Annotated in this window: 48 protein-coding genes and 1 pseudogene (1 of these 49 running past the window's edge); 35 read left to right on the top strand and 14 right to left on the bottom strand. The window is 72.1% G+C overall.

What is annotated here, in order from left to right:
- Window positions 1–569: the 3' portion of a UbiX family flavin prenyltransferase gene (locus tag IE241_RS32010; RefSeq protein WP_190025369.1), read on the top strand. Its footprint begins 127 nt before the window's first position; the window shows 569 of its 696 coding nt (coding positions 128–696); the start codon falls outside the window, past its left edge; the stop codon is at window positions 567–569.
- On the opposite strand, the gene IE241_RS32005 is transcribed toward IE241_RS32010, so the two are convergent.
- The gene (locus IE241_RS32005; RefSeq protein WP_190025415.1) at window positions 566–712 is read right to left on the bottom strand and encodes a hypothetical protein; all 147 of its coding nucleotides are present in this window, start codon (window positions 710–712) and stop codon (window positions 566–568) included. The genes IE241_RS32010 and IE241_RS32005 overlap by 4 nt on opposite strands.
- A 132-nt stretch (window positions 713–844) precedes the next feature.
- On the opposite strand from IE241_RS32005, the gene IE241_RS32000 reads away from it, so the two are divergent.
- From IE241_RS32000 to IE241_RS31975, 6 genes are all read left to right on the top strand, one after another.
- On the top strand, window positions 845–1,300 hold the full coding sequence (locus IE241_RS32000; RefSeq protein ID WP_168093790.1) for an Lrp/AsnC family transcriptional regulator: 456 nt from the start codon (window positions 845–847) through the stop codon (window positions 1,298–1,300).
- A gap of 51 nt (window positions 1,301–1,351) precedes the next feature.
- Window positions 1,352–2,515 (top strand): aminofutalosine synthase MqnE, encoded by a 1,164-nt coding sequence (gene mqnE / locus IE241_RS31995; protein WP_190025368.1) that lies wholly within the window; start codon window positions 1,352–1,354, stop codon window positions 2,513–2,515.
- A 94-nt stretch (window positions 2,516–2,609) separates the two neighbouring features.
- Window positions 2,610–2,897 carry a DUF4229 domain-containing protein gene (locus tag IE241_RS31990; protein ID WP_190025408.1) on the top strand — a complete coding sequence of 96 codons (288 nt, stop codon included), beginning with the start codon at window positions 2,610–2,612 and terminating at the stop codon, window positions 2,895–2,897.
- A 359-nt stretch (window positions 2,898–3,256) separates the two neighbouring features.
- Window positions 3,257–4,588 carry a dicarboxylate/amino acid:cation symporter gene (locus IE241_RS31985; protein ID WP_190025367.1) on the top strand — a complete coding sequence of 444 codons (1,332 nt, stop codon included), beginning with the start codon at window positions 3,257–3,259 and terminating at the stop codon, window positions 4,586–4,588.
- 151 nt (window positions 4,589–4,739) lie between these two features.
- A complete protein-coding gene (locus IE241_RS31980; protein WP_373300815.1) occupies window positions 4,740–5,438 on the top strand; it encodes a TetR/AcrR family transcriptional regulator in 699 nt (232 codons plus the stop codon).
- Between the two features lie 192 nt (window positions 5,439–5,630).
- Window positions 5,631–7,529, top strand: coding sequence for an AMP-dependent synthetase/ligase (locus IE241_RS31975; RefSeq protein ID WP_190025366.1), 1,899 nt, complete (start codon window positions 5,631–5,633; stop codon window positions 7,527–7,529).
- A 74-nt stretch (window positions 7,530–7,603) separates the two neighbouring features.
- Here the strand turns inward: IE241_RS31975 and IE241_RS31970 are convergent, their stop codons facing one another.
- Both IE241_RS31970 and IE241_RS31965 read right to left on the bottom strand, forming a co-directional pair.
- On the bottom strand, window positions 7,604–8,770 hold the full coding sequence (locus tag IE241_RS31970) for a lipase family protein (RefSeq protein ID WP_190025365.1): 1,167 nt from the start codon (window positions 8,768–8,770) through the stop codon (window positions 7,604–7,606).
- Window positions 8,771–8,906: 136 nt separating this feature from the next.
- On the bottom strand, window positions 8,907–9,953 hold the full coding sequence (locus IE241_RS31965; RefSeq protein ID WP_190025364.1) for an AraC family transcriptional regulator: 1,047 nt from the start codon (window positions 9,951–9,953) through the stop codon (window positions 8,907–8,909).
- 392 nt (window positions 9,954–10,345) lie between these two features.
- Here IE241_RS31965 and IE241_RS31960 point away from each other — a divergent pair, with 392 nt between their 5' ends.
- On the top strand, window positions 10,346–12,091 hold the full coding sequence (locus IE241_RS31960) for an AMP-dependent synthetase/ligase (RefSeq protein ID WP_190025363.1): 1,746 nt from the start codon (window positions 10,346–10,348) through the stop codon (window positions 12,089–12,091).
- 180 nt (window positions 12,092–12,271) lie between these two features.
- Here the strand turns inward: IE241_RS31960 and IE241_RS31955 are convergent, their stop codons facing one another.
- Window positions 12,272–12,475 carry a cold-shock protein gene (locus IE241_RS31955; protein ID WP_003984261.1) on the bottom strand — a complete coding sequence of 68 codons (204 nt, stop codon included), beginning with the start codon at window positions 12,473–12,475 and terminating at the stop codon, window positions 12,272–12,274.
- 292 nt (window positions 12,476–12,767) lie between these two features.
- Here IE241_RS31955 and IE241_RS31950 point away from each other — a divergent pair, with 292 nt between their 5' ends.
- Entirely contained in the window at window positions 12,768–13,661 is an 894-nt protein-coding gene (locus tag IE241_RS31950) for a menaquinone biosynthetic enzyme MqnA/MqnD family protein (protein ID WP_190025406.1), read from the top strand.
- Between the two features lie 48 nt (window positions 13,662–13,709).
- On the opposite strand, the gene IE241_RS31945 is transcribed toward IE241_RS31950, so the two are convergent.
- Window positions 13,710–14,747, bottom strand: coding sequence for an alpha/beta hydrolase (locus tag IE241_RS31945; RefSeq protein ID WP_373300814.1), 1,038 nt, complete (start codon window positions 14,745–14,747; stop codon window positions 13,710–13,712).
- Window positions 14,748–14,987: 240 nt separating this feature from the next.
- On the opposite strand from IE241_RS31945, the gene IE241_RS31940 reads away from it, so the two are divergent.
- From IE241_RS31940 to IE241_RS31915, 6 genes are all read left to right on the top strand, one after another.
- Window positions 14,988–16,556, top strand: coding sequence for a serine/threonine-protein kinase (locus IE241_RS31940; RefSeq protein WP_190025361.1), 1,569 nt, complete (start codon window positions 14,988–14,990; stop codon window positions 16,554–16,556).
- Window positions 16,557–16,608: 52 nt separating this feature from the next.
- The gene (mqnC, locus tag IE241_RS31935; protein WP_190025405.1) at window positions 16,609–17,820 is read left to right on the top strand and encodes a cyclic dehypoxanthinyl futalosine synthase; all 1,212 of its coding nucleotides are present in this window, start codon (window positions 16,609–16,611) and stop codon (window positions 17,818–17,820) included.
- A 7-nt stretch (window positions 17,821–17,827) separates the two neighbouring features.
- Window positions 17,828–18,484, top strand: a complete 657-nt coding sequence (locus IE241_RS31930) for an amidohydrolase family protein (RefSeq protein WP_190025360.1) — start codon at window positions 17,828–17,830, stop codon at window positions 18,482–18,484.
- 382 nt (window positions 18,485–18,866) lie between these two features.
- Complete coding sequence (locus IE241_RS31925) at window positions 18,867–19,565, top strand: demethylmenaquinone methyltransferase (protein WP_190025359.1); 699 nt, start codon at window positions 18,867–18,869, stop codon at window positions 19,563–19,565.
- 502 nt (window positions 19,566–20,067) lie between these two features.
- A complete protein-coding gene (locus IE241_RS31920) occupies window positions 20,068–21,057 on the top strand; it encodes a serine/threonine kinase C-terminal domain-containing protein (protein WP_190025358.1) in 990 nt (329 codons plus the stop codon).
- Window positions 21,058–21,150: 93 nt separating this feature from the next.
- On the top strand, window positions 21,151–22,428 hold the full coding sequence (locus IE241_RS31915; RefSeq protein WP_190025357.1) for a geranylgeranyl reductase family protein: 1,278 nt from the start codon (window positions 21,151–21,153) through the stop codon (window positions 22,426–22,428).
- 66 nt (window positions 22,429–22,494) lie between these two features.
- Here the strand turns inward: IE241_RS31915 and IE241_RS31910 are convergent, their stop codons facing one another.
- Window positions 22,495–23,517 carry a winged helix-turn-helix domain-containing protein gene (locus IE241_RS31910; protein WP_190025356.1) on the bottom strand — a complete coding sequence of 341 codons (1,023 nt, stop codon included), beginning with the start codon at window positions 23,515–23,517 and terminating at the stop codon, window positions 22,495–22,497.
- A 358-nt stretch (window positions 23,518–23,875) separates the two neighbouring features.
- A complete protein-coding gene (locus IE241_RS31905) occupies window positions 23,876–24,718 on the bottom strand; it encodes a C40 family peptidase (RefSeq protein ID WP_190025355.1) in 843 nt (280 codons plus the stop codon).
- A gap of 730 nt (window positions 24,719–25,448) precedes the next feature.
- On the opposite strand from IE241_RS31905, the gene IE241_RS31900 reads away from it, so the two are divergent.
- From IE241_RS31900 to nuoN, 14 genes are all read left to right on the top strand, one after another.
- Window positions 25,449–25,808 carry an NADH-quinone oxidoreductase subunit A gene (locus IE241_RS31900; protein WP_058047631.1) on the top strand — a complete coding sequence of 120 codons (360 nt, stop codon included), beginning with the start codon at window positions 25,449–25,451 and terminating at the stop codon, window positions 25,806–25,808.
- 10 nt (window positions 25,809–25,818) lie between these two features.
- Window positions 25,819–26,373 (top strand): NuoB/complex I 20 kDa subunit family protein, encoded by a 555-nt coding sequence (locus tag IE241_RS31895; protein WP_058047632.1) that lies wholly within the window; start codon window positions 25,819–25,821, stop codon window positions 26,371–26,373.
- On the top strand, window positions 26,370–27,086 hold the full coding sequence (locus IE241_RS31890) for an NADH-quinone oxidoreductase subunit C (RefSeq protein ID WP_190025354.1): 717 nt from the start codon (window positions 26,370–26,372) through the stop codon (window positions 27,084–27,086). Before IE241_RS31895 ends, IE241_RS31890 begins: the two co-directional genes overlap by 4 nt.
- The gene (locus tag IE241_RS31885) at window positions 27,086–28,408 is read left to right on the top strand and encodes an NADH-quinone oxidoreductase subunit D (RefSeq protein ID WP_190025353.1); all 1,323 of its coding nucleotides are present in this window, start codon (window positions 27,086–27,088) and stop codon (window positions 28,406–28,408) included. Before IE241_RS31890 ends, IE241_RS31885 begins: the two co-directional genes overlap by 1 nt.
- Before the next feature lie 20 nt (window positions 28,409–28,428).
- Window positions 28,429–29,169 carry an NADH-quinone oxidoreductase subunit NuoE gene (gene nuoE, locus IE241_RS31880; RefSeq protein ID WP_190025404.1) on the top strand — a complete coding sequence of 247 codons (741 nt, stop codon included), beginning with the start codon at window positions 28,429–28,431 and terminating at the stop codon, window positions 29,167–29,169.
- Entirely contained in the window at window positions 29,166–30,527 is a 1,362-nt protein-coding gene (gene nuoF / locus IE241_RS31875) for an NADH-quinone oxidoreductase subunit NuoF (protein WP_190025352.1), read from the top strand. Before nuoE ends, nuoF begins: the two co-directional genes overlap by 4 nt.
- On the top strand, window positions 30,524–33,034 hold the full coding sequence (locus tag IE241_RS31870) for an NADH-quinone oxidoreductase subunit G (protein ID WP_190025351.1): 2,511 nt from the start codon (window positions 30,524–30,526) through the stop codon (window positions 33,032–33,034). The genes nuoF and IE241_RS31870 overlap by 4 nt, the downstream gene beginning before the upstream one ends.
- Before the next feature lie 23 nt (window positions 33,035–33,057).
- Window positions 33,058–34,416 carry an NADH-quinone oxidoreductase subunit NuoH gene (nuoH, locus tag IE241_RS31865; RefSeq protein ID WP_229900138.1) on the top strand — a complete coding sequence of 453 codons (1,359 nt, stop codon included), beginning with the start codon at window positions 33,058–33,060 and terminating at the stop codon, window positions 34,414–34,416.
- A gap of 86 nt (window positions 34,417–34,502) precedes the next feature.
- Window positions 34,503–35,030, top strand: coding sequence for an NADH-quinone oxidoreductase subunit NuoI (gene nuoI / locus IE241_RS31860; protein WP_229900142.1), 528 nt, complete (start codon window positions 34,503–34,505; stop codon window positions 35,028–35,030).
- Window positions 35,027–35,887, top strand: coding sequence for an NADH-quinone oxidoreductase subunit J (locus IE241_RS31855; protein WP_190025349.1), 861 nt, complete (start codon window positions 35,027–35,029; stop codon window positions 35,885–35,887). Before nuoI ends, IE241_RS31855 begins: the two co-directional genes overlap by 4 nt.
- On the top strand, window positions 35,884–36,183 hold the full coding sequence (gene nuoK / locus IE241_RS31850) for an NADH-quinone oxidoreductase subunit NuoK (RefSeq protein WP_058047640.1): 300 nt from the start codon (window positions 35,884–35,886) through the stop codon (window positions 36,181–36,183). The genes IE241_RS31855 and nuoK overlap by 4 nt, the downstream gene beginning before the upstream one ends.
- Before the next feature lie 12 nt (window positions 36,184–36,195).
- Window positions 36,196–38,091, top strand: coding sequence for an NADH-quinone oxidoreductase subunit L (gene nuoL, locus IE241_RS31845; RefSeq protein WP_190025348.1), 1,896 nt, complete (start codon window positions 36,196–36,198; stop codon window positions 38,089–38,091).
- 2 nt (window positions 38,092–38,093) lie between these two features.
- Window positions 38,094–39,695, top strand: coding sequence for an NADH-quinone oxidoreductase subunit M (locus tag IE241_RS31840; protein WP_190025347.1), 1,602 nt, complete (start codon window positions 38,094–38,096; stop codon window positions 39,693–39,695).
- Entirely contained in the window at window positions 39,692–41,344 is a 1,653-nt protein-coding gene (gene nuoN, locus IE241_RS31835; protein WP_190025346.1) for an NADH-quinone oxidoreductase subunit NuoN, read from the top strand. The genes IE241_RS31840 and nuoN overlap by 4 nt, the downstream gene beginning before the upstream one ends.
- Before the next feature lie 73 nt (window positions 41,345–41,417).
- Here the strand turns inward: nuoN and IE241_RS31830 are convergent, their stop codons facing one another.
- The 3 genes from IE241_RS31830 to fahA all read right to left on the bottom strand — a co-directional run bounded on the left by IE241_RS31830 (window position 41,418) and on the right by fahA (window position 43,950).
- Complete coding sequence (locus tag IE241_RS31830; protein WP_190025345.1) at window positions 41,418–41,936, bottom strand: hypothetical protein; 519 nt, start codon at window positions 41,934–41,936, stop codon at window positions 41,418–41,420.
- A gap of 122 nt (window positions 41,937–42,058) precedes the next feature.
- A complete protein-coding gene (locus IE241_RS31825) occupies window positions 42,059–42,757 on the bottom strand; it encodes a GOLPH3/VPS74 family protein (protein ID WP_190025344.1) in 699 nt (232 codons plus the stop codon).
- On the bottom strand, window positions 42,754–43,950 hold the full coding sequence (gene fahA, locus IE241_RS31820; protein WP_190025343.1) for a fumarylacetoacetase: 1,197 nt from the start codon (window positions 43,948–43,950) through the stop codon (window positions 42,754–42,756). The genes IE241_RS31825 and fahA overlap by 4 nt, the downstream gene beginning before the upstream one ends.
- A gap of 377 nt (window positions 43,951–44,327) precedes the next feature.
- Between fahA and IE241_RS31815 the strand changes: the two genes are divergently transcribed.
- From IE241_RS31815 to IE241_RS31790, 6 genes are all read left to right on the top strand, one after another.
- Window positions 44,328–45,635, top strand: a complete 1,308-nt coding sequence (locus IE241_RS31815) for a carboxylate--amine ligase (RefSeq protein ID WP_190025342.1) — start codon at window positions 44,328–44,330, stop codon at window positions 45,633–45,635.
- A 170-nt stretch (window positions 45,636–45,805) separates the two neighbouring features.
- Entirely contained in the window at window positions 45,806–47,008 is a 1,203-nt protein-coding gene (locus IE241_RS31810; protein WP_190025341.1) for an FAD-dependent oxidoreductase, read from the top strand.
- Between the two features lie 896 nt (window positions 47,009–47,904).
- Complete coding sequence (locus IE241_RS31805; RefSeq protein ID WP_190025340.1) at window positions 47,905–48,915, top strand: polyprenyl synthetase family protein; 1,011 nt, start codon at window positions 47,905–47,907, stop codon at window positions 48,913–48,915.
- Between the two features lie 342 nt (window positions 48,916–49,257).
- Entirely contained in the window at window positions 49,258–50,538 is a 1,281-nt protein-coding gene (locus IE241_RS31800) for a LolA family protein (RefSeq protein WP_190025339.1), read from the top strand.
- 69 nt (window positions 50,539–50,607) lie between these two features.
- Window positions 50,608–51,567 carry an ABC transporter ATP-binding protein gene (locus IE241_RS31795; RefSeq protein WP_190025338.1) on the top strand — a complete coding sequence of 320 codons (960 nt, stop codon included), beginning with the start codon at window positions 50,608–50,610 and terminating at the stop codon, window positions 51,565–51,567.
- Entirely contained in the window at window positions 51,554–52,474 is a 921-nt protein-coding gene (locus tag IE241_RS31790) for an ABC transporter permease (protein ID WP_190025337.1), read from the top strand. The genes IE241_RS31795 and IE241_RS31790 overlap by 14 nt, the downstream gene beginning before the upstream one ends.
- 123 nt (window positions 52,475–52,597) lie before the next feature.
- Here IE241_RS31790 and IE241_RS31785 read toward each other — a convergent pair whose 3' ends face one another.
- From IE241_RS31785 to IE241_RS31770, 4 genes and pseudogenes are all read right to left on the bottom strand, one after another.
- The gene (locus tag IE241_RS31785) at window positions 52,598–53,962 is read right to left on the bottom strand and encodes a M28 family metallopeptidase (RefSeq protein WP_190025336.1); all 1,365 of its coding nucleotides are present in this window, start codon (window positions 53,960–53,962) and stop codon (window positions 52,598–52,600) included.
- A gap of 110 nt (window positions 53,963–54,072) precedes the next feature.
- Window positions 54,073–55,146 (bottom strand): EamA family transporter RarD, encoded by a 1,074-nt coding sequence (rarD, locus tag IE241_RS31780; protein ID WP_190025335.1) that lies wholly within the window; start codon window positions 55,144–55,146, stop codon window positions 54,073–54,075.
- Between the two features lie 196 nt (window positions 55,147–55,342).
- Window positions 55,343–57,322, bottom strand: a complete 1,980-nt coding sequence (locus IE241_RS31775; protein ID WP_190025334.1) for an APC family permease — start codon at window positions 57,320–57,322, stop codon at window positions 55,343–55,345.
- 100 nt (window positions 57,323–57,422) lie between these two features.
- Window positions 57,423–57,671: pseudogene (locus IE241_RS31770) on the bottom strand (2-oxoacid:ferredoxin oxidoreductase subunit beta); the annotation flags it as partial.

Below are 57,671 nucleotides of genomic sequence, written 5' to 3'. Positions count from 1 at the left end.
TGGACCTGGTGGTGAGCCGCGCATCGCGGCTGACGCTGCTGGACGAGACCGGCATCAAGTTCCGCGACGCGCACTGGCAGGACGACCTGCGCGAGTGGCTGGTGCTGGGCGCCGACGGGAAGCCGCACTTCGGGGAGGCCGTGCTCGACGACGTGCGGTACTGGCCCGCCGGGGATCTCGCCGCGGGGCCGTCGTCCGGCTCGTATCCGGCGAAGGGGATGCTGATCGTCCCGGCGAGCACGGCCTGTGTGGCCGGTGTGGCGCTGGGGTTGTCGAAGGACCTGCTGCAGCGGGTCGCGAGCGTGACGCTCAAGGAGCGGAGGCCGCTGGTCGTCGCCGTGCGGGAGACGCCGCTGAGCGGTCAGACGCTGCGGCAGCTGGTGGCGCTGGACGAGGCGGGCGCAGTGGTGCTGCCCGCCTCTCCGGCGTTTTACGCGGGTGCGACGCACATCCAGGATCTGGTGGACTTCGTCGCGGGGCGGGTGCTCGATGCGGCGGGTGTGCCGCACCGGCTGTACCGCCGGTGGAAGGGAGAGCTGGGTGGCGCGCGCTCCCCGGAGGGGGACTAGCGCTTCTTGGCGCGCGCGGCCCGGCTGATGCCGCGTGCGGCCTTGGCCTCGGCGCGGTGCTCGGCGGTCTGGTGGGCACGCGAGCGGTTGGCCAGGTCCTGCATCTCACGCATGCGGGCGTAGGCCATCTCGAGCGTGTACACGGTTACGTCACTCCTGAAGGATCGTCGTTGATCTAGCGAGTTGAGCGAAGATTTGCGGGCTACGAAGCCCTGCATGCCTTAGATTCTACATGAAACGCGGCGAGTTCGCCGATTATTGAAAGGTGCCAGGTTATGGACGCGGTGGACAGGCAGCTCATCCAGGCCCTCCGGGAGAACGGCCGGGCCTCGTACGCGGAACTGGGCCGGCTGGTGGGCCTCTCCGGGCCGAGCGTCACCGACCGGATCAACCGCCTGGAGGCGGCCGGCGTCATCACGGGCTACCGCGCGACCGTCAACGCCGCGTCGCTCGGCCTCGGCGTCACCGCCCTGATCGGCCTGCAGCTCTCGGACAGCGCCGACCACGAGGACGTGGCGCGCCGGCTGCGCGACCTGGCCGAGATCGAGGACTGCTGGTTCATCGCGGGCGACGACTCGTACATGCTCAAGGTCCGCGTCAGCGACGTGGACGGCCTGGAGCGCACCATCCGCCGGCTCTCCGGCACCAAGGGCGTGGCCCGCACGCGTACCACGATCGTGCTGTCCACGAAGTGGGAGAACCGGGTCGGCGAACTGCCCGACGAGGCGTAGGGATACGCTCGGGAGAGTTCGTAAAGCGGAAGTATCGGAGAGGCGGACGTCATGGACGCGGGGCTCAAGCGCGAGCTGGAGGAGAAGGTCCTCGCCGGGGAGCGGCTGACCCGTGAGGACGGCATCGCCCTCTACGAGTCCGACGACCTGGCCTGGCTGGGCGGGCTCGCCCACCACGTCCGCACGCAGAAGAACGGCGACGTCGTCCACTTCAACGTCAACCGTCATCTGAACATGACGAACGTGTGCACGGCGTCGTGCGCGTACTGCTCGTTCCAGCGCAAGCCGGGCGAGAAGGACGCGTACACGATGCGCATCGAGGAGGCCGTGCGCCTCGCGAAGGCGATGGAGAGCGAGAACCTCACCGAGCTGCACATCGTCAACGGTCTGCACCCGACGCTGCCCTGGCGCTACTACCCGCGCTCGCTGAAGGCCCTCAAGGAGGCGCTGCCGAACGTCTCGCTGAAGGCCTTCACCGCCACCGAGATCCAGCACTTCGAGAAGATCTCCGGCCTGCCGGCCGACGAGATCCTCGACGAGCTGATCGACGCCGGTCTGGAGTCGCTGACCGGCGGCGGCGCGGAGATCTTCGACTGGGAGGTCCGCCAGCACATCGTCGACCACGACACCCACTGGGAGGACTGGTCGCGCATCCACCGCCTGGCGCACTCCAAGGGCCTCAAGGGCCCGGCGACCATGCTCTACGGGCACATCGAGGAGCCGCGCCACCGCGTCGACCACGTCCTGCGGCTGCGTGAGCTGCAGGACGAGACCGGCGGCTTCCACGTCTTCATCCCGCTGCGCTACCAGCACGACTTCGTGGACATGAAGGACGGCAAGGTCCGTAACCGCCTGCAGGCCCGGACGACGATGGCGACGGGCGCCGAGGCGCTGAAGACCTTCGCGGTCTCGCGGCTGCTGTTCGACAACGTGCCGCACGTCAAGGTGTTCTGGGTGATGCACGGCGTGCAGACCGCGCAGCTCGCGCTGCAGCACGGTGCGGACGACATGGACGGCTCGGTCGTCGAGTACAAGATCACGCACGATGCGGACAACTACGGCACGCCCAACAAGCTCACCCGTGACGATCTGCTGGAGCTGATCCGCGAGGCGGGCTTCCGCCCGGTCGAGCGCAACACCCGGTACGAGATCATCCGCGAGTACCCCGGCCCGGACGCCTCGCTGCGCGAATCGCCGCAGGCGATGCGCCTCTGAGATCCACTTCGGGGCGTGCTGTACTGGTTTGACTGAACCGGTTTGACTGAAGAACGTGCCCCCTTCGGTCGTCGTCGAGGAGAAGGTCCCGCCCGTGAGTAGCCAGAAGTACGCGTCGCTCCGCTACACCGCCCTGCGATTCGGCCTGCTCATCGGCTGCTTCGCGGTCGTCTACGTGCTCTGCTACGCCCATGTCATCCCGCTGGGCGCGAACAACTCGAACTTCCTGTGGATGGTCCTGCTCGCGCTGGTCCTGTCGGCGCCGCTGAGCTGGGTGCTGCTGCGCAAGCAGCGCGATGCGATGTCCGTGCAGATCGTCGAGCGCGTGGACCGGGCGAAGGCGGCGATCAACGCCAACGCCGGTCAGGAAGACCGGGTGTAAGCCTCGTCACGTTTGCCCGATTTCCGCCGGTGCCCCGGCGTGGAGCTTCCCGCTCTGCGCCGGGGCACCGGCGTTTCCGGCCACCCGTGAGGGGCCCGCGAGAGGTCCGCGAACCCAAAGAAGAGCTTTGAGCTCCTCAAAGTCCGAGTGTTAACGTATTGGACATGAAGACAGCAGTAGCGCACTCGTTCCCCACGGGCCCCGTGCTCGTGGCGCGCCTGCACGTCGATCTTTGCCGCTGTGTCAACGCGGCCTGTTGTCGCCGCTGACGTCATGTCCACCGCGGCCGGAGATCCTGCGCAAACGGATTTCCCCGGCACCTCACGCCCTTTTTCTTCCGTCTGTAACCGGAGCTTCCGTTGTCATCGACACCCTCGTCCTCCGCGGCGTCCTCGCGCCGGCGCATACCCAACGTCCCGTTCTGGGCCCAGATCCTGCTCGGTCTCGTCCTCGGCGCCCTGCTCGGCTGGGCCGCCAAGAGCGGTGACATCTCCTGGCTCTCCACCACGCTGGGCAAGATCGGCGACATCTTCGTCCAGCTGCTGATGCTGGTCATCGCGCCGCTGGTGTTCTTCGCGATCCTGGTGTCGATCACCAACCTGCGGAACGTCTCCAACGCCGCCCGGCTGGCCACCCGCACCCTGATGTGGTTCATGATCACGTCGCTGATCGCGGTCGTCATCGGCCTGGGCATCGGCCTGCTCACCGACCCGGGCGCGGGCACCGGCCTGACCGCCGCCGACGGCGCCGAGCCCAAGAAGCACGGCTCCTGGATCGACTTCCTCACCGGGATCGTCCCGACCGACATCGTCACGCCCTTCACCGAGCTCAAGGTCCTGCAGATCGTCTTCATGGCCGTGGTCGTGGGCGTCGCGATCCTGAAGACCGGCGAGAAGGCGAAGCCGGTCCTCACCCTCAGCCACTCCGTGCTGGAGCTGCTGCAGAAGGCCCTGTGGTGGGTCATCAAGCTCGCCCCGCTGGGCACGCTCGGCCTGGTCGGCACGGCCATCTCCACGTACGGCTGGAACCTGCTCAGCAAGTACGCGACGTTCACCGCGGACATCTACGTGGGCTGCGCCATCGTGCTGTTCGGCGTCTACCCGCTGCTGCTGGCCGGCGTCGCCAAGGTCAACCCGCTGCAGTTCTTCAAGGGCGCCTGGCCGGCCATCCAGCTGGCCTTCGTCTCCCGCTCCTCGGTCGGCACGATGCCGCTGACGCAGAAGGTCACCGAGCGCCTGGGTGTGCCCAAGGAGTACGCGTCCTTCGCGGTGCCGTTCGGCTCGACGACCAAGATGGACGGCTGCGCCTCGATCTACCCGGCCATCGCCGCGATCTTCGTCGCCCAGGTCTTCGACGTGCCGCTGGAGGTCAAGGACTACATCCTGATCGCCTTCGTCTCGGTGATCGGCTCGGCCGCGACCGCCGGTCTGACCGGTGCGACGGTGATGCTGACCCTGACGCTGTCGACGCTGGGCCTGCCGATGGCGGGTGTGGGTCTGCTGCTGGCGATCGACCCGATCGTGGACATGATGCGCACCGCCACCAATGTCGCCGGCCAGTCGGTCGTCCCGATCCTGGTGGCCTCCCGGGAGGGGATCCTGGACCGCGCGGCGTACGCGTCGGCCGACGGTTCCCACCTGGAGGACGGCGAGTCCCGTGTGGACGTTCAGCCCCAGCCCGTGGCGGCGTGACGGGCCGGGTTCCGGCCGTCCGACGGGGCCGGTCCGCGGCCGCCTGACGGGATCTTGACTGACTCGTCCGTAGGGAGTGGACCGAACGGCCCTACCCCGCATCCCTCCACCCCGTAACATTACCTGCCGGTAACGTGACGGGGGCGGAGGGATGTTTGTCGTGAATGCTGCACAGACCGACGTACTTCAGGCCCAGGGGAAGCCGAGGGGCAGGACGAAGCGCATGCCGCGGGAGGTGCGCGAGCGCCAGATGCTCGACGCCGCCGTGGCCGTCTTCGCGCGGCGCGGGTACCGGGCCGCGTCGATGGACGAGATAGCCGAGCTGGCCGGGGCGTCCAAGCCCCTGGTCTACCTCTACCTGCACTCGAAGGAAGACCTCTTCAGCGCCTGCATCCGGCGCGAGGCCGAGGCGCTCATCGCGGCCGTCCAGGCGTCCGTGGACCCGGGCGCCCCGGCCGACCGGCGGCTGTGGAACGGGCTGCGCGGGTTCTTCGCGCACACCGCCGCGCACCCCGACGGCTGGGCGGTCCTGCACTGCCAGGCGCGCACCCACGGGGAGCCGTTCGCGCTGGAGGTGGCCGCCCTGCGGCAGCGGCTCGTGGACGTCGTCACCCGGCTGATCACGGAGACGGCCGAGGCCGGCGGCTGCCCCGAGCCGCTGCCCGAGGTCGAGGTCGCCGGGCTCGCCCACGCCCTGGTGGGCGCGGCCGAGTCGCTCGCCGGGTGGTCCAACGGGCGCGACGGCGCCGCCTCCTGCGAACGGCAGACGGCGGAGACGCTGATGAACTTCGCCTGGACGGGGCTGGAGAACCTGCGGAACGGGCGGCGCTGGGCGCCCGCCCGCGCCTGACGCCGGTGTCGGCGTCGGCGTCGGCGGAGTCCGGGAACCGCGAGGCGGCCCGCCCGGCGCTGTGCGCCCTTGCGGCGCGGCGGCGGGCCGCCTCGCGGTTCCCGCCGCGGCCGGAAGGGGGTGCGGCGGTCTGGAGCGAGTGGCTCCCGAGGCGTAGATTGCCGCCACTTACCGCCCAGTAGGGAGCCGCACGTGTCCGTACCGCACAGCGCAGCCCCACCCCGCGTCACCTTCGTCGGGGGAGTCGTCCGCGAGGCGTCCCTCCCGCCGCTCGCCCCGCCCGTGTCCCGGGGGTCCCTCGGCGACCTGCCCTTCGACAACGCCGCCGAGGCCCCCGCCGACCCCGTCCTCAGCCGGAAGCAGCCCGACGGCACCTGGCGCGACGTCAGCGCCGCCACCTTCGCCGCCGAGGTGCTCGCCACCGCCAAGGGCCTGATCGCCCATGGGCTGCGGCCCGGCGACCGGCTCGCGATCATGGCCCGCACCCGCTACGAGTGGACGCTCCTGGACTTCGCCGCCTGGGCCGCGGGTCTCGTCACCGTCCCCGTCTACCCCACCTCCTCCGCCGCGCAGGTCCGCTGGATCCTGCACGACTCCGGGGCCGCCGCCTGCGTCGTGGAGGGCCCGGAGCAGACGCGGCTGGTGGAGGCCGGGCGCGCATCCCTCCCGGGCCTGGCCCACCTGTGGGAGTTCGACGCGGGGGAGGCCGCGGAGGCTGCCGTCCCCCGCCTGATGGCCGCGGGCCGCGCCCTGCCCGCCACGGCCGTCACCGAGGCCCGGGCCACCCGCAGCCCCGACGACATCGCCACCCTCATCTACACCTCGGGCACCACCGGCCGTCCCAAGGGCTGTGTCCTCACCCACGCCAACTTCTTCACCGAAGTCGACAATTCCACCGAGCTGCTGCACCCCGTCTTCAAGGCCGTCAGCAAGAAGCCCGCCGCCACGCTCCTCTTCCTGCCCCTCTCGCACGTCTTCGGCCGGACCGTCGCCGTCGGCTGCATGCGCGCCCGCGTCCGCGTGGGCCACGCCCCCTCCCTGCGCACCGAGGACCTGCTCGCGGACCTCGCCGGCTTCCGCCCCACCTTCCTGCTCGTGATCCCCTACGTGCTGGAGAAGGTCTACAACACCGGCCGCGCGACCGCCGAGAAGCTGGGCCGCGCCGCCTCCTTCGACCGGGCCGCCTCCGTCGCCCGGCGCTGGGGCGAGGCGGAGGAGGCCCGCCGGCACGGCACCGGCCCGGGGCCCGGCCCGGGGCTGCGCGCGGCCCGCGCCCTGTACGACCCGCTGGTCTACCGGCGGATCCGGGCCGCCCTCGGCGGCGAGGTCCGCTACGTGCTCAGCGGCGGCTCCCCGCTCGGCGAGCGCCTCGCGGCCTTCTGCACGGGTGCGGGCATCGAGGTCTTCGAGGGCTACGGCCTCACCGAGACCACGGCCGCCGCCACCGTCACCCCGCCGCACCGCCCCCGCATCGGCACGGTCGGCTGGCCGCTGCCGGGCGGCGCCGTGCGGATCGCGGAGGACGGTGAGGTGCTGCTGCGCGGCGGGCACGTCTTCGCCGGGTACTGGGACGGCGAGCTGGGCAAGGCGGTGCCCGCGGCGCCGGGGGAGTGGTTCCCCACCGGGGACCTGGGCGCGCTCGACGCGGACGGCTACCTGACCATCACCGGTCGCAAGAAGGAGCTGATCGTCACCTCCGGCGGCAAGAACGTCGCCCCCGCGCCGCTGGAGGACCGGCTGCGCGCGCACCCCCTCGTCGGCCAGTGCATGGTCACCGGCGACAACCGCCCCTACGTCACCGCCCTCGTGACCCTGGAGGCCGACGGCGTCGCCCACTGGTGCCGCATGCACGGGAAGGAGGGCCTGCCGCCGGAGGAGCTGGCGCGGGACGGCGAACTGCTCGCCGAGCTGCAGACGGCGGTGGACGACGCGAACGCCCTGGTCTCGCGGGCGGAGTCGATTCGGCGCTTCGCCGTCCTGCCCGTGGACTTCACGGAGGAGGCCGGCCACCTCACGCCGTCCATGAAGCTCAAGCGGGAGGTCATCGCCCGGGACTTCGCACAGGAGGTGGAGCGGCTGTACGAGCGCTGAACCGGAAAGCCCGGTCCAGCGCTCGGCGTGCATCAGCGGTCGCCCGTCAGCAGTTGCCCGTCAGCAGTTGCCCGTCAGCAGTTGCCTGCCGCGGGCCTGCCGGCGAACCGGTCGGCGAGCCAGCCCGCCGCCGGGGCGGATTCCGCGATCACCCCGGTGACGTGCCCGGCCAGCGGCAGCGCCTTCCACTGCACGGTGGCGTTCTTCGTGCACCAGTCGGCGCGCAGCTGCCGCGCGCCCGCGTACGGGATGAGCTCGTCGGCGGTGCCGTGGTAGAGGTAGACGGGCCGGTCGGGGGCGCGGGTGCCGAGGTCGGAGGCGTGCAGCACGCGCTGCCAGTCCGCCTCGTTCAGCGGGTTCCTGACCGTCACGTCGGAGATCCGCTTGAACAGGCTCGCGGCGGCGTCGACGGCCACGCAGTGCTTCTTGAGGAAGTCGACCTGCTGCCGGCCCTTGCCGTTGAGGTAGGAGCCGAGGTCCAGCTCGGGGAAGGCCGCGTTCTGCCCGATCGCGCCCATGAGGACCAGGCCCGCGCCGATGCCGCCGTCGTTGAACTCCGCGACCTTCAGGAGGTCGGCGGGGACGCCGCCCGCGGCCGTGCCCTTGAGGTTCAGCTCGGGGGCGTACGACGCGTGCAGCTCGGCGGCCCAGCCCGCGGCCTGCCCGCCCTGCGAGTAGCCCATGATGCCGACCGGGGAGCCCTCGGCCAGCCCGGCCTCCGGCAGCCGCAGGGCGGCGCGGGCCGCGTCGAGGACGGCATGGCCCTCCGCGCGGCCGACGGTGTACGTGTGGTCGCCGGGCGTCCCGAGGCCCTCGTAGTCGGTGACGGCCACCGCCCAGCCGCGCAGCGTCAGCTGCTGGATCAGATTGGCCTCCGCCGTCGTCCCGTACGGGAAGCCGGCCGAGGGGGCGCACTGGTCGGCGATCCCGACCGTCCCCACGGCGTACGTCACGAGCGGGCGCGGCCCCTTTCTGCCGTCCTGGGGGACGATCACCGTCCCGGAGACGACGTTGGGGGCGCCCTTGGCTGTGGTGGAGCGGTAGGTGACGTGCCAGGCCCTGGTGCCGGTGGGCTGGCCGGGCAGCGGGTGGAAGGAGGTGGGTGAGGAGGTGACGATGTCACCCGGTCCGGCGGCGGACGCGGGCCCGGCGGCGCCGGCCGCGCCCGCGAAGCCCAGTGAGACGGCCAGTGCGGCGACGGCGGCCCAGGCCTTCGTACGCAGGTGCCTACGCAAGTGCATGCGGCTCTCCCGGCAGTGAGGTGGTGACGGGTCACTCATGTCTCGTCGCGGATCACGCCCGCGAAACTCCCCGGGGACGGCGGGAGTCGGGGAGACCGTAGTGACTGACGGGTAGGAAAGAAGCTGACCGGAAAGCTCAGCTTTGCTGACCCCGCTCGTGCACGTCCAGGAGGCGGTACGCGCCCGGCGTGGTGCCCGTCCAGCGGCGGAACGCGCGGTGGAAGGCGGTGTCCTCGGAGAAGCCCAGCCGCGCCGCCAGCTCCGCGATCGGCTCCCGCCCCTCCGCCAGGCCCGCCACCGCCGCCTCCCGCAGCACCTGATCGCGCAGCCGCCGGTAGGACGTGCCCTCCTCGTTCAGCCGCCGCCGCAGCGTCGCCGGGCTGACCGCGAGCCGCGCCGCGAGCTGCGCCACCTCCGGCAGCCGGGCCGCCCGGCGCTGCGGGCCCTCCCGCAGCGCCCGCGCCAGGGCGTGCCGCACCTGCTCGGCGACCGTCGTGCCGTACTCGCGGCGGTCGAGCAGCCCGGCGGGCGCGCGCCGCAGCAGCTCCGCCAGGGCGCCCTCGTCCCGGACGACGGGCGCCGCCAGCCAGCGCGGGTCGAACCCGGCGCGGGTGCGCGGCGCGCCGCAGCGGACCGGGCAGCCGAACAGCAGGCCGTACTCGCCCGCGTACGGCGGCGCCGGGTGCGCGAACTCCGCCCAGCGCAGGGGGATCCGGCGGCCGATGAGCCAGCTCGTCAGGCGGTGCCAGATCAGGACCAGGCACTCCGCGGCGAAGGGCGCCTCGGCGAGCGCCCGCAGATCGGTGCGCACGGCGAACGCGGCGTCGGGGCCGGTGCGTTCGACGGCGAGGTCGGGACCGCCGGGGAAGAGGCCGTAGAAGCGGGTGGCGCGGCGCAGGGCCGCGCCGAGGTCGGGGCAGCCGATGCTCGCGTGGCACATCATCGCGAACGTGCCGGGCCGGCTGGGCTCGGGCCCCAGGCCCAGGAACTCGTCGCGGGTGGCGTGCCGGATGGCGGTGACCAGGCGGGCGAACTGCTCGGGCGCCACGCGCGCGTGGGCGTCGCCGAGGAGCAGCGGGGGGATGCGGGCGCTCTGCAGGAGGGGCACGGTGTCGATGCCGAGTCGCCGGGGGCCGGTGAGGGTGGCGCGTACGTGGTGCACGGTGATCGTGCGACTCGTCATACGGATGACGGTAACTCCGTTGAGCGCCGGGGTCAGTGGGGCCGACGGTTCCGGTCATGCCGATCGGGGGCGAACGTTCTTAACGTTCGGGAAGGCCCCGGTGCCGGGCGCGGGTGCGCTCACGCGCGGGTGCGCTCGTGCCCGGGTCCGGGCGGGCTCGGCACCGCCGGGCAGCCTTGTGCAGGTTCGGCACCGCCGGACCGCGCCGTCGTGGCTTTTCGCCGTTGCGGCGGAAGGAAGCGACGGCAACCATCTCGAAGGCTCGGGCACCGCCCCTCCGCCGGAGCGGGAGACGATCTCGCCGCAGGCGGGAAACCTCCGCCGCAACGGCGGGAAACCGAGACGGCGCAGTCCGGCGGTGCCGGGCCGGCCTCAGCCACCAGGAGGAACCGATGCCGTGCAAGCGCCCCCCTACGCTCGCCGTTCTCGCCCAGTGGGCCGCAGGCCAGTACGGTCCGCAGCCCGCCCAGCGGTTCCGGCGAGATGGCGGGTGGGCCGAGCTCACCTACGCCGCCCTGTGGGCCTCCGTGCAGGAAACCGGCCGTGGCCTGATCGCCCTCGGGGTGCGCCCCGGGGACCGCGTCGCGATCCTCTCCGAGACCCGCCCCGCATGGACCCGCACCCACTTCGGCGCGCTGGCCGCCGGCGCCGTCGTGGTGCCGGTCTACCCGACGGCGGGCGACGAGGAACTGGCCTGGGTGCTGGCCGACTCGGGGGCCTGCGTGGCCGTGTGCGAGAACGCGGAGCAGGCGGCCCGCGTGACGGCCGTCCGCGGCAAGCTGCCGGAGCTGCGGCACGTGGTGCCGATGGACGATCCGCTGCCGCACGACGAGGTGCCGGTGGAGGAACTCCTCGCCCGGAGCGCGGCCGTCACCCCCGCCGACCTGTGTGCCGTCGTCTACACCTCCGGCACCACGGGCCTGCCCAAGGGCTGTTCCCTCACGCACGGCAACTTCACGGCCGCCGACGCTTCGGCCGATCTGGTCGGCGGCGGGCCCGGTGACGTCACGTATCTCTATCTGCCCCTCGCGCACCTCCTCGCCCAGCTCGTCCAGCTGTCGGTGGTCGTCCGCGGCGGCACCCTGTGCTACTTCGGCGGGCGGATCGAGGACGTCGTCGCCGAGCTGGCCGAGGCGCGGCCCACGCATCTGCCGTCCGTGCCCCGCCTGTTCGAGAAGGTGCATGCGTCGGTGGTGTCGCTGGCCGAGGCCTCGGGGCCGGACGGCCGGGCCCGGCTGGAGGCGGCGGTGCGGACGGGGCTGGAGGCCGCCGGTCTGCGCGCGCGGGGCGAGGAGCCCGGGGGTGAACTGCTCGCGGCCTGGCGGGCGGCGGACGAGAGCCTGTTCGCGCAGGTCCGGGCGGCCTTCGGGGGCCGGCTGAAGCTGGCGATCACCGGCGCCGCCCCGATCGCCCCGCAGACCCTGGACTTCCTGCGCGCCTGCGGCATCGCCCTCTACGAGGGTTACGGGATGACGGAGTCCACCGGCGTGATCACCCTCAACCACCCGGGCGCGGCCCGCCCCGGGACGGTCGGCAGACCGGCGCCCGGCTGCGAGGTGCGCATCGCGCAGGACGGCGAGGTGCTGGCCCGCGGGCCGGGGGTCTTCGCGGGCTACCGCAACGCCCCGGCCGCGACCGCCGGGACGCTGGACGCGGACGGCTGGCTGCACAGCGGGGACTTGGGCGCCCTCGACGCGGACGGCTATCTCACGATCACCGGCCGGAAGAAGGACCTGATCATCACCTCGGGCGGCAAGAACCTCGCGCCGTCGCCGGTCGAGTTCGCCGTGCAGCAGTCCCGTTGGGTCTCGCGCGCGGTGCTGATCGGCGACCGGCGCCCGTATCCGGTGGCGCTGATCACGCTGGACGCGGAGGAGGTCGGGGCCTGGGCGGTGCGCGAAGGAGTGGACCTCGGCGGGCGGCCGGCCCGGCACCCGGCGGTGCGGGCGCTGTGCGCGGAGGCGGTCGAGGCGGCGAACGCGGCGGTGTCCAGGCCGTCCCGGATTCGGGACTTCCGGATTCTGGACGGGGATTTCACGGTGGCGGACGGGACGCTGACGCCGACCCTCAAACTCCGGCGGGCCGTGATCGCCGAACGCTATGCGATCGAAATCAATGCGTTGTACGACAGAAAGTGAAAGAAATCTGTCAACAAGAAGTCGCTAAGGGAGGGTTAACGATCAGCGACGGGTAGGGGAAGCGAGGGGCGAGGGAAAGGCAGGAGCCCTGCCCCTCCGCCGAAGCGGGGGAGCAGGGCTCCTTGGGTACAGCGCGTCGACCGCGATCGGTCGGGCCGTCACACCGGAAGGATCCGAGGATCAGACCGGGGTGACGTTCTCCGCCTGCGGGCCCTTCGGGCCCTGCGTGACGTCAAAGTTGACCTGCTGGTTCTCCTCGAGGGAGCGGAAGCCAGAGGCGTTGATCGCGGAGTAGTGGACGAAGACGTCGGGGCCCCCGCCGTCCTGGGCGATGAAGCCAAAGCCCTTTTCAGCGTTGAACCACTTCACGGTTCCGGTAGCCATAAAGCCCTCCTTGGGCCCAAAGGGTTGCCCTGCTCCAGAACCTGCGAGAAGTCTGAAAACTACAAAAGCCTGCGGGTCACATGCTCCGCAGGCTCTGTACTGCAAGGGAAACCAAACTGCAACTTGCGGCGAGCCTAGCACGCGAGGGTTCTCGCGCGGAAGGAGTTGAAGATCACGCTGTCGGATGGTTTTCCCGGTGTTCCTGACGGAAAAGATCCCCAGTCGGGCACCGCCCGGGAGCACCCCCGCCCCCGCCGTCCCGGCCGTCCGGGGCTAGCCTCCGGATGTGGACATTTCTGCCTCGGCCGTAGAGGCCGTAGAGACCGACCCCGATGCCGGCCCCCTTCAGCGCAGCCGTCCGCGCGTGGGTCACATCCAGTTCCTGAACTGCCTGCCCCTGTACTGGGGCCTCGCGCGCACCGGCACCCTGCTGGACCTGGACCTGACCAAGGACACCCCGGAGAAGCTCAGCCGGCAGCTGATCGAGGGCGAGCTGGACATCGCCCCGGTCACCCTCGTCGAGTTCCTGCGCAACGCCGACGACCTGGTCGCCCTGCGTGACATCGCCGTGGGCTGCGACGGGCCGGTCATGTCCTGCGTGATCGTCTCGCAGGTCCCCCTGGACCGGCTGGACGGCGCCCGCGTCGCGCTGGGGTCCACTTCCCGTACGTCCGTGCGCCTGGCGCAGCTGCTGCTGGCCGAGCAGTACGGCGTACGCCCGGACTACTACACGTGTCCGCCGGACCTGGGCCTGATGATGCGCGAGGCGGATGCCGCCGTGCTGATCGGGGACGCCGCGCTGCGGGCCTCCCTGCACGACGCCCCGCGGCTCGGCCTGGAAGTCCACGACCTCGGGCAGATGTGGAAGGACTGGACGGGCCTGCCGTTCGTCTTCGCGGTGTGGGCCGTGCGCAAGGACTACCTGGCGCGTGAGCCGGAGATCGTCGCCAAGGTCCACGAGGCCTTCCTCGCCTCCCGGGACGTCTCCCTGGAGGAGGTGGCGAAGGTGGCCGAGCAGGCGGCGCGCTGGGAGGCCTTCGACGCCGGGCTGCTGGAGCGCTACTTCACGACGCTGGACTTCCGCTTCGGGCCGGAGCAGCTCGCGGGCGTGACCGAGTTCGCCCGCCGCACGGGCCCGACGACCGGCTTCCCCGCCGACGTGCGGGTGGAACTGCTGGAGCCCTGACCCCCCGGAGGGGATCAGGGCTCCCGGAACAAGCAGTCGGCCTGGAGGCTACGGGGCGACGGGGCCCACCATGTGCTCGCTGATCCACTGCATGCTGCCCATGTCCATGCCCTGGATGTAGGTCACGGCGTTGTGCTTGCCGCCCTCGATCTTCTGCAGGCGCGTGTGGACCGGGCCCTTGTTGCCGTAGGTGGCGATGAACTTGTCCACGTGCGGGATGACGCTGGACTCCTTCGTCCCGTACTGGAACGCGAGGTAGACGTCGGTGCCGGGCTTGTTCTCGGCGATCAGCCGCTTGGCCAGCACCTCGGGGTTGTTCTCGGCCTTCTCCTTCTCGTGGCCGTTCCACAGCCGCGAGTCCGGGACGATGTCCGGGCCGGACGCGATCACGGCCTTGAACTTGTCCGGGTGCTTCAGGACGGCCTTCAGGCCCGAGAAGGCGCCGGAGGAGGAGCCCATGAACGCCCAGCCGTCGCGCGACTTCACCGTGCGGAAGTTGGCCTTGATCAGGTCCGGGACGTCCTCGGTCAGCCAGGTGCCCATCTTCGGCTGGCCCGGGATGTCACTGCCGTCCCAGTAGAGGCCGCCGGTGTCCGGCTGCGGGTTGAGGACCGGCATCGCCAGGATGAACGGCTTGCCCTTGCCCTCGTTGTACCACTTGGTGACGGACGACTCGAGGTGCAGGCCCCCGTCGTCCATCCAGTAGTTGTTCGGGAAGCCGGGGCCGCCCGGGAGCGCGATCAGGACCGGGAAACCGTGGTCCTTGAACTTCGGGTCCTTGTACGCCTTGGGCGCCCAGACCCACACCTTGCCCTTGAAGCCCGACTTCTTGCCGTCCAGGGTGGTCACGGCCACCTGGGTGCCGTCGGAGAGGGTGCTGGTGTTCTTGAACTCGGCCGCCGGGCCCGTCGGCATCAGCACCGGGGAGTCCGGCTTGGCGGCGTTCCCGCCGCCGGCCTGGCCGCCGCCGTTGCCCTGCTGCTCCTGGCCGAAGCTGACCGGCTTGCCCTTGTCCGAGAACGGGCCGATCTTGAAGTAGTTCAGGGCGCCGGCGGCTATGAGGCCCACCACGGCTATGGACGCCACGATGATCGTCCATTTTTTGCCACGGGATCCGCGGCGGTGGCCGCAGGTGGGGCAGGCCCCTGGTTGCTGGTACGTCATCGCGTCGCTCCGGACGTTGCTGCTGCCCCGAAGGACATGACGGTTTGTTCCTTCCAGGTGGATGGGGAAACCGCCCTGGGGGGTTCCTGGGACACCCCGTGAATTGAGTCATAGGCCGAAGACCGGGGCCCCAGGCCCCCGCCGGGGGAGGCGAAAGGCCCGATGGAACCGTTGCTGCCGGAAGATCCGCAGGTCATCGGTGCGTACCGGCTGCTGGGCCGGCTGGGGGCGGGCGGCATGGGCCGGGTCTACCTCGGCCGCAGTGCCGGTGGCCGGACCGTCGCGGTCAAGGCCGTGCATCCCCATTTTGCCCTGGATGAGCAGTTTCGCGCGCGCTTTCGACGCGAGGTCGAGGCGGCGCGCAGTGTGGGCGGGGCGTGGACGGCCCCCGTGCTGGACGCGGACCCCGGGGCCGCGGTGCCCTGGGTCGCCACCGGCTACGTGGCCGGCCCGTCCCTCACCGAGGCCGTCCTGGCCGGCGGCCCCCAGCCGCAGCGGACCGTGCGGGCCCTCGGCGCGGGGCTCGCGGAGGCCCTGGCGGCCGTCCACGCGCTCGGCCTCGTCCACCGCGACGTCAAGCCGTCGAACGTGCTCCTCACCCTCGACGGGCCCCGGCTGATCGACTTCGGCATCGCCCGGGCCACGGACGGGACGGCGTCACTCACCGCGACGGGCGTCTCGGTCGGCTCGCCCGGCTACATGGCCCCGGAGCAGATCCTTGGCCACGGGGTGACGGGGGCGGCGGACGTCTTCTCCCTGGGGGCGGTGCTCGCCTACGCGGCGACGGGCGAGCCGCCCTTCGCGGGCGACGGCGCGGCGGTGCTGCTGTACAAGGTCGTCCACGAGGCGCCGGTCCTCGGCCCGGGCCTGGCCGGGGACCTGCGCTCCCTGGTGGAGGCCTGCCTGGCCAAGGACCCGGCGGGCCGCCCGTCCCCGCAGGAGCTCGCCCGCCGGCTGGCACCGGACGGCGCCGGAGCGCTGGTGGGCGCGGGCTGGCTGCCCGGGCCCGTGGTGGAGCGGGTGAGCCGGCGGGCGGTGGAGCTGCTGGACCTGGAAGGGGGAGAGCCCACGGCCCTGGATGCGGGCCGGCGGCCGCCGGGGGATGCGGTGCCGGGTCCGGCGGGTGCGGTGCCGACTCCGGCGGACGCGGCGCCCCTCCTGTGGGGCGCGCCTCCACCGCCTCCCACGGAGGCCGCGGAGGACTCCCGGAAAGCCGGTGGAGGGCGGCGCAGAACGAGGGCCGTGCTCGCCGCGGTCGGCGGGCTCCTGGCCGCGGCGGCCGTCGCCGTGGTCATCGGCCTCGGCCTCCTGCAGGGCGGGGACGGGGACAAGGGCGAGGCCCGCGGCACCACCGGCACCGGAGGCGGCCCGGCGAAGTCCGTACCCCGGCCGTTCCTCGGCACCTGGGCCGGTCAGGTCGTCCAGAGCGACGGCACCCCCAACGGCACCATGACCGCCGTCATCGCCGACGGCGCCCCCGGCACGTACGTCGTCCGCACCACCTACTCCGCGCTCAACGTCCTGGAGTGCCACAGCAAGGGCAAGCTGCTCACCGCCGTCCCCACCCGGCTCACCCTGGAGGAGGCCACCGACGGCACGCCGTCGCTCGGGTGCACGGGCGAGACCGCGCGGATCACCTTCTCCCTGGCCGCCGACGGCAAGCTCATGTACACGTCCGAGGACACCAGGGGCGGCAGTCCCCACGCGACCCTCACCCGCCGGGACGGATAAGGGCTGGCGTAGGCTGACGGTCGTGTCAAACCCCCTCCGAAGGGACGCCCCGGTGAGCGAGAAGGCCGACCTCACGACCATTGATGTCACAGCCGTCCTCGACCGCGCCGCCGCCGGTGGCCGCATCACTCCCGAGGAGGCCCTGGAGCTCTACCGCTCCGCACCGCTGCACGCCCTCGGCGCGGCGGCCGACGCGGCGCGCCGCAAGCGCTACGCGGGTACCGAGCACATCGCGACGTACATCATCGAGCGCAACATCAACTACACGAACTCGTGTGTCACGGCGTGCAAGTTCTGCGCCTTCTACGCCCCGCCGAAGAGCGACAAGGTCTGGACGCGCCCCCTCGACGACATCCTGCGCCGCTGCGCGGAGACCGTGGAGCTCGGCGGCACGCAGATCATGTTCCAGGGCGGCCACCACCCGGACTACGGCGTGGAGTACTACGAGGAGCACTTCGCGGCCATCAAGAAGGAGTTCCCGCAGCTGGTGATCCACTCCCTCGGCGCGTCCGAGGTGGAGCACATGGCGCGGATCTCCGGGGTGAGCGCGGAGGAGGCCATCCGCCGCATCCACGCCGCGGGCCTGGACTCCTTCGCGGGCGCCGGCGCCGAACTCCTGCCCGCGCGGCCCCGCAAGGCCATCGCGCCGCTGAAGGAGTCCGGCGAGCGCTGGCTGGAGATCATGGAGCTCGCCCACACCCTGGGCGTCGAGTCGACCTCCACCATGCTGATGGGCACCGGCGAGACCAACGCCGAGCGGATCGAGCACATCCGGATGATCCGTGACGTGCAGGACCGCACGGGCGGCTTCCGCGCCTTCATCCCGTACACCTACCAGCCGCAGAACAACGTGCTGAAGGGCCGTACGCAGGCGACCGTCTTCGAGTACCTGCGGATGATCGCCGTCGCGCGGCTGTTCCTGGACAACGTCGCCCACATCCAGGGCTCCTGGCTGACCGTCGGCAAGGAGGCGGGCCAGCTCTCGCTGCACTACGGCGCGGACGACCTGGGCTCGGTGATGCTGGAGGAGAACGTCGTCTCCTCGGCCGGCGCCAAGCACCGCTCCAACCGCATGGAGCTCATCGACCTCATCCGCAAGGCGGGCCGCGTCCCGGCGCAGCGCGCGACGACGTACGAGCACCTGCTCGTGCACGACGACCCGGCGAACGACCCGGTCGACGACCGCGTCGTCTCGCACCTGTCGTCGACGGCGATCGAGGGCGGTACGGCCCACCCCGAGCTGAAGCTCATCGACGCGAGCTGACGCCGCTTTGCTGACCCTGCACACGGCCGGCCTGCTGCTGACGGCTGCCCCGGGCGCGGCTCCCGTGCCCGGCGGCGCCGTGGTGGTGGACGGTGACGCGATCGCGGCGATCGGCCCGTACGAGGATGTGGCCGCGGCCTTTCCGCGGGCGCGCGAGCGGCGCTGGCCGGGGGTGCTGGCGCCGGGGCTGCGGCAGTGGTACGCGAAACGGCTCCTGGAGCGCTGCTACCACCCCGATCCGCGGGAGTACGACGAGCTGGGCGACCGGCCGCTGACCGGCGAGCGCCTGGCGGCCCTGGAGATGAGCGAGACCCGGTGGGCGGGCAGTGTCCGCCGGGGGATCCAGCAGATGCTGCGGCACGGCACCACGGCCGTGGCCGGCAGCTGTTTCGACGATCCCGCGACGAGCACCGCCCTCGCCCGCTCGGGGCTGAGGTTCGTCTCGGCGGCGTGGACGCCGGGGGTCCCGGTGGACGAGCCCGGTCTCGACCCCTTGCGGGGCGTCTCCGATCCGGCGGTCGCCTTCGCGGAGCCGCTGGCGGTCGGCGGGCGCGCCGACTTCGCCGTCTTCGACGTGCCGGACGAAGCCGCCCTGCTGGAGGCGGGCGCGGGGACGTGCGTGGCGACGGTGCTCGCGGGGCGGCTGGTGTACCGGCGGCGTTGAGCGCAGGCGCCGCGCGCAGGCGTCAACGGGCCGTATGGAGAACGTTTACGCACGTCAGGGGCCCGTCAAGACGGAAGATCCCGGTCCGTTCCGCGGGGCAGGATGGGCAGCGCGGGGACGGCCGCTACGGGCGTCCCGCGGTGCCACTGTGGAGGGCCCTGGCAACGGTTTCGGTACGCCGGGCCGCAAGGGCGCGCAACGCCGGGCGGGGGGTCCGGCGGTCCCGGGGAGCGGGGGCTCCCGGGACGAGCGCAGTCGGCACCGCAGGACGGCCGGTCCTTCCCGGGCGCGCCGTCCCCGTCCAGTCCTTCCCGTCTCCCGTCCGGGCCTCCCCGTCCAACCCTCTGCGTCCTCTCCCGCCCCGGGGGTGAACAATGGGGGCGTGACCCGAGCATCCCTGGACAAGCAGCCGCACGAAGTCGCCGCGATGTTCGACGACGTGGCGGCCAAATACGACCTCACCAACGACGTGCTCTCGCTCGGCCAGGCCCGTCTGTGGCGCAAGGCCGTCGCCCGGGCCGTTGACGCCCGCCCGGGGGAGAAGGTGCTGGACCTCGCGGCCGGGACGGGCACCTCGTCGCTGCCGTTCACCATGGCCGGTGCGTACGTCGTGCCGTGCGACTTCTCGGTCGGCATGCTGCGCGAGGGCAAGAAGCGCAACCCGTGGATGCCGCTGACCGCGGGCGACGCCACCCGGCTGCCGTTCGCGGACGGGGTGTTCGACGCCGTCACGATCTCCTTCGGGCTGCGCAACGTGCAGGACACCGTCGCCGCGCTGCGCGAGATGCTGCGGGTGACCCGGCCCGGCGGCCGCGTGGTGATCTGCGAGTTCTCCACGCCCACGTGGGCGCCCTTCCGCACGGTCTACAGCGAGTACCTGATGCGGGCCCTGCCGCCGGTCGCGCGGGCCGTCAGCAGCAGCCCCGACGCGTACGTCTACCTCGCCGAGTCGATCCGCGCCTGGCCGGACCAGCCGGAGCTCGCCGCGCTGCTGCAGGAGGCGGGCTGGTCGAAGGTCGCGTGGCGCAACCTCACGGGCGGCGTCGTCGCCCTGCACCGGGGGACCAAGCTGCCGGAGTGATCCGGGTCCGGTGTCCGGGGCCGCGGGCGCCGCGGCGGGCGGCCCGAACGCCGGCCGCTGATGGGTTGTCATGGGCAGGGCGTCCGCAGTCGATACGATCAAGCTGCCCCCGCCCTCCGAATGACCCGCCCGAGCTCCGGAGCGCTCCATGACCTTGCCCTGCTGCCCCGATTGCGGTTCCCCGTTCCCCGCGGAAGCGCGCTTCTGCATGAAGTGCGGGCGGGCACGGCCCCAGGAGACGGAACCGGCCGCGGCGCCGGGCGCGGCGGGGACCCCGCCGATACCGGACAAGCCGGCCACCCCGCCGGCTCCGGGCACGGCCGCGGGCGCCGCTGCCCCGCCGCCCGCGCCCCAGGCGGCCCCGGCGTCCCCGGCCGCCGCGCCCCCGGCTCCGGCTCCGGCTCCCGCGCCCCCGGCTCCGGCTCCCGCGGCCCCGGTTCCGGCCCCCGTGGCCCCTGCTCCGGCAGCGCCTGCCCCGCCGCCCGCGGCTCCCGCGGCCCCCGTGGCCCCGCCCGCGCCCCAGGCGAGCCCCGTCCTCCCGCCTCCCCCCGCGTCCTGGACCGCGGCCACCGCCGCCACCGCCGCCATTCCGGCCGCGCCCCCGGCCCCGCCCGGGCCGAAGGCCGGTGCCGCGCCGGGCCGTACCGCCCCGCCCGCGCCGGAGGCGACCCCGCTCGCGGTCATCGGCCCCACCCCCGAGTTCTTCGTGCTCCCCAAGGCCCGCCGCAGGCTCAACCTCGGCTGGGTGGCGGCCGCCGTGGCGGTCGTGGTGATCGGCGGGGCTGTGGGCGGTGGGATTCTGCTCACGCAGGGCAAGGACCGCGGCAAGCAGGACACCGCCCGTGTCGAGGACGCCGAGCCCGTCGGGCCGACGCCGACGAAGGCGGCGCCCAGCGCCTCGTCCTCCCCGTCGCCGTCCGCCTCGGCCTCCGCGTCCCCGTCGGCCTCCGCGTCGCCGTCCCCGTCCGCCTCCGAGTCCGCCTCGGCCTCGCCGTCGCCGTCCGCGTCGTCGTCGGCGCCCGAGGCGGCCGGCGGCCCCGCGCCCGCGGGCTACGAGAACGTGTCCGCCCCGGAGGGGTTCTCCCTCGCGGTGCCCAAGGGGTGGCGCCGGGAGGACAAGGGGAGCGGCCAGATCGACTACGCGGGCGGCTCGGGCCCCGAGCACCTGCGGATCGGCATCGTGCACGACACCAAGCAGGCGCCGTACGACCACTTCACGGAGCTGGAGAAGGGCGGGGCGGGACAGAACGGCTACCGGCGGGTCTCGTTGACGCGGAACACCTTCCAGGGCCGGCCGGGCGCGCTGTGGGAGTGGACCTGGACCGAGAAGTCCACCGGCCGCACCATGCGCGCCTACAACCAGGCGTACGTGGACGCTTCGGGCACCGAGTACGCCATCATGTTCGCCGGCCGGGACGAAGGGGACTCCACCCGGAAGCCCTTCGACGCCGCGCTCGGCTCCTGGAAGGCGGGCTCGCGGGCTTCCGGCTGACGCTCCGCCGGGCGCGGGTGGCCCCCGCCCGGCCGCAGGCGGGCGGCTCATAGACTCGGGTGACCAGTCCTCAGCCGAACGGGAGAGCCGACCGTGACCGATACCGAACACTCCGCGGATGTGATCGTCGTCGGGGCCGGCCCGGCCGGGTCGACCACCGCCTACTACCTCGCCAAGGCCGGACTGGACGTCCTCCTCCTGGAGAAGACGGCGTTCCCGCGCGAGAAGGTGTGCGGCGACGGCCTCACGCCCCGCGCCACCAAGCAGCTCGTGGCGATGGGCATCGACATCTCCGAGGAGGCGGGCTGGCTGCGCAACAAGGGCCTGCGCATCATCGGCGGCGGCGTCCGGCTGCAGCTCGACTGGCCGGATCTCGCCTCCTTCCCGGACTACGGACTGGTCCGCAAGCGCGACGACTTCGACGAGCAGCTGGCCCGTAACGCGGTCAAGGCCGGCGCCCGGATGTACGAGCGCTGCAACGTCGGCGCGCCCGTCATCGACGACCGCACGGGCCGGATCGTGGGCGTCGAGGCGAAGCTCGGCGAGGAGAAGACCCCGGTCACCTTCCGCGCCCCGCTCGTCGTCGCCGCCGACGGCAACTCCTCCCGGCTGTCGCTGGGCATGGGCCTGCACCGCCGCGAGGACCGCCCCATGGGCGTGGCCGTGCGCACGTACTTCACCTCCCCGCGCCACGACGACGACTACCTGGAGTCCTGGCTGGAGCTGTGGGACCGGCGCGGCCCGAAGGACCGGCTGCTGCCCGGCTACGGCTGGATCTTCGGCATGGGCGACGGCACGAGCAACGTCGGTCTCGGCGTGCTCAACACCTCCGAGTCCTTCAAGGAGCTGGACTGGCGCGAGGTCCTCAAGGCCTGGTGCGCCTCGATGCCCGAGGACTGGGGCTACACCCCGGAGAACATGACCGGCCCGATCCGCGGCGCCGCCCTGCCCATGGCCTTCAACCGCCAGCCGCACTACACGCGCGGCCTGCTGCTGGTCGGCGACGCGGGCGGGCTCGTGAACCCGTTCAACGGCGAGGGCATCGCGTACGCCATGGAGTCCGGGCAGATCGCCGCGGACGTCATCGTCCAGGCCCACGCGCGCGCTTCGTACGCCCAGCGCGAGCTGGCCCTGCAGCGCTACCCGAAGGTCCTCAAGGACACCTACGGCGGCTACTACACGCTCGGCCGGGCCTTCGTGAAGCTCATCGGCAACCCGAAGGTGATGAAGATCGGCGCCCAGCACGGCCTGACGCACCCGCTGCTGATGAAGTTCACGCTGAAGATGCTGGCGAACCTGACGGACCCGCAGGGCGGGGACGCGATGGACCGCATCATCAACGGGCTGAGCCGGGTGGCGCCGAAGGCGTGACGCCCGGGCCGCCGCCCGGGCTTCCCCCCTTCGGGTGGAGTCCGGGCGCCCCGGCCGGCCCGCCGGTCACACCACCCCGTTGAGCAGCGCCTGCCCCAGCGGGGTGAGCGTGTGGTGGACGGACGGACCCGTGCGGGTGGTGGTGAGGAGCCCCGCCTCCCGCAGTACGGTCGCGTGCTCGCTCGCCGAGGCCGGGGAGATGCCGGTGCGGCGGGCGAGCTGTGCCGTGCTGCCGCCCTCGGCCGCGGCGTCCAGCACCCGGGCGCGGGTGCGCCCGAGCAGCGCCGTCAGCCGCCCGAGCCCGCCCGGGGCGGCGGGGCGGGAGAGCACCGCCTGGTAGGCCGACAGGTCGAGGGCGACGGGGTAGCACAGGTCGATCGGCGCCTCGTCGTCCGCGCTGTGGGCGCGCGCCGTGGGGTGCGGCCAGAAGAACGAGGGCGTGAGCGTCAGGCCGCGGCCCGCCAGGTGCACGTCGTGGAAGTCCCGGTGGAAGCCCTCGTTGTGCATGCAGGGCACGTGCAGGACGGGCGGCTCCCAGCGCACCGTGGGGTGCAGGGTGGCCAGCAGGTGCTCGACGCCCTGCTCGGCGGCGGTGCGGATGCGGCGCGTGCGGTCGGTCTGCACGCAGGCGGTGACCTGCGACCAGTAGGGAGCGAGGGCCGTCTCCCAGTACGAGCGGAAGGCCTGGTCGACGGTCCGGGCGGCCGGGCGGTCGGCGGTGTGCAGGTCGCCGAACCACTGCGGCACCGGGCGGTGGTCCAGCGCGCATTCCAGCTCGGCCGTCCAGACCTTCCGCGGCAGGGACCACACGGACTCCAGGCTCTCGGCCAGCGAGCCGGCCCCGTCCTCGGCGTGCAGGAACGCCTCGGGGAGGTACTCGCCCATGTTCGCCGGGGCCAGCTCCAGCAGGGGCCGCATGACCGGGCTCAGGCCGCGCTGGGTGCGGTGCCGCCAGCCGTCCAGGGCGATCCCGCCCATCCACCGGTTCTGCAGCACGGGCAGGCTCAGCGCCGTCTCCGCCAGCGGGTCGGGGCCCGGCGCGAGGCGCACCCTGCCGAGATCTTCGGGGCCGAAGTGGATGCGTAGCACGGTGACCGAAGGTAGCGCCCCGGAGGTATCGGCCAGCTGTCCGGATCTGGACAACTTTGCGCGGAGCCCGGATTCGGTCCCCGCCGAAGGGCTTTGTCCCTCCGGTGACGGTGCTTGCAGACTTCACATACCGGGGCGGGCGCTTCTCCAGCGGCTCGGAGCCGCCCGCCCCGGTACCGGGGGAGGCGCGGACGTCCTGGGGGCGACGGGGGTCGCAGGGTGTCCGTGCGGGCAGGCCGCGCAGCGGGCCGTGCGGGGGACACGGCCGGTGGCGGGCATGCCGGAGGGCCGCCGTCCCGAGCGGTGGGACGGCGGCCCTTCGTACGTACGGATTCCGCCGGGCGGCCCGGCGCCGGCGTCAGAGGACGCGGACGGCGCCGGTGGGCGGGGAGTAGCTCATGTCGCGCTCGACGATGCCCGTGCTCGGGTTCTGGGCGCCGATGAACTTGCCACCGCCGATGTAGACGGCCACGTGGTACGCGCTGCCCGCGGGGCCCCAGTAGAGGATGTCGCCGACCTGCAGGTTCGAGGTCGACACCTGGGTGCCGGCCGTCGACTGGTCCTGCGAGACGCGCGGCAGGTCGATGCCGATCTGGCTGTAGGCGGCCATGACCAGGCCGGAGCAGTCGTAGGAGGACGGGCCGGTGGAGCCCATCACGTACGCCTTGCCGACCTGGGCCCGGAGGAAGGAGACCAGGGTGGCGGTGCTGCCCGTGGCGCTGCCCTTGGAGGAGGACGAGGCGGCGGTGGCGGCGTCCTCGGAGGTCTGGGCGGCGGACTTGCTGCTCAGGCTCTGGCGCTCGGTGGCGCGGGAGGCGCGGGCCTCCTCCTTCTCGCGCTTCTCCTTGGCCGCGGCGGCCTTGCGCTCGGCCTCCGCCTTGCGCTCGGCCTCGTCGGCGGCCTTCTTGGCGGCGGCCTCGACCTTGCTGGTCGCCTCGTCCTGCTGCGCGCGGTCCTGGAAGTCGAAGGACGTCTGCTGGGTGGCCGCCGCGCTCTGCGCGATGGACGTGGCCAGGGCCGCGTTGAGCGCGGGCATCTCGACGGTCGACTCGACGGGCTTCTCGGCGGCGGTGGCGGAACCGGCGCCGGCCACGGCCAGGGTGCTGAGGACGCCACCGGCAACACCAGTGCGGACGACCCACGACTGGGTGGCCGTACGACGGGGCTTCCGGTGGCTGGTTATGTGCGCGTTGGGGGACATGGGACAACGGACTATCAGGCCGCGCAGGTTGAGTTCAATAAAGGTGACGTGCGTCACAATTGACGTGCACGCGCCCAGAATTTGGGCATTTGATCACGGGAACATCACGGCGGCCGATCACCCGGGAACCCCTACCAGCCGCCTCAGCATGGGGTTTTGGCCATCGGTCATGATCGGCGATGGTCATATCACCATCACGGCTCGCGTGTCGAGGCTACCCGGGAAAACCGGCCCTAGACCCGTCCGGCGCGTGGCGCAGCTCACGTCCCGCCCGCCCCGTACGGGCTCTCGTGAACGGAAGCACCGGACGCCGCGCGCCGCGGCCTCCGGGGCGATGCCGGGTCAGTGAACGGCGCTGCTATATCAGTTGAAGGCCCTGGCTGCCAATTTGCGTGCATGAGTCATCTCTTGATAGTGCGACACCCCTCCGACCAGGCCGTGAGCGTCCGATTGTCACCTCTGGTGATCACTCGGCCGCTTCGTGTATGAAGATCGCCGCTCATCCGACTTGATGATCGTTCGTCAGGTGGTGGAGATCACAAACGCGGGTCTGTACCCCGTGTCGCAGATCACAGACCGGCGGGCATAGGATGCAATCGACCCGGGCTTGTGAACTGCCTCACATATCGGTGATCTTCGCGGTGATCTCCGGTGGTCCTCACCGTGGGCGGTGCGCCCGTCCGGGTCCGGTAAGCCGGCAGTCAGCGTCGACTGGAAGGAGCGAGGAGCGGTGAACGCCTACGCGCCCATCCTCGTACTGGGAGCCCTCGGGGCAGGCTTCGCGATCTTCTCCGTGGTCATGGCCTCGCTCATCGGGCCCAAGAGGTACAACCGCGCCAAGCTCGAGGCCTACGAGTGCGGTATCGAGCCCACCCCGCAGCCCGCGGGCGGCGGGCGCTTCCCCATTAAGTACTACCTGACGGCGATGCTCTTCATCGTCTTCGACATCGAGATCGTCTTCCTCTACCCCTGGGCCGTCACCTTCGACGCCCTGGGTCTGTTCGGGCTCGTGGAGATGCTGCTCTTCGTGCTCACCGTCTTCGTCGCCTACGCCTACGTCTGGCGCCGCGGCGGCCTGGAATGGGACTAGGGGGCACCACATGGGACTCGAGGAGAAGCTGCCCAGCGGCTTCGCGCTGACCACCGTCGAGCAGGCCGCCGGCTGGGTCCGCAAGTCGTCCGTCTTCCCGGCGACCTTCGGCCTGGCCTGCTGCGCCATCGAGATGATGACCACCGGTGCCGGCCGCTACGACCTGGCCCGCTTCGGCATGGAGGTCTTCCGCGGCTCGCCCCGCCAGGCCGATCTGATGATCGTCGCCGGCCGGGTCAGCCAGAAGATGGCCCCCGTCCTGCGCCAGGTCTACGACCAGATGCCCAACCCCAAGTGGGTGATCTCCATGGGCGTCTGCGCCTCCAGCGGCGGCATGTTCAACAACTACGCGATCGTCCAGGGCGTCGACCACATCGTGCCGGTCGACATCTATCTCCCCGGCTGCCCGCCGCGGCCCGAGATGCTCATGGACGCGATCTTGAAGCTGCACCGGAAGATCCAGGGCGAGAAGCTCGGGGTGCACCGCGAGGAGGCCGCCCGCGAGGCGGAGGAGGCGGCCCTCAAAGCCCTGCCGTTGATCGAGATGAAGGGGCTGCTGCGGTGAGCGAGCAGGAAGGGATCCCTCCCGAGCAGGTGCCCGCCCAGCGGGATGACTCCGGCGAGACCATCCGCGTCCAGCGCGGCATGTTCGGCGCCCGCAACGGCGGCGACACCACCGGCTACGGCGGCCTGGTGCGCACCGTACGGCTGCCGGGGGAGGCCACGCGCCCCTACGGCGGATACTTCGACGAGGTGGCGGACGAGTTCGCGGGCGCCCTGGAGGAACAGGGCCTCCTCCCGGAGAACGTGATCGAGAAGACCGTCGTCGACCGCGGCGAGCTCACGTTCCACATCGCCCGCGAGCACCTGCCCCGCGCCGCCCGCACCCTCCGCGACGACCCCGCGCTCCGCTTCGAGCTGTGCACGGGCGTGAGCGGAGTGCACTTCCCAGGGGACAAGGGCCGCGAGCTGCAGGCCGTCTACCACCTGCGCTCGATCACCCACAACCGGCTGATCCGGCTGGAGGTGAGCGCCCCCGACGCCGACCCGCACATCCCGTCGATCGTCGGCGTCTACCCCACCAACGACTGGCACGAGCGCGAGACGTACGACTTCTTCGGCATCGTCTTCGACGGCCACCCGGCGCTCACGCGGATCATGATGCCGGACGACTGGCAGGGCTTCCCGCAGCGCAAGGACTACCCCCTCGGCGGCATCCCCGTCGAGTACAAGGGCGCCCGCATCCCGGCTCCGGACGAGCGGAGGTCGTACAGCTGATGAGCGCATCACAAGCAAGCCCGCGCGAGACGACGGAAGGCACCGTCTATACGGTCACCGGCGGCGACTGGGACGAACTCGCGGCCACCGCCAAGCAGGCCGACGACGAGCGCATCATCGTCAACATGGGTCCGCAGCACCCCTCCACCCACGGAGTGCTCCGGCTGATCCTGGAGATCGACGGCGAGACCGTCACCGAGGCCCGCTGCGGCATCGGCTATCTGCACACCGGCATCGAGAAGAACCTCGAATACCGGACGTGGACGCAGGGCACCACCTTCGTCACGCGCATGGATTACCTGACGCCGTTCTTCAACGAGACGGCGTACTGCCTCGGCGTGGAGAAGCTGCTGGGCATCGAGGAGCAGATCCCCGACCGCGCCACGGTCATCCGCGTGCTCCTGATGGAGCTGAACCGAATCTCCTCCCACCTGGTGTGCATCGCCACCGGCGGCATGGAGCTCGGCGCCACCACGATCATGATCTACGGCTTCCGGGACCGCGAGCTCGTCCTCGACATCTACGAGCTGATCACCGGCCTGCGCATGAACCACGCCTACGTCCGCCCCGGCGGCCTCGCGCAGGACCTGCCGCCCGGCGCCGTGGACCAGGTGCGCGAGTTCGTGAAGAAGATGCGCAAGAACCTGCCGGAGTACGACAAGCTCGCCACCGGCAACCCCATCTTCAAGGGCCGCCTGCAGGGCGTCGGCCACCTCGACCTCGCCGGCTGCATGGCTCTCGGCGCCACCGGCCCCATCCTGCGCGCCACCGGCCTGCCGCACGACCTGCGCAAGTCCCAGCCCTACTGCGGCTACGACACCTACGACTTCGAGGTGCCGACCGCCGACACCTGCGACTCCTACGGGCGCTTCCTGATCCGCCTGGAGGAGATGCACCAGTCCCTGCGGATCATCGAGCAGTGCCTGGACCGGCTGGCCCCCGGCCCGGTCATGGTCGCGGACAAGAAGATCGCCTGGCCCGCCCAGCTGGCCCTGGGCCCCGACGGCCTCGGCAACTCCCTCGACCACATCAAGAAGATCATGGGCACCTCCATGGAGGCCCTGATCCACCACTTCAAGCTGGTCACGGAGGGCTTCCGGGTCCCGCCCGGCCAGGTCTACGCCGCGGTCGAGTCGCCCAAGGGCGAGCTGGGCGTCCACGTCGTCAGCGACGGCGGCACGCGCCCGTACCGCGTGCACTTCCGCGACCCCTCCTTCACCAACCTGCAGTCCATGGCGGCGATGTGCGAGGGCGGCCAGGTGGCCGACGTGATCGTCGCGGTGGCGTCCATCGATCCCGTGATGGGAGGCGTCGACCGGTGACTCATGACGTACAGCTGGGGATGCCTTCGCTCCCCGCGCCCGACTATCCCGCCGAGGTACGGGAGCGGCTCGCGGCCGACGCGAAGGAGGTGATCGAGCGCTACCCCGACAGCCGCAGCGCCCTGCTGCCGCTGCTGCACCTCGTGCAGGCCGAGGAGGGCCACGTCACCCGCACCGGCCTGCGGTTCTGCGCCGAGACGCTCGGCCTGACCACCGCCGAGGTCACGGCGGTCGCCACCTTCTACACGATGTACCGGCGCGAGCCGGGCGGCGAGTACCAGGTGGGGGTGTGCACCAACACCCTGTGCGCCGTCATGGGCGGCGACGCCATCTTCGAGGGCCTGCGCCGCCACCTCGGCATCGGCAACGGCGACACCACCCCCGACGGCAAGATCACCCTTGAGCACGTCGAGTGCAACGCCGCCTGCGACTTCGCGCCCGTCGTGATGGTCAACTGGGAGTTCTTCGACAACCAGACGGTCGAGAGCGCCAAGGCCCTCGTGGACGACCTTCGCGCCGGCCGCGGCGCCGATCCGACCCGCGGCGCCCCCCTGTGCACCTTCCGGGAGACCTCCCGGATCCTCGCCGGCTTCCCCGACCCCCGCCCGGGCGCGGTCGAGGCGAGCGGCGGCGCGGGCCCGGCCTCCCTGGCGGGGCTCCGGCTGGCCAAGGGCGAGCACCCGCCCCGCGTCGGCCCGCCCCGCCGCGCCCCTGCGCAGGGCGACGGTCCCGCACCGCATCACGAGGAGGGGGAGGGATGACCATGGCACCAGCGATGGGGGAGACGAGCCCGGAGAAGCTGCTCGCTCCCGTGCTGAGCGCCTTCTGGGACGAGCCGCGCTCCTGGACGCTGGAGACCTACCTGCGCCACGACGGCTACCAGGGCGCGCGCAAGGCGCTCGCGATGGCCCCCGACGACGTCATCGGCTACGTCAAGGACTCGGGCCTGCGCGGCCGCGGCGGCGCAGGCTTCCCGACCGGGATGAAGTGGCAGTTCATCCCGCAGGGCGACGGCAAGCCGCACTATCTCGTCGTCAACGCGGACGAATCCGAGCCCGGGGCCTGCAAGGACATCCCGCTGCTCTTCGCCGCCCCGCACACCCTCATCGAGGGCATCGTGATCGCCTGCCACGCGATCCGCTCCAACCGCGCCTTCATCTATCTGCGCGGCGAGGTCGTCCCCGTGCTGCGCCGCCTGCACGAGGCCGTGCGCGAGGCCTACGCCGCGGGCTACCTCGGCACGAACGTCCTCGGCTCCGGGCTGGACCTGGAGCTGACCGTGCACGCGGGCGCGGGCGCGTACATCTGCGGTGAGGAGACCGCCCTCCTCGACTCGCTCGAAGGCCGCCGCGGCCAGCCCCGGCTCCGGCCCCCCTTCCCGGCGGTCGCGGGCCTCTACGCCTGCCCCACTGTCGTGAACAACGTCGAGTCCATCGCGTCGGTTCCCGCGATCCTCGCCAAGGGCAAGGAGTGGTTCCGTTCGATGGGCACCGACAAGTGCCCCGGATTCACGCTCTATTCGCTCTCGGGGCACGTCGCGAACCCCGGCCAGTACGAGGGCCCCATGGGCATCACGCTGCGCCAGCTGCTCGACATGAGCGGCGGCATGCGCCCCGGTCACCGGCTGAAGTTCTGGACGCCCGGCGGCTCCTCCAGCCCCATGTTCACCGCCGAACACCTCGACGTGCCGCTGGACTTCGACAGCGTGGGCGCTGCCGGCTCCCTGCTGGGCACCAAGTCGCTGCAGTGCTTCGACGAGACGACGTGCGTGGTGCGCGCGGTCACCCGCTGGACGGAGTTCTACGCGCACGAGTCGTGCGGCAAGTGCACCCCCTGCCGCGAGGGCACGTACTGGCTGGTCCAGCTGCTGCGCGACATCGAGGCCGGCAAGGGCCGCAAGTCCGACCTCGACAAGCTCGCCGACATCTCCGACAACATCAACGGCAAGTCCTTCTGCGCCCTCGGCGACGGCGCAGCGGCCCCCATCCTCTCCTCGCTGCAGCACTTCCGCGCGGAGTACGAGCAGCACATCACGGGCCGGGGCTGCCCCTTCGACCCGTCGAAGTCGACCCTGTGGGCCGACGGCCCGCAGAACTCCCACCTGGAGGTGAACGCGTGACGGTCACGACGTCTGCCCCCTCCGGAGGAGGGGGCGCGGAGCCGCCGCCGGAGGACCTCGTCTCCCTCACGATCGACGGCGCGGCGATCTCCGTCCCCAAGGGGACGCTGGTCATCCGTGCCGCGGAGCTGCTGGGCATCGAGATCCCCCGCTTCTGCGACCACCCGCTGCTCGACCCCGCGGGCGCCTGCCGGCAGTGCATCGTGGAGGTCGAGGGCCAGCGCAAGCCGATGGCCTCCTGCACCATCACGTGCACGGACGGCATGGTCGTCAGGACGCAGCTGACCTCGCCCGTCGCGGAGAAGGCGCAGCGCGGCGTGATGGAGCTGCTGCTGATCAACCACCCGCTGGACTGCCCGGTGTGCGACAAGGGCGGCGAGTGCCCCCTGCAGAACCAGGCGATGACGGCGGGGCAGGCCGACACCCGCTTCGAGGGCCGCAAGCGCACCTTCGAGAAGCCGGTGCCGATCTCCTCGCAGGTGCTGCTGGACCGCGAGCGGTGCGTGCTGTGCGCGCGCTGCACCCGCTTCTCCCAGCAGATCGCGGGCGATCCGATGATCGAGCTGCTGGAGCGCGGGGCGCTGCAGCAGGTCGGTACGGGCGAGGGCGCGCCCTTCGAGTCGTACTTCTCCGGCAACACCATCCAGATCTGCCCGGTGGGCGCGCTGACGTCGGCGGCGTACCGCTTCCGCTCGCGCCCCTTCGACCTGGTGTCGTCGCCGTCGGTGTGCGAGCACTGCGCGGGCGGCTGCGCGCTGCGGACGGACCACCGGCGCGGCAAGGTGATGCGCCGCCTGGCCGCCGACGACCCCGAGGTCAACGAGGAGTGGGTGTGCGACAAGGGCCGCTTCGCCTTCCGCTACGCGCAGCGGCCGGAGCGTTTCGCCCACCCGCTCGTGCGCAACGCCGAGGGTGTGCTGGAGCCCGCGAGCTGGCCGGAAGCGCTGGAGGCCGCGGGGCGCGGGCTGGCGGCGGCGCGCGGCAGGGCGGGCGTCCTGACCGGCGGCCGGCTGACCGTCGAGGACGCGTACGCGTACGCCAAGTTCGCGCGCGTGGCGCTCGATACGCACGACGTGGACTTCCGGGCCCGGGTGCACAGCGGTGAGGAGGCCGACTTCCTGGCCGCCCGCGTTGCCGGACGGGGCCGGGATCTCGACGGCGGCGGGCTGACGTACGCGGCGCTGGAGAAGGCGCCGGCGGTCCTGCTTGTGGGCTTCGAGGCGGAGGAGGAGGCGCCCGGCGTCTTCCTGCGGCTGCGCAAGGCCTGGCGCAAGCACGGCCAGCGCGTCTTCGCGCTGGCCACGCACGCCAGCCGCGGCCTGGAGAAGGCCGGCGGCACGCTGCTGCCCGCCGCGCCCGGCACCGAGACCGCGTGGCTGCGGGCGCTGGCCGACGCCGCGGCGCTGGAGGCCCCGGGGCAGGCCGCGGCCGACGCCCTGCGCGCCGACGGCGCCGTGATCGTCGTCGGCGAGCGGCTCGCGGGCGTGCCCGGCGCGCTGACGGCCGCCGTCGCCGCGGCCACCGCGACCGGGGCGCAGCTGGTGTGGATCCCGCGCCGGGCGGGCGAGCGGGGTGCGATCGAGGCGGGGGCCCTGCCCGGGCTGCTGCCCGGCGGCCGCCCGGCCACCGACCCGCGGGCGCGCGAGGAGACCGCGGCCGCCTGGGGCGTGTCCGGCCTGCCGCGCAGCCCGGGCCGGGACACCGGCCAGATCGTGGAGGCGGCGGCCAGGGGCGAGCTGGGTGCCCTGCTGGTGGGCGGCGTCGAGGTCGCGGACCTGCCCGATCCGGCACGCGCGCGTGAAGCGCTCGACGCCGTCGGCTTCCTGGTCAGCCTGGAGCAGCGGCCGAGCGAGGTGTCGGACCGGGCGGACGTCGTCCTGCCGGTGGCGGCCGTGGCGGAGAAGGCGGGCACGTTCCTCAACTGGGAGGGCCGGGCCCGCCCGTTCGAGGTCGCGATCAGGCCCGACCAGCTGCCGCGCCGCCATGTGCCGGCGGACGCCCGCGTGCTGCACATGCTGGCGGACGCCATGGGCATCGGGCTCGGCCTGCCGGACGTCGACGCCGCCCGCGCGGAGCTGCGCCGCCTCGGCCCCTGGGCCGGGGCACACGCCGCGGACCCGGTGGAGACCGCCGGGCCGCTGCCGCAGCCGGGCGCGGGCGAGGCGGTGCTCGCGGGCCACCGGATGCTGCTGGACCGGGGCCGCCTGCAGGACGGCGACGACGCCCTCGCCGGTACGCGGCACGCGGCGCTCGCCCGGCTGTCGGCGGCCACGGCCGCCGAGGTGGGCGTGCGCGACGGCGAGGTGCTGGCGGTGACGGGCCAGGCCGGGACGGTGCGGCTGCCGCTGCGCGTGACGGCCATGCCGGACCGTGTGGTGTGGCTGCCGCTGAACTCGGCGGGCGGCGGCGTCGCCGGGGACACCGGCGCGCGCCCCGGCGAGCTCGTACGGATCGGGGCGGATTCCGGTGAGGACACCGGGACCGGGACACCGGAGGCGCGGCAGTGAAGGCTGTGGAAGCTGTGCAGGGTGTGCAGGCTTACGGACTGGGCGAGCTGGCCGCCGGGGACCTGTCGGTGTTCGGCCGGGACCCGTGGTGGCTGGTCGTCGTCAAGGCGGTCTTCTGCTTCGCGTTCGTCATGCTGACGGTGCTGTTCTCGATCGTCTGGGAGCGCAAGGTCGTCGCGTGGATGCAGCTGCGGATCGGCCCCAACCGGCACGGCCCGTGGGGGATGCTGCAGTCCCTCGCGGACGGCATCAAGCTGATGCTGAAAGAGGACGTGATCGTCAAGCGGGCGGACAAGGCGGTCTATCTGCTCGCCCCCGTCGTGGCGGCGGTGCCCGCGTTCATGGCGATCGCCGTGATCCCCTTCGGCCCCGCCGGCAACGAGATCTCCATCTTCGGGCACCGCACCACGATGCAGCTCACGGACCTGCCGATCGGCGTGCTGTACATCCTCGCCACGGCCTCGGTGGGCATCTACGGCATCGTGCTCGCGGGCTGGTCGTCCGGCTCGACGTACCCGCTGCTCGGCGGCCTGCGCTCGTGCGCGCAGATGATCTCCTACGAGATCGCGATGGGCGTCTCCTTCGCCGCCGTCTTCCTCTACTCCGGGTCGATGTCGACCTCGGCGATCGTGGAGGCCCAGCACGACCGCTGGTACGTGCTGCTGCTGCCGGTGTCGTTCCTCGTCTACATCGTGTCGATGGTGGGGGAGACCAACCGGGCGCCGTTCGACCTGCCGGAGTCCGAGGGCGACCTGGTCGGCGGCTTCAACACCGAGTACTCCTCCATCAAGTTCGCGATGTTCATGCTGGCCGAGTACGTCAACATGGTCACCGTCTCGGCCGTGGCCGTGACGCTGTTCCTGGGCGGCTGGCGGGCCCCGTACCCCGTCTCGGCGTTCTGGGAGGGCGCGAACCACGGCTGGTGGCCGCTGCTGTGGTTCGTGATCAAGCTGCAGCTGCTGCTGTTCTTCTTCATCTGGCTGCGCGGCACGCTGCCGCGGCTGCGCTACGACCAGTTCATGAAGCTGGGGTGGAAGGTCCTCATCCCGGTCTCGATGGTGTGGCTGATGCTCGTCGCCTCGGTGCGGGCGCTGCGGAACGAGAACTACGACTTCCAGCGGATCGTGCTCTACGTCGGCGGCGCCGTCGTCACCGTCCTGCTGCTCTCCTTCGTGGCGGACATCTTCCGCAAGGGCGAGCGCGGCCAGGGCGACGGGGAGGCCGCCCCGGAGCGGGAGTTCGACCCGACGGGCGGCGGGTTCCCCGTGCCGCCGCTGCCCGGGCAGACCCTCCCGCCGGTGCCGCGCCGCAGGCCGCGCCGTGACGGAGAGCTCATTGTCAGTGGCGGCCCCGATACTGTGCGTGACGGAAAGGAGGGCTGACGGCAGTGGCTACCGAACCTGCGGGCGATGCGTCCCGCGACACCCCCCGCAATCCCGTGGCCGGCTTCGGCGTGACCTTCAAGGCCATGTTCAAGAAGCGGCTGACCGAGCAGTACCCGGAGTACAAGAAGCCGACGGCCCCCCGCTTCCACGGCCGCCACCAGCTCAACCGGCACCCGGACGGCCTGGAGAAGTGCATCGGCTGCGAGCTGTGCGCCTGGGCCTGCCCCGCCGACGCCATCTACGTGGAGGGCGCGGACAACAAGGACGAGGAGCGCTATTCGCCGGGCGAGCGCTACGGCCGCGTCTACCAGATCAACTACCTCCGCTGCATCCTGTGCGGCCTGTGCGTCGAGGCGTGCCCCACCCGGGCCCTCACCATGACGAACGAGTACGAACTGGCCGACAGCAGCCGCGAGTCGCTCATCTACACCAAGGAGGAGCTGCTCGCCGGCCTGGAGGAGGGCATGGTCGACAGCCCGCACGCGATCTTCCCCGGCATGACCGAACAGGACTACTACCGCGGACTGGTGACGGAGGCCGCGCCGGGAACGGTCCGCCAGGTCGCGGTCACCAAGGGCGAGAAGCCCGAAGATGAAGGGGCCGAAGCATGAACGCCTCTTCTCCGGTCGTCTCCTCCCTGGCCGCCTCGGCCGCCTCCACCACCTCGACGGGTGAGGCGGTCCAGTTCTGGATCCTGGCGGTCGTCGCCGTCCTCGGGGCGCTGGGCGCCGTCTTCATGAGGCAGGCCGTGCACAGCGCCCTCTCGCTCGCCGGCACCATGATCGTCCTGGCGGTGTTCTACCTCGCCAACGGCGCCTACTTCCTGGGCGTCGTCCAGATCGTCGTCTACACCGGCGCGATCATGATGCTGTTCCTCTTCGTCGTCATGCTCGTGGGCGTCACCGCCGCGGACTCCCTCAAGGAGACCATCAAGGGCCAGCGGTGGCTCGCCGCCCTGTGCGTGCTGGGCTTCGGCACCCTCCTCATGGCCGGGATCGCCAACGCCTCCCTGAAGGAGTGGAACGGCATCGGCCGGGCCAACGCCGGAGGCAATGTGGAGGGCCTCGCCGCCCTCCTCTTCACCAAGTACGTCTTCGCGTTCGAGATCACCGGCGCCCTGCTGATCACCGCGGCCGTCGGCGCGATGGTGCTCACCCACCGCGAGCGCACCGAACGCGCCGCCACCCAGCGCGAGCTCGCCGAGCGGCGCATCCGCGAGGGCAAGCAGATCACCCCGCTGCCCGCCCCGGGCGTCTACGCCCGGCACAACGCCGTCGACATCCCGGGCCTCCTCCCGGACGGCACCACGTCCGACCTCACCGTCAGCCCCACCCTGCGGGCCCGCGGGCAGGTCCGTGACGTCTCGGGCGAGGCCCTGGACGATCTGGCGGCCCTGGAACAGCGCTCGGGCGACTGGCAGGAGCGCGGCCGCAGCGAGGACGCCGGCGCGAAGGGGGCGGGCAAGTGAATCCGGTCAACTACCTCTATCTGGCGGCCCTGTTGTTCACCATCGGGGCGGCCGGCGTGCTCATCCGGCGGAACGCGATCGTCATCTTCATGTGCGTCGAGCTGATGCTGAACGCCTGCAACCTGGCGTTCGTCACCTTCTCCCGGCTGCACGGCAATCTCGACGGCCAGATCATCGCCTTCTTCACGATGGTCGTGGCCGCGGCCGAGGTCGTGGTGGGCCTCGCCATCATCGTGACGATCTTCCGCTCCCGGCACTCGGCCTCGGTGGACGACGCCGGCCTGCTGAAGCTGTAAGGGGACGCTGACGTGGAGAACCTCATCGGATTGCTCGTCGTGGCACCGCTGCTGGGCGCGGCCGTGCTGCTGTGCGGCGGGCGCAGGCTCGACCGCGGCGGGCCCTGGATCGGCACGCTGTTCGCGGCGGCGTCCCTGGCGATCGCCGCGGTGCTCTTCGCCGGGCTGCTCGGCCGCGACGCCGACGACCGCACGCTGGACGCCACGGCCTTCAGCTGGGTGCCCGTCGGCGGCTTCCGCGCGGACGTCGGCTTCCACCTCGACCAGCTGTCGATGACCTTCGTCCTGCTGATCACGGGCGTGGGCACGCTCATCCACCTGTACTCGGTGGGCTACATGGCGCACGACGAGCGGCGGCGGCGCTTCTTCGGCTATCTCAATCTGTTCCTCGCCGCGATGCTCCTGCTCGTCGTCGCCGACAACTACCTCCTGCTGTACGTGGGCTGGGAGGGCGTCGGCCTCGCCTCGTACCTGCTGATCGGCTTCTGGCAGCACAAGCCGAGCGCGGCCACCGCCGCCAAGAAGGCGTTCATCGTCAACCGCGTCGGCGACATGGGCCTGTCGATCGCGATCATGCTGATGTTCACCACGTTCGGCACCTTCGCCTTCGGCCCCGTCCTGGAGCGGGCCACGGAGGCGGGCGAGGGCAAGCTGACGGCCGTCGGGCTGATGCTGCTCCTCGCGGCCTGCGGCAAGTCGGCCCAGGTGCCGCTGCAGTCCTGGCTCGGGGATGCGATGGAGGGCCCGACGCCGGTCTCGGCCCTCATCCACGCGGCCACGATGGTGACCGCCGGCGTCTATCTCATCACCCGCTCCGGTGCGATCTTCAACGCGGCGCCGGACGCCCAGACCGCGGTGGTCACGGTCGGCGCGGTCACGCTCCTTTTCGGTGCGATCGTCGGTTGCGCGAAGGACGACATCAAGAAGGCCCTGGCCGGCTCGACCATGTCTCAGATCGGGTACATGATCCTGGCCGCCGGTCTGGGGCCGATCGGCTACGTCTTCGCGATCATGCACCTGGTGACGCACGGCTTCTTCAAGGCCGGTCTCTTCCTCGGCGCCGGCTCCGTCATGCACGGCATGAACGACGAGGTCGACATGCGCCGCTACGGCGGCCTGCGGAAATACATGCCGGTCACGTTCGTCACCTTCGGCCTCGGCTACCTCGCCATCATCGGCTTCCCCGGGCTGTCCGGCTTCTTCTCCAAGGACAAGATCATCGAGGCCGCCTTCGCCAAGGGCGGCACCGAGGGCTGGATCCTGGGCGGCGCGGCCCTGCTGGGCGCGGCCATCACCGCGTACTACATGACCCGCGTGATGCTGCTGACCTTCTTCGGCGAGAAGCGCTGGCAGCCGGACGAGCGCGGCGAGCTCCCGCACCCGCACGAGTCGCCGCGGACGATGACCATCCCGATGATCGTGCTCGCCGTCGGATCGGTCTTCGCCGGCGGCCTGTTCAGCATCAACGACGTCTTCCTGAAGTGGCTGGAGCCGGTCACCGGGCACGCGGAGGGGCACTCGCCCGTCAGCGCCCTGACCGTCACCGCGGCCACCATGGTCGTGCTCGTGATCGGCGTGGCGATCGCCTGGGCGCAGTACGGGCGCCGGCCCGTCCCCGTCACGGCCCCGCGCGGCAGCCTGCTCACCCGGGCCGCCCGGCGCGATCTCCTGCAGGACGACTTCAACCACGTCGTGCTGGTCCGCGGAGGCGAGCACCTCACCCGCAGCCTGGTCTACGTCGACCACAGCCTGGTCGACGGCGTCGTCAACGGCACCGCCGCCTCCGTGGGCGGTCTGTCGGGCCGGATGCGCAAGCTGCAGAACGGCTACGCCCGTTCGTACGCGGTCTCGATGTTCGGCGGTGCGGCGGTGCTCATCGCCGCCACCCTGCTGATGAGGGCGGTTTAGCCATGTCCTTTCCCCTGCTGACGCTCACGGCCGCGGTCCCCGCGGTCGGCGCGGTCGCCACCGCGGCCGTTCCGGCCGGGCGCCGCACCGCCGCCAAGTGGCTCGCGCTCGCGGTCTCGCTCGCGACGCTCGTCCTGGCGGCCGTGCAGCTCGTGCGCTTCGACCCCGATGCGAAGGGGCCCTTCCAGCTCACCGAGTCGCACGCCTGGATCAAGGACTTCGGGGTCCGCTACGAGCTCGGGGTCGACGGCATCGCGGTCGTCCTGATCGCCCTGGCCGCGCTGCTGATCCCGTTCATCATGCTGGCCGGCTGGCACGACGCCGACCCTCAAGAGAGCGGCTCCTCGCGCTGGCGCCCCACCCAGGGCTTCTTCGCGCTGATCCTCATGGTCGAGGCGATGGTGGTGATCTCCTTCGAGGCCACCGACGTCTTCCTCTTCTACATCTTCTTCGAAGCCATGCTCATCCCGATGTACTTCCTCATCGGCGGCTTCGGGGACCGCGCGGGCGAGCGCACGGAGGGGGGCGCCGCCGCCCAGCGCTCGTACGCCGCGGTGAAGTTCCTCCTCTACAACCTCGTCGGCGGGCTGATCATGCTGGCCGCCGTCATCGGGCTGTACGCGGTCACCGCCGACCAGCTCGGCACCGGCACCTTCTCCCTCCAGGAGATCGTCCAGGCGCGCGCCGCCGGCAAGCTGGACCTCGCGACCACCACCGAACGGGCCCTGTTCCTCGGCTTCTTCTTCGCCTTCGCCGTGAAGGCCCCGCTGTGGCCGCTGCACACCTGGCTGCCCAACGCCATGGGCGAGGCCACCGCCCCCGTCGCCGTGCTGATCACCGCCGTGGTCGACAAGGTCGGCACCTTCGCGATGCTCCGCTTCTGTCTCCAGCTCTTCCCGGAGGCCTCGAAGTGGGCCACCCCCGTCATCGTCGTCCTGTCACTGATCAGCATCCTCTACGGGGCGCTGCTCGCGGTCGGGCAGCGCGACATCAAGCGGCTGGTCGCCTACGCCTCGATCTCCCACTTCGGCTTCATCGTGCTCGGTATCTTCGCGATGACCAGCCAGGGCCAGAGCGGCGCGACGCTCTACATGGTCAACCACGGCATCTCCACGGCCGCGCTGATGCTCGTCGCCGGCTTCCTGATCTCCCGCCGCGGCTCGCGGCTCATCGCGGACTACGGCGGCGTGCAGAAGGTCGCCCCGGTCCTCGCCGGCACCTTCCTCGTCGGCGGCCTCGCGACGCTCTCGCTTCCGGGCCTCGCGCCGTTCGTCTCCGAATTCCTCGTCCTGGTCGGCACGTTCAGCCGCTATCCGGTCGCCGGTGCGGTGGCCACCCTCGGCATCGTGCTCGCCGCGCTCTACGTCCTCGTGCTCTACCAGCGCACCATGACCGGGCCGGTGAAGGAGGAGGTGCGGGGCATGCCCGACCTCAGGGCGCGCGAGCTGGCCGTCGTCGCCCCGCTGATCGCCCTGCTGCTCTTCCTCGGCATCTACCCCAAGCCGGTCACGCAGATCCTCGACCCGGCCGTCCGGCACACGATGTCGCAGGTGCACAAGGCCGACCCCAAGCCCGATGTGAACGATGTGGAGGCCGCGAAGTGAGCCACGCAGCATCCGTCCACAGCCTGTGGACGATGTCGGCCGCCGCGCCGCAGAAGATCCCGGCGCCGCACATCGAGTACGCCCAGCTGTCACCGACGCTGATCGTGCTCGGCGCCGCGGTGCTCGGCATCCTCGTGGAGGCGTTCCTCCCGCGGCGCGTCCGCTACCACGCGCAACTGCTGCTGTCCTGCATCGCCCTGGCCGCCGCCTTCGCCGCCGTCGTCGCCCTGGCCGCCGGGGGGTACGCCACCGGCAAGGCGCACGCCGCCGCCATGGGCGCCGTCGCCGTCGACGGCCCGGCGCTGTTCCTGCAGGGGACCATTCTCCTCGTCTCGCTGGTGGCCGTGTTCACCTTCGCCGAGCGGCGCCTGGACCCGGCGGCGCACGGCAGGCCCGTCGACTCCTTCGCCGCCCAGGGCGCGGCCGTGCCCGGCGGCAAGGCGGAGCAGGCCGCCGTGAAGGCGGGCTTCACCACCACCGAGGTCTTCCCCCTCGTGCTCTTCGCGGTGGGCGGCATGCTCGTCTTCCCCGCCGCGGACGACCTGCTGACGCTGTTCGTCGCGCTGGAGGTCTTCTCCCTCCCGCTGTACGTCCTGTGCGCGCTGGCCCGCCGCAAGCGGCTGCTGTCGCAGGAGTCGGCCGTCAAGTACTTCCTGCTCGGCGCCTTCTCCTCGGCCTTCCTGCTGTTCGGCGTGGCCCTGCTCTACGGCTACGCCGGCACGGTCACCTACTCCGGCATCGCCGACGTCGTGAACGGCTCCGTCCGGATGCTCGACCCGGCCCTCGCCGCCACCACGGGCAACGACGCCCTGCTGCTGATCGGCGGGGCGCTCGTCCTGATGGGCCTGCTGTTCAAGGTCGGCGCGGTGCCCTTCCACATGTGGACGCCGGACGTCTACCAGGGCGCCCCCACGCCCGTCACGGGCTTCATGGCCGCAGCCACCAAGGTCGCCGGCTTCGGCGCGCTGCTGCGGCTGCTGTACGTCGTCCTGCCGGGCCTGCGCTGGGACTGGCGGCCGGTGATGTGGGGCGTCGCGATCATCACGATGCTGGTCGGCGCGATCGTGGCCGTCACGCAGACCGATGTGAAGCGCCTGCTGGCCTACTCCTCGATCGCGCACGCCGGCTTCATCCTCGCCGGTGTCATCGCGACGACCCCCGACGGCGTGTCGTCCGTGCTGTTCTACCTGGGCGCGTACTCCTTCGTCACGCTCGGCGCGTTCTCGGTCGTGACGCTGGTGCGCGATGCGGGCGGGGAGGCGACGCACCTGTCCAAGTGGGCGGGGCTGGGCCGCCGTTCGCCGCTCGTGGCCGCCACCTTCGCGGTCTTCCTGCTGGCCTTCGCCGGCATTCCGCTGACGAGCGGTTTCGCGGGCAAGTTCGCCGTGTTCAAGGCGGCGGCGCAGGGCGGGGCGGGGGCGCTGGTCGTCGTCGGTGTGGTGTCCTCGGCGATCGCCGCGTTCTTCTACATCCGGGTGATCGTGCTGATGTTCTTCAGCGAGCCGAAGGCGGAGGGGCCGACGGTGGCGGTTCCCAGTCCGCTGACGTCGACGGCGATCGCGATCGGTGTCGCGGTCACGCTCGTCCTCGGCGTGGCGCCGCAGTACTTCCTCGATCTGGCCGGTCAGGCCGGGGTGTTCGTGCGGTAGTCGCACGTACTCCGTCTCCCGTGGCTTCGCCCCGGTCCCGGTCTCTGTTCCGGGGCCGGGGCGAAGTGCCGGTTCAGCCCGCCGGCTTGGCCGGGATCTGGATGCCGTCCGGGAGGCCCGCCGGCTTGCCGTCGCTGCCGACGGTCTTGATCATCTTCTCTTCCTTGCCGGAGGCCCAGGCCACGGTGAAGGACTTGCCGTCGAAGTCCTTGATGGTGCCCGTGGTGTAGTCCTTGCTGCCGTCCTGGCAGTGCTTGATGGTGATCGTCGCCGGCTGGGCGTTGTCGACGAGCGTGCCCGAGCAGGCCGTCTTCCCGCTGAGCGTCACCGTGTTCTGGGTGAACACCAGGATGACGATGCTCTTGTCGGCGAGCTTGCCGCCGTTGGACCAGCCGCCCGCGAGCTCGGCCGCCGTGGCGCGCTTGGCGTCGGCGGCGGGCGACGACGGCTGCTCCGCCGGGGCCTGGGAGGTCGGCGTGGCGCCCCCGACCGGCTTGTCGTCCTTCTTGCCGCCGTCGCTCGAACTGCTGCAACCGGTCATCAGCACAGCGGCGCAGAGCGCCGCCCCCGTGATCTGTACTGCCTTGCGCACGTCTCTCCTCCGGAGTGGTTCTGGACACGACAAATTAGCAGCCCTGATCCAGCCGTCCGGAAGTCCGCGCTCCGCGGCGGGGGTTCGGCGGGTACGGCGCGTTTCGGCGGGTTTCGGTGGGATCACCCGCCTCCGCCGTCGCCCCCGCCCCCTCCGTCGGCGGCACCGCCGCCACCGCCGTCCGCCCTGTCGTGCATCACGCTCTTGTGCACGGCCCGCGCCGCCCAGTCCGTACGGACGAGCCGGCGCATGGCCTGCCGCTCCGTCCGACGCCCCCAGCCGGGGCAGAGCGCCCCCGATATGCCGACGGCGGACGCCAGCGCGGCGAGCGCGCGGGCGCGCGGATCGGCGAAGCCGCCGCGCCGGGCCAGCTCGAAGCGTTCCCGCGCCCTCGTCGTCAGGTCCACCGGGCCCATGGAACAGTGCTCGTACGGGAGGACGCCGAGGAAACGGCGGGTCTCCACGCGCACCGCCCCTAGCTTCACCAGCCGGGCCAGCCAGGCCTCTTCGATGCGCCCCGAAGCGCTGCGCACCCAGCGGTCCGTCCGCGGCCCGCCGCGCTTCGCGTCCTTGCCGGGCTGCGCCAGGCTCTCCAGCGCCGCGGCCAGCAGCGGGTCGTCCGGCGGCAGCGGGTTCGTCACCCGCACCCGGCCGTGCTCCTCCACGACCCGCCCGGCCAGCCTCAGTTCGGTCAGCACCGCCCCGGCCACGCCGTACTGCGAGGAGTGGCCGGCGCGCATCAGCTTGCGTCCGCTGCCCGGGTCGAGGCAGAGCACCAGCAGTTCCTCGGGGAGCGTCAGGCGCGGGGCGTCGGCGGTCATGGCGTCACGGTGCCGTGGGCCGGGAGGCCGTCGAGGGCCGGGAGGATGCGGCCGGTGACCTCGCCGAGGCCGATCCGCGCCCCGTCCGCGCCGGGCGCCCAGGCCGTGATCGTGACCTCGTCGCCGTCCGCCAGCCAGGGGCCCTTGCCCGCCGTGAGTTCGAGGAGACAGCCGAGCTGGTCCGGCTCGGGGCCGCTGACCGTGCCGGAGGCGAAGAGGTCGCCGGTGCGCAGCGTCGCGCCGTTGACCGTCATGTGCGCGAGCTGCTGGGCGGCCGTCCAGTACATGGCGGAGAACGGCGGCCGGGAGACCGTCTCGCCGTTGATCGTCACCTCGATGCGCAGGTCGATACCGCCCGGCTCGGCCGTGGCGTCGTCGAGGTAGGGCAGCAGCGGGTGGGTGCGCTCCGGCGGCGCCGTACGGGCCTCGTCGAAGGCGTCGAGCGGGGTGATCCAGGCCGACACGGAGGTGGCGAAGGACTTGCCGAGGAAGGGGCCGAGGGGGACGTACTCCCAGGCCTGCAGGTCGCGTGCGGACCAGTCGTTGACTAGGCAGACGCCGAAGACGTGCTCGCGGAAGTCCGCGAGGCCCACGGGCGCGTCCGCGGGCGTGCCGACGACGAAGCCGACCTCGGCCTCGATGTCGAGGCGGCGGGAGGGCCCGAAGGAGGGGAGCGCGTCGGCGGGGGCCTTGCGCTGGCCCTGGGGGCGCACGACCTCCGTGCCGGTGACCACGACCGTGCCGGCGCGCCCGTGGTAACCGATGGGCAGGTGCTTCCAGTTCGGCGTGAGCGCCTCGCCGTCGGGACGGAAGATGCGGCCGACGTTGGTGGCGTGGTGCTCGCTGGAGTAGAAGTCGACGTAGTCGGCGACCTGGAAGGGCAGGTGCAGCGTCACGTCGGCGAGCGGGTGGAAGGGCCCGTCGGCCAGCCAGGTGCGGACCTCGGCGCGCACGGCCTGCCAGACGGCCCGGCCGGCGGCCAGGAGGGGGTTGAGCGTGGGCTGCGCCAGCAGGCCGGCGTGCGCGGAGCCGTGGGCGGCCGCCGCGGCCGCCGCGTCGAGGACGGAGTCCCCGTAGCGGACGCCGATGCGGGGCCGGTCCGGGGCGTCGGCGGTGGTGAAGACGCCGTACGGGAGGGTGTCCGCGCCGAAGGGGTCGCCTTCGGGCAGCTCGCGGGGGCTGTGCTGGGGCATGGGGTGCTGCCTCGCTCTCTCCTGGACGCTCCGGGAAGCCGGTGGGCCCGCGGGGGCCCGCGGCACACATTACGTGCTGGTGGCCGGCAGGCAAGGGGTGTCAGGGAGGGGTCTCGCGGCGGGTTCCTCCCGCGTGTCCGGGCCGCTTCCGGAACGGTGTCGGGGCCGATGTCGGAACCGTTGTCGGACCGGTGTCCGGACTCTTGTCCGGGTGCCTTCCGAACGGCTGGCCGCAGATCATCCGAACCGCTGTCCGAGCCCTGCCTAAAGAGCGCGCAATATCCGGTAATTCCTTGCTGGAAGCGGCGATTCCGAAGTAGCGTCCTTAATCGGGCCAGGCACAGTGGGGGGCCGCTGCGGCTGAGGGGCCGAGGGGGATGCTGGTGGCGAGCAGGAGCACGCCCATCGCGGCGGACCGGTCCGTTCCAGGACTGATCGTGAAGATCGGCGACTATCCCCTGCACCACGGCGGGGTCGGCGCCATCCGCAGCCTCGGCAGACTCGGCATCCCCATGTACGCCATCACGGAGGACCGCTGGACGCCCGCCGCCGTCTCGCGCTACCTGCGCGGCGGTTTCGTCTGGCGCACCACGGGCACCGAGCAGCCCGGCGAGCTGATCGAGGGCCTGCTGCGGATCGGCCGCGAGATCGGCCGCCCCACGGTCCTGCTGCCCACCGACGAAGAGGCCGCGGTGCTCATCGCCGAGCACGCCGGGGAGCTCTCCGGCAGCTTCCTCTTCCCGCCCGTGGAGCCGGAGCTGCCGCGCAGGCTGGCGAGCAAGCAGGGCCTGCACGAGTTGTGCGTGGAGCACGGCGTGCCGTCCCCGGAGGCCCTCTTCCCGGCGTCGTTCGAGGAGATCGAGGAGTTCGCGGAGCACGCCCGCTTCCCCCTCGTCGCCAAGAACAGGGAGGCGTTCGAGCGCCGCCGCAAGCCCGCTGTACACGGCACCACCCGTATCCCCGGCCCGCGCGAGCTGCTGCAGCTGGCGCGCGGCTGGGGCCCGTCCCCGGGCGTGATCCTCCAGGAGTACCTGCCGCGCGAGCAGGCCGAGGACTGGATCGTGCACGCCTACTTCGACGCCGAGAGCACCCCGCTCGCGATGTTCACGGGCGTGAAGGTGCGCTCGTGGCCGCCGCACGCGGGCATGACCGCCAACGCCTACGTCGTGGACAACCCCGAACTGGCCGATATGACCGCCCAGTTCATCAAGCAGATCGGATTCTGCGGGATCATCGATCTGGACTGGCGGTTCGACCGCCGCGACGGCCGGTACAAGCTGCTGGACTTCAACCCCCGGATGGGCGCGCAGTTCCGGCTCTTCGAGAGCGAGGCCGGAATCGACGTCGTCCGGGCCCAGCACCTGGACCTGACCGGGCGCAGGGTCCCGGAGGGCGAGCAGCCCGCCGGGCGCCGGTTCATCGTGGAGAACATCGACCTGCCCGCCCTCGCCGCCTACCGCCGCAGCGGCTACAGCACCCCGCATGCGCCGCCGCGCCCCAGCAGCACGGAGCTGGCCTGGGTCGCGCGCGACGACATGAAGCCCTTCTTCACCATGCTCGTCCGGTTCGTACGGCCGGGTGTGCGGCACCTGTGGCAGATGTGGCGCTCCAGGCGTGCCGCCGCGTCCGCTGCATCTGCCGCGTCCACGGCGTCCGCTGCGTCGGCTGCGTCCACGGCCGAGTGAATGCCGCCGAGTGAATGCCGTCGAGTGAATGCCACCGGGCCGATTGCCGCCGAGTGTCCGCCGTCGTCAACGAGTGTCGTCAATGAGCGTCGTCAACAAATGTCGTCGACGAGTACGAGTCATACGTGTACGGAGTAATGAGCAGCGAGTAACGCCCTGGGAGGGGACTCGTGACACTTCCCGTAGCAGTCATCGGGGCCGGCCCGTACGGTCTGTCGACCGCCGCCCACTTGCGGGCCCGTGGGATAGCGGCGCGCGTCTTCGGCTCGCCGATGGTGAGCTGGCGCGAGAACATGCCCGCCGGGATGCTCCTGAAATCCACCCCCTCGGCCTCCAGCATCGACGCGCCGCAGCCCGGCCACACCCTGCTCGACTTCTGCCGGTCGACCGGTGAGCGGCGCTTCGAGTCGGACTGGGACACCATCCCGGTCGAGACGTTCTCGCGCTACGGCCTGTGGTTCCAGGAGCGCCTGGTGCCGGAGCTGGAGCAGGTGCGCGTGGTGTCCGTGGACCGGCGGGCCGCGGACTTCGAGCTGAAGCTGGATTCCGGGGAGCAGTTCGCCGCCCGCGCGGTGGTGATCGCCACCGGCCTGAGCGGGCTGGCGCAGCTGCCGCCGGAGCTCGCCGCGGCCGTCCCCGACGGCCCGTCCGTCTCGGGGCCGGTCTCGCACAGCTCCCAGCACCGGGATCTGTCGCGGTTCGCCGGGCGCGAGATGGTCGTCGTCGGGGCCGGGCAGTCGGCGCTGGAGACGGCGGTGCTGCTGGCGGACGCCGGGGCGGCGTCGGTCCGGGTGGTCGCCCGCCGGAAGGGTGCCGTCCGCTTCGGTGCGGCGCCGGACGGCCAGCCGCGGCTGAAGCCCGACACCCCCTTCGGCCGGGCCTGGTCGCTCTACGCGTTCTCGTACCACGCCGATGGATTCCGCCATCTTCCGGCGCCCGCCCGGCGGTTCCTGGTGGGGCGGGTGCTCGGCCCGCTCGGCGCGTGGTGGCTGCGCGAGCGCTTCATCGGCCGGGTGCACGTCTCGGAGGGCAAGCGGATCGCCTCGGCCCGCGTCGAGGCGGGCCGCCCCGTTCTCGGGCTCGCCGCCCCGGACGGCTCGGGGGCGGGGGAGATCGCGGCCGACCACGTCATCGCGGCGACGGGCTACCGGGTCGACCTCGCGGCCATGGACTTCCTCGGCCACGGCCTGCGCACCAGGCTCGCCGTCGGCGCGGGAGGCCCCCGGCTCGGCCCCGGCTACCGCGCCTCGGTACCGGGGTTGTTCTTCACGGGCCTGCCGGCCGCGGCCAGCTACGGCCCGGTCATGCGGTTCGTCTGCGGTACGGAGTACGCCTCGCCGCGGCTGGCCCGGGCGGTCGCGGCTTTGCCGTAACCACGGCCCGGCCCAGCTCGGCCTGGCTCGGCCCGCCCACTGTCCTGACCCGTAAGGGTGGGGCAGCGGGCGGGCGGTCCGCTGTTCTACGGGGCCCGCACGGTACGGCGCCGCCGGGCTGCGTCGTCGTGGCTGAGCGCCGCTGCGGCGGAGTCTTCTCGCCTGCGGCAAGGAGCTGCCGGGGCGGCCGCCCCGGTGTGCATCCATGGGCAGATCCACCGCGATGGCGTGTGACCACGACGGCGGCGTCCGGCGGCGTCCGGCTCCTCGGGCCGGGCGGCCGGCCGGTGCGCCTGCGGCAAGGAGCCGGGGCGGGACACCGGATCGGGTGCCCTGCCGCACACTTCCGCCGCGGCGGTGAGCAACCACAACGGCGCATCCCGGCGGTGCCGTACCGGCCCGCAGCGGACCCGTACCGGCCGCCAGCGGACCCGCAGCGGACAGGCCCAGGGCGAGCCGACCGCGGTGGAGTCCGGCGGTGCCGGACCGGTATCGCGCCGGGCGCCGGGGCGGGGTGGCCCGGGCCCGTCCGCCGCGACGGCGAGCGGCCTCACGACGGACTTCGCGCCGCCGCACCCGCGGGGACCCCGTAAAGCCGCCGGCAGGCCCGTGGCCGAAACCCAGGGCCCGCATCCCGCCCGGCAGGGCCGCCGGCGGGGTGACCAAGGGCCGCGCGGGGCACATGTCAGGTCGCACGTACGTCGCACACCAGCACGCGTATCGGGTCGCGGTGGATGCCCGACACCGGCCGGAGCGAGGGTCCGTGAAGGGCCCGGGACACCGCAACCCGGACGGGCGGCCACGGTGATCCACAGCCGACCGGATACGCTGACTTTCGGTGGAGACAGCGACACATCGACAAACCCCGTGTTCGCAGGCAGACAGGAGTACCCCTCGTGACCGTCGTCGGGCCTTTCGGGCTGAGCGTGCGGGACCAGGCTCTTGAAGCCGATGTCCAGGCGGGACTGGCCGCTGTCGAGGAAGGCCTCCTTGAGGCCACCAAGAGCGACGTGCCCTTCATCACCGAGGCCGCGCAGCACCTCGTGCGCGCCGGAGGCAAGCGTTTCCGGCCACTGCTGGTGATGCTCGCCGCCCAGTTCGGCGATCCCTACGCCCCGGGCGTCGTCCCCTCCGCCGTCGTCGTCGAGCTCACGCACCTGGCCACCCTCTACCACGACGACGTCATGGACGAGGCCGAGAAGCGCCGCGGCGTGGACAGCGCCAACGTCCGCTGGGGCAACTCCCTGGCCGTCCTCACCGGCGACTTCCTCTTCGCCCGCGCCTCCCAGATCCTCGCGGACCTCGGCCCCGAGGCCGTCCGCATCCAGGCCGAGGCCTTCGAGCGGCTGGTCACCGGCCAGATCCTGGAGACCGCGGGTCCCCGCGACGGCCGCGACCCCATCGAGCACTACCTCGACGTCCTCGCGGGCAAGACCGGCTCGCTGGTCGCCGTCTCCGGGCGGTACGGCGCGATGATGTCCGGCGCCGACGAGCGCACCGTCGACGTCCTCACCCACTACGGCGAGCGCCTCGGCATGGCTTTCCAGCTGGCCGACGACGTCCTCGACATCGCCAGCGACTCCCACGAGTCCGGCAAGACCCCCGGCACCGACCTGCGCGAGGGCATCGCCACCCTCCCCGTCCTCCACCTGCGTGCCCAGGCCGCCGCCACCGGCTCGCCCGCCGACCTCGAACTGTGCGAGATGCTCGACGGCGACCTCGCCGACGACGCCCTGCACGCCGAGGTGCTGCGCCGTCTGCGCGCCCACCCGGCGCTGGAGCAGGCCCGCCGCGACACCGTGCGCTACGCCGAGGAGGCGCGGTCCGTGCTGGCCCCGCTGCCCGAGTGCTTCGCCAAGGCGGCCCTGGAGAACCTGTGCGACGCGGTGGTGCACCGGGCCGGCTGACGGCCCTGCCTGACGGCCCTGCCTGACGGCCCTGCCTGACGGCCCCGCGCTACGGCCCGCCCGACGGCCTGCCCGTGACGAAGGTCAGGTGCCGTCTCCCCCTCGTGGGTGGCGGCCCCGTAGGGGATGTCCTACCCAAGGGGTACACGGACTTGATCCCGTCGTCTGATGACCCGGCAGGCCGCCTCTGGTGGAATCGAAGTGTCTCGAGGCGAAGGAAGAGACCGGGGAAAAAGCCCCGGATTCCCCGCTCCACCACCGAGCGGCCGGGCTCACAATGAGCTCAGCGGGTGGCGAGTGCACGACACGTCGAGACCGCCGCCGACGACGGAGGTAGAGGACATGGCACGCAACGAACCGACCCACGGCACCGACGGGGCGGCCGGCGCCGGGGAAAGCGCCGGGCGGGCACCGGGCCGCCGCAAGGCCGTCCGCTACGCCGTCCCGGTCGCGGTGGCCGGCATCGCCGCGGCGTCGATCGGGATCGGCACGGCCCTCGCGAGCAGCGGCGACCCCGATCTGCCCAAGATCAGCGCGCAGGACCTCATAGCCAAGATGGCGAAGTCGGACACGCAGCAGCTGTCCGGCACCGTCAAGGTCACCACCGACCTGGGCCTGCCCTCGCTGCCCGCGGGCCTCTCGCTCGGCGACGCCCCCGGCGGCAAGGCGGGCCACGGCTCCGCCGGCAAGGGCAAGGGCGAGGGCGACGGCGCGGACGCCTCGCCGCAGGCCAAGCTCACCGAGCTCGCCTCCGGTACGCACACCCTGCGCGTCGCCGCCGACGGCCCCGACAAGCAGCGGCTGTCGATCGTGGAGCGCGCCGCGGAGTACAGCCTGATCCGCAACGGCGACCAGGTCTGGGCGTACGACAGCAAGAGCAACACCGTCCACCACTCGACGGCGCCCAAGGACGCGAAGGGCCACAAGGAGGCCCCCGAGGAGCTGCGCGGCGCCTCGCCGCAGGACCTCGCCAAGAAGACGCTCGCCGCCGTGGACGACTCCACGTCGGTGACGGTCGACGGCACGGCCAAGGTCGCCGGGCGGGACGCCTACCAGCTGGTCATCAAGCCCAAGCAGGGCGAGACGACGGTCGGCGCGGTCCGTATCGCGGTGGACGCGAAGAACGGCGTGCCGCTGAAGTTCACGCTCGCTCCGAAGGGCGGCGGCAAGGCCGTCGTCGAGGCGGCCTTCACCAAGGTCGACTTCGCCAAGCCGGCCGCGGACACCTTCGCCTTCACCCCGCCGAAGGGCGCCAAGGTCACCGAGGACAAGGACGCCAAGGGCGGCGAGGGCGGCAAGAGCGGCAAGGGCGGCCACGACGACCGGAAGAAGGGCATGGACGAGTCCGGCCTGTCCGGCATGAACGTGATCGGGAAGAGCTGGACGTCCATCGCCGAGTTCAAGGCGCCCGGCGGCGTGGGCATGGGCGCGGGCGCCAAGGGCGGCAAGGACGCCGGCCCGGCCGGTGCCCTGCTGGACGGCCTCGGCAGCAAGGTCTCGGGCTCCTTCGGCTCGGGCCACGTCTTCAGTACCCGCCTGGTCAACGCCCTGGTCACGGACGACGGCAAGGTCTACGTGGGCGCCGTCACCAAGGACGCGCTCGTCAAGGCCGCGTCGAAGTAGCGCGTACAGCAGATCCGTAGAACGGATCCGTAGAACAGGTCCGTACAGCAGCACAGCAGGGGAGGCCCCATGGAGGAGCTGTCCGCCGCCGGGGAACCGGCGATAGCCACCCACGCGCTCACCAAGCGCTACCGGGGCGGGCAGCTCGCCGTCGACCGGCTCGACCTCGTCGTGCCGCGCGGCAGCGTCTTCGGCTTCCTGGGCCCCAACGGCTCCGGCAAGACCACCACCATCCGGATGCTCATGGGGCTGATCGAGCCGACCTCCGGCACCGCCCGCGTCCTCGGCGAGGAGATGCCGCGGGCCGGGCGGCGCGTGCTGCCCCGGGTGGGCGCGCTGATCGAGGGCCCGGCCCTCTACGGCTTCCTCACCGGCCGTGACAACCTCGTGCGGTTCGACGCCGCCGACCCCACGGCCGACCCCCGCACCCGCAAGGCCCGGGTGGACGCCGCCCTGGACCGGGTCGGGCTGGTCGCCGCGGCGGGCAAGAAGGCCCGCGCGTACTCCCTCGGCATGAAGCAGCGCCTGGGCCTGGCCGCGGCCCTCCTGCAGCCGCGCGAGCTGCTGGTCCTGGACGAGCCCACCAACGGCCTCGACCCGCAGGGCATGCGCGAGATCCGCACCCTGGTGCGCGGCCTCGCCTCCGAGGGCACCACCGTCTTCCTCTCCTCGCACCTGCTCGACGAGATCGAGCAGGTGTGCACCCACGTCGCCGTGATGGCCCAGGGCCGCCTCCTGACCCAGGGCACGGTCGCGGAGCTGGCCTCCTCCGCGCGCGGCAGGCTGGCCGTCACCACCCCCGACACGGCGGAGGCCGTCCGCGTGCTCAAGGAGCACGGCGTGAACGACCTCACCGTCGACGACGACCGCGTCACCGGCGAACTGCCCGTCGTCGCCCGGGAGCTCGCGGACCTCAACGCCGCGCTCGTCCGCGCGGGCGTCCGCGTGCGTTCCTTCGGCACCGAACGCGCCTCCCTGGAGGACGCCTTCGTCGCACTCACCGGAGAGGGATTCGATGTCGCAGGCTGAGGCCGGAGCAGGGTCCGGGGCCGGGGCCATGGCCCGGGCCGTTCCCGCCGCCACGGCGAGGCGCACCCCGAGCCCGCTGTGGGCGCTGTCGCTCTTCCGCAGCGAGGTGGCGACGGTGTTCCGGCGGTGGCGCACGTTCGCGCTGCTCGGGGTGCTCGCGGCCGTGCCCGTGCTGGTGGGCGTCGCCGTGAAGATGGAGACGCAGGACGGCGGCGCGGCCGGTCACGGGGGAGGGGGCCCGGCGTTCATCAGCCAGGTCACCAACAACGGCCTCTTCCTGGTCTTCACCTCGCTCGCCGCGACCCTGCCCTTCTTCCTGCCGATGGCGATCGGCGTGATCGCGGGCGACTCCGTGGCGGGCGAGGCGAGCTCGGGCACGCTGCGCTATCTGCTGGTCGCGCCCGCGGGCCGCACCCGGCTGCTGCTGGCCAAGTTCGCGGCGACGCTGACGTTCTGCTGCGCGGCGACCCTGACCGTCGCGGCCTTGGCGCTCGCCGTCGGGGCGGTGCTGTTCCCGCTGGGGGACGTGACCCTGATCAGCGGGGTGACGGTGTCCTTCGGGGAAGGGCTGCTGCGGGCGCTGGCGGTCGCGGGGGCGGTGGCGCTGTCGCTGGTGGGCATCGCGGCGCTCGGGCTGTTCGTCTCCACGCTCACCGGCAGCGGGATCGCGGCGATGGCCACGACGGTGGGCCTGCTGATCACGGCGCAGATCCTGGACCAGTTCCCGCAGCTGCACGCGATCCAGCCGTACCTCTTCCCGCACTACTGGCTGAGCTTCGCGGACCTGCTGCGCGCCCCGGTCTACTGGGACCAGGTGCTGGACAACCTCGGCCTGCAGGCGCTGTACGCGGCCGTGTTCGGGTCGGCGGCGTGGGCGCGGTTCACGACGAAGGACATCACGGCCTAGCGGCCGGCGTGCACGAAAAGGGGTGCGGGCCCGGGAGGACGGTCACGGCCTCCCGGGCCCGCTGCGGGGTTGTGCCCTCAGTGGTCTGGACAGCGTTCTGGATGGTGGTCCGGAACGCGAGGTCTAGAACGCGAGCTTCCAGCCGTTGATCCGGCCGGTGTCCTGCGCGGCGATGTCCTGGACGCGCAGCTTCCACGTCCCGTTCGCGGTCTCCGCGGAGGCGTCGACGGTGTACGTGGCGATGACGTCGTCCGCGGCGTCGCTGCCGCTGGAGTCCTTCAGCCGGTACGCCTTCCCGCTCGGCCCGACGAGGTCGACGACCAGGTCACCGCGGTAGGTGTGCGTGATGTCGACGGAGACCTTCAGGGCGGACGGCGCGTTGCCCGTCAGCCCGGAGACCGTCACGGGCGACTCGACGGCCGCCCCCGCGTCGGGGATCGGGAGCCGGCTCTTGCTCTCGAAGACCTTCCCCTGCGGCGGGTTGGCGGTGCCGCCGCTCAGCGTCCACACCGCGCTCGCGATGGCGTCGGTGTTGGTGTCGAGCGCCTTGTCGCCGATGTTCGCCGAGGTGTCGCAGGACGCGTGGTAGCAGCGGTCGAAGGGCTGGCCCGCGGTGCCGCCCCACTTCTGGGCCTGGTCGGCGGTCTTGCGGTAGTCGGCGCCGCTGAAGAGGCCGCCGACGGGGATGCCGGCGTTCTGGAAGGGCGCGTGGTCGGAGCGGCCGTCGCCCTCGGTGTCGATCTCGGTGGCGATGTTCTTCGCGGCGAACCAGTTCTCGAAGAGGGCCTTGAGGTTCTGGTCGTAGCCGTAGACGAAGTAGCCGGGGTTGGGCGAGCCGATCATGTCGAAGTTGAGGTACGCGTCGATCTTGCTGCGCTCGCCGGCCGGCAGCTGGCCCACGTAGTAGTTCGACCCGCGCATGCCGAGCTCCTCGGCGCCCCACCAGCCGAACCGCAGGTGCTTGGCGGGCTTGTAGCCCTCGCGGGCGACGGCGAGCGCGACCTCGAGGACGCCGGCCGAGCCGGAGCCGTTGTCGTTGATGCCCGGCCCGGCGGTGACGGAGTCCAGGTGGGCCCCGGCGAAGACGACGTGGTTCGCGTCGCCGCCGGGCCAGTCGGCGACGAGGTTGTAGCCGGTGGCGCCGCCGGTGGTGAACTGCTGCACGGTGGTGGTGAAGCCGGCGGCGTCCAGCTTGGACTTCACGTAGTCGAGCGAGGCCTTGTAGCCGCTGCGGCCGTGGGCGCGGTTGCCGCCGTTGGCCGTGGCTATCGACTGCAGTTGGGCGAGATGCGCCTTGACATTGGCGACGGGTATGTCGGGTCCGGCGGCCGCGACGGGCCGGGCCGTGGCGGCGGTGGGAACCGCCAGGGCCGGGCCGGAGGCGACGCCGAGCAGGGTGGCCGCGAGAGCGGCACCGGTGGCCAGCAGGGCGCCGGTACGAGATCTTCGGGGACGTGCGGGCAGGGTGGGACCGCTGAGTTCAAGCATGGGGGGCTCCCAACTCATTTTGACGTGGGCATGATGTTGAGGGCGCCCCGAAAGCGCGTCAAGGGCGGATTTCGGACAGGGGACACCGGTTTCCGGATATCGGGCGGGCCCTACTGCCCCTGAGCTGTGACTTCTGGTGCCTGTGGGGCAGTTGTGATTTCTGTGTTACGAATGGCGGCGGCTCCGTCGGTGCCTGCTCCGATGGCGTCGGCGCCCGCCCCGATTGCGGCCGGGCCCGCCCCGGCCGCGGCGGCGCGCGCCGTCCGCAGCTCCGCCCGCGCCTTGCGCGCCGTCCGCAGCGCGTCCCACGTCAGCACCGCCAGCGCGAGCCACACGAGCCCGAAGCCGACCCAGCGCTCGGGCGGCATCCCCTCGTGGAACACCAGCAGGCCCAGGGCGAACTGGAACGTCGGCGCCAGGTACTGCACCATCCCCACCACGGACAGCGGCAGCCGCACCGCGGCCGCGCCGAACAGGATGAGCGGCACCGCGGTGATCGCCCCCGAGCACATCAGCAGCGCGGTGTGCCCCGCGCCCTCGCTCGTGAACGTGCTGTGCCCCGTCGCCCCCAGGAACACCAGGAACCCCAGCGCGGGAAGGAACAGCACGGCCGTCTCCGCCGCCAGCGACTCCAGCCCGTCCAGCCCCACCTGCTTCTTGACCAGGCTGTACGTACCGAACGACGCCGCGATCGCGAGGGCGATCCACGGCGGCTTGCCGTAGGCCACCGCCAGCACGAGGACGGCGGCCACGCCGACGCCGACCGCCGCCCACTGCGCGGCCCGCAGCCGCTCCCGCAGCACGACGACGCCGAAGGCGATGCTGACGAGGGGGTTGATGAAGTACCCCAGCGACGTCTCCACGACATGCCCGGAATTGACGCCCCAGATGTAGATCCCCCAGTTCACGGAGATCGTCACCGCGCACAGGGCGATCATGGCCAGGCGCCGGGGCTGCCGCAGCAGCGGGCGTATCCACGCCCAGCGACGGGTCACGGCGAGCACGGCCGCGACGGCGACCAGGGACCACGCCATGCGGTGCGCCAGGATCTCGACGGGGCCGGCCGCGTCCAGGAGCGGCCAGTAGAGGGGGAACAGCCCCCAGATGCCGTAGGCGGCGAAGCTGCAGATGAGGCCGGTACGGGAGTCACTGCGTGATGGCGGTGCGGGTGGTGTTCCGGGCATGGTCCCCTCCAGGGCGGGTGGTGGTCGCGCCCTTGTGAAGGTATCCGAGGCGAGCGCGGCGGTGCCGGGTACGAAGCGGGAGCTGGGGGGCTGGGGGCTTGCCCCCAGGAAACGGTGAAAGGGCGGGACCGGGGCTCTTCTCCCGCCGCGACGGCGCGCAGCCACCGTCAACCGGTCCGGCGGTGCCGGGCCCGCCTCACGGCGTACGGACCCGCGCGCGCATCCGCGCCATGGCCGCCGTCACATCGAACGGCACCACCGTCACCGCCACATTCGGCAAATGCTGCAACGCCTTGGCCAACTCGTCCCCGGAGTCCGTGTGCAGGAGCGCGGCGAGCGGACGCGCATACGTCCGTCGTGGGACGAGGAGCGTCAGAGCCGTCGTCCCGTCGGCCGTGTCGCGCGCGGCCAGCGAGGCCACGGCGTGCCGCAGCCGCCGGTCCGGGCAGTCGACGAGCTCCAGCGGCACGTCCGTCCCGGGCAGTTCCTCCCACCGCGCGGCCAGCCGCCGTGCCCGCTCCTCGTCGATGACGAAGTGCACGGCCCGCACCTGGTCGGGCCGCAGCTCGTGCGCGTACCGCAGCGCCTTGACCGTGGCGAGGTCGAGCACGTCGACCAGGACGTACACGAGGTGCCGCCGCCAGTGCGGCGACTCGGCGGCCTCGGAGCGGGGCGGCATGGTCTCCAGGGCCGCGGCCTCCTCCCGGTACTCGCGGTTGATGCGGATGAGCGCCCACACCCCGAGCGGGAAGACCACGACGACCAGCCACGCGCCCTCCGTGAACTTCGTGATCGCGAAGATCACGACGACCAGCGCCGACACCACGGCCGCCACGACGTTCACGCCGATCCGCCAGCCGCCCTCCCGGCGCCGCCAGTAGTGCGCGGTCATCCCGGCGGCGGCCATCGTGAAGCCCGTGAAGACGCCGATCGCGTACAGGGCGACCAGCTTGTCGACATTCGCTCCCGTGACCAGCAGCAGCGCGAGCGCGACGACGGTCAGGGAGATGATCCCGCCGGAGAACGCCAGCCGGTGGCCGCGCCGCATCAGCTTCCGCGGCAGGAAGCGGTCCTCGGCGACGAAGCTGGCGAGGAAGGGGAAGCCGGTGAAGGGCGTGTTGGCGCCGGTGTAGAGGATGAGCGCGGTCGCCAGCTGTACGAACACCAGCCCGACCGTGCCCGCCCAGCCGTCGCCGAAGACGAGGTGGGCCTCCTGGGCGATGACGGTCGGGTTGCCGTCCACGTAGGGCACGGCGTGCGTGTAGTGGGCGAGGGTGGAGACGCCCAGCACCATGATGCCGAGGATGCAGCTCATGACGGTCAGCGTCCGCCGCGCGTTGACGCCCTGGGGCCGGCGGAAGGCGGAGACGCCGTTGGAGATGGCCTCCAGTCCCGTCAGCGAGGAACCGCCGTTGGCGAAGGCGCGGAGCACCATGAAGAGGGAGGCGCCGTAGAGCCAGCCGTCCCCCTCCCGGCCGAGCGGCACGACGCCCGCCGCGTGCAGGTCGGTCTGCGGGAGCCCGCCGTTCAGCGCCCGCACGAGGCCGGTGACCAGCAGGAGCGCGACGGCGAGCATGAAGAGGTACGCGGGCGCCGCGAACGCCCGCCCCGCCTCACGGATCCCCCGCAGATTCCCGTACATCAGCAGCACCACGACGGCTGCCGTGATGGGCAGCTTGAGGTGGTCGATGCCCGTGTACCCCTCGCCCGTGAGGTGGGCCAGGGAGATCAGCGCGTCGGTGCCGGCCGCGGTCTGGACGGCGACGGTGACGATGTAGTCGACGAGGAGCGCGACCGCGGCGATCTGGGCGATGCGCGGCCCGAAGTTCTCCCGCGCGACGACGTACGAGCCGCCCGCGCGCGTGTACACGGACACCACGTCGCGGTACGACAGCGTCAGGAGCAGCAGGACGAGCAGGATCGCGCCCGTGACCGGCATGAGCAGGGTGAACGCGGCGACCCCGACGACGGGTACGAGGATGCGCAGCATCTCCTCGCTGCCGTACGCGGTGGAGGAGATGCAGTCGGAGGCCAGCACCCCGAGCGCCATGGGGTTGCCGAGCTTCTCCCGGGAGAGCTGCTCGGTGACCAGGGGCGGCCCGAGCAGCCGGCACTTCACGCGGTAGGCGAGCCGGTCGCGGATGGGGGGAGAGAGCGTGGCATCGGGGTCGGCCATGGCTCTATGAGAGCGGGGGAGCGGGGGAGGGGGCGTCAGACGCCGCCGGACGGGCCGGAAATCAGCCCGTCCGAGCGCCTCGGCTCACCTGTCCGACGACCTATCCGACGACTGTCCAGGTGTCGTTCCCGGCGAGCAGCGCCGCCAGGTCGCCCTTGCCCTTCTGCTCGATCGCCGCTTCCAGCTGATCGGCCATCTGGGTGTCGTAGACCGGTCGCTCGACGCTGCGGAAGACGCCGATCGGCGTCTGGTGCAGGGTGTCGGGGTCGGCCAGGCGGGAGAGCGCGAAGGCCGTCGTCGGGGACGCGGAGTGCGCGTCGTGGACGAGGATGTCGGCTTCGTTGGCCGG

Origin of the sequence: Streptomyces hiroshimensis, assembly GCF_014650335.1 — a bacterium.
In the GTDB taxonomy this organism is placed as follows: Bacteria; Actinomycetota; Actinomycetes; order Streptomycetales; family Streptomycetaceae; genus Streptomyces; species Streptomyces hiroshimensis.
This window is presented reverse-complemented; position numbering and strand designations above follow the sequence as displayed.

Bases quoted from the DNA above. Each gene is read 5' to 3' on its own strand.
- IE241_RS32000 (WP_168093790.1), top strand. From the start codon at position 845: ATGGACGCGGTGGACAGGCAGCTCATCCAGGCCCTCCGGGAGAACGGC.
- mqnE (WP_190025368.1), top strand. From the start codon at position 1,352: ATGGACGCGGGGCTCAAGCGCGAGCTGGAGGAGAAGGTCCTCGCCGGG.
- IE241_RS31980 (WP_373300815.1), top strand. From the start codon at position 4,740: ATGTTTGTCGTGAATGCTGCACAGACCGACGTACTTCAGGCCCAGGGG.
- IE241_RS31970 (WP_190025365.1), bottom strand. From the start codon at position 8,770: ATGCACTTGCGTAGGCACCTGCGTACGAAGGCCTGGGCCGCCGTCGCC.
- IE241_RS31965 (WP_190025364.1), bottom strand. From the start codon at position 9,953: ATGACGAGTCGCACGATCACCGTGCACCACGTACGCGCCACCCTCACC.
- IE241_RS31960 (WP_190025363.1), top strand. From the start codon at position 10,346: ATGCCGTGCAAGCGCCCCCCTACGCTCGCCGTTCTCGCCCAGTGGGCC.
- IE241_RS31955 (WP_003984261.1), bottom strand. From the start codon at position 12,475: ATGGCTACCGGAACCGTGAAGTGGTTCAACGCTGAAAAGGGCTTTGGC.
- IE241_RS31940 (WP_190025361.1), top strand. From the start codon at position 14,988: ATGGAACCGTTGCTGCCGGAAGATCCGCAGGTCATCGGTGCGTACCGG.
- IE241_RS31905 (WP_190025355.1), bottom strand. From the start codon at position 24,718: ATGTCCCCCAACGCGCACATAACCAGCCACCGGAAGCCCCGTCGTACG.
- IE241_RS31895 (WP_058047632.1), top strand. From the start codon at position 25,819: ATGGGACTCGAGGAGAAGCTGCCCAGCGGCTTCGCGCTGACCACCGTC.
- IE241_RS31885 (WP_190025353.1), top strand. From the start codon at position 27,086: ATGAGCGCATCACAAGCAAGCCCGCGCGAGACGACGGAAGGCACCGTC.
- nuoE (WP_190025404.1), top strand. From the start codon at position 28,429: ATGCCTTCGCTCCCCGCGCCCGACTATCCCGCCGAGGTACGGGAGCGG.
- nuoF (WP_190025352.1), top strand. From the start codon at position 29,166: ATGACCATGGCACCAGCGATGGGGGAGACGAGCCCGGAGAAGCTGCTC.
- nuoI (WP_229900142.1), top strand. From the start codon at position 34,503: ATGTTCAAGAAGCGGCTGACCGAGCAGTACCCGGAGTACAAGAAGCCG.
- IE241_RS31855 (WP_190025349.1), top strand. From the start codon at position 35,027: ATGAACGCCTCTTCTCCGGTCGTCTCCTCCCTGGCCGCCTCGGCCGCC.
- IE241_RS31840 (WP_190025347.1), top strand. From the start codon at position 38,094: ATGTCCTTTCCCCTGCTGACGCTCACGGCCGCGGTCCCCGCGGTCGGC.
- IE241_RS31825 (WP_190025344.1), bottom strand. From the start codon at position 42,757: ATGACCGCCGACGCCCCGCGCCTGACGCTCCCCGAGGAACTGCTGGTG.
- fahA (WP_190025343.1), bottom strand. From the start codon at position 43,950: ATGCCCCAGCACAGCCCCCGCGAGCTGCCCGAAGGCGACCCCTTCGGC.
- IE241_RS31815 (WP_190025342.1), top strand. From the start codon at position 44,328: ATGCTGGTGGCGAGCAGGAGCACGCCCATCGCGGCGGACCGGTCCGTT.
- IE241_RS31800 (WP_190025339.1), top strand. From the start codon at position 49,258: ATGGCACGCAACGAACCGACCCACGGCACCGACGGGGCGGCCGGCGCC.
- IE241_RS31795 (WP_190025338.1), top strand. From the start codon at position 50,608: ATGGAGGAGCTGTCCGCCGCCGGGGAACCGGCGATAGCCACCCACGCG.
- IE241_RS31790 (WP_190025337.1), top strand. From the start codon at position 51,554: ATGTCGCAGGCTGAGGCCGGAGCAGGGTCCGGGGCCGGGGCCATGGCC.
- IE241_RS31785 (WP_190025336.1), bottom strand. From the start codon at position 53,962: ATGCTTGAACTCAGCGGTCCCACCCTGCCCGCACGTCCCCGAAGATCT.
- rarD (WP_190025335.1), bottom strand. From the start codon at position 55,146: ATGCCCGGAACACCACCCGCACCGCCATCACGCAGTGACTCCCGTACC.
- IE241_RS31775 (WP_190025334.1), bottom strand. From the start codon at position 57,322: ATGGCCGACCCCGATGCCACGCTCTCTCCCCCCATCCGCGACCGGCTC.